This window comes from Kitasatospora sp. NPDC090091 (assembly GCF_044747365.1).
Lineage (GTDB): Bacteria > Actinomycetota > Actinomycetes > Streptomycetales > Streptomycetaceae > Kitasatospora.
In genome coordinates this window covers 559,890-616,473 of the sequence record NZ_JBIVDY010000001.1, presented here as the reverse complement: position 1 = coordinate 616,473, position 56,584 = coordinate 559,890, and the positions used below count along the sequence as shown (strand labels likewise).

54 protein-coding genes (2 of these 54 only partly in view) are annotated in these 56,584 nt (G+C 73.3%); 41 read left to right on the top strand and 13 right to left on the bottom strand.

Translation table 11 applies throughout. The features are described 5' to 3' along the window. The 3 genes from ACIPSC_RS02780 to ACIPSC_RS02770 form a co-directional block, all read left to right on the top strand. On the top strand, positions 1-649 hold the 3' portion of the coding sequence (locus ACIPSC_RS02780) for a site-2 protease family protein (RefSeq protein WP_400822431.1). It extends 572 nt beyond the left edge of the window; the window shows 649 of its 1,221 coding nt (coding positions 573-1,221); the start codon falls outside the window, past its left edge; the stop codon is at positions 647-649. A gap of 45 nt (positions 650-694) precedes the next feature. Further along, entirely contained in the window at positions 695-1,648 is a 954-nt protein-coding gene (locus ACIPSC_RS02775) for a tRNA (adenine-N1)-methyltransferase (protein ID WP_400822430.1), read from the top strand. A 125-nt stretch (positions 1,649-1,773) separates the two neighbouring features. Continuing rightward, the gene (locus tag ACIPSC_RS02770) at positions 1,774-2,412 is read left to right on the top strand and encodes a hypothetical protein (RefSeq protein WP_400822428.1); all 639 of its coding nucleotides are present in this window, start codon (positions 1,774-1,776) and stop codon (positions 2,410-2,412) included. A gap of 82 nt (positions 2,413-2,494) precedes the next feature. On the opposite strand, the gene ACIPSC_RS02765 is transcribed toward ACIPSC_RS02770, so the two are convergent. After that, positions 2,495-2,797 (bottom strand): ferredoxin, encoded by a 303-nt coding sequence (locus tag ACIPSC_RS02765; protein WP_400822426.1) that lies wholly within the window; start codon positions 2,795-2,797, stop codon positions 2,495-2,497. 284 nt (positions 2,798-3,081) lie between these two features. Here ACIPSC_RS02765 and arc point away from each other — a divergent pair, with 284 nt between their 5' ends. The 23 genes from arc to ACIPSC_RS02650 all read left to right on the top strand — a co-directional run bounded on the left by arc (position 3,082) and on the right by ACIPSC_RS02650 (position 26,483). Further along, positions 3,082-4,848 (top strand): proteasome ATPase, encoded by a 1,767-nt coding sequence (gene arc, locus ACIPSC_RS02760; protein WP_400822424.1) that lies wholly within the window; start codon positions 3,082-3,084, stop codon positions 4,846-4,848. 240 nt (positions 4,849-5,088) lie between these two features. Beyond that, positions 5,089-6,600 carry a depupylase/deamidase Dop gene (gene dop / locus ACIPSC_RS02755; protein ID WP_400822422.1) on the top strand — a complete coding sequence of 504 codons (1,512 nt, stop codon included), beginning with the start codon at positions 5,089-5,091 and terminating at the stop codon, positions 6,598-6,600. Positions 6,601-6,773: 173 nt separating this feature from the next. Next, positions 6,774-6,992 (top strand): ubiquitin-like protein Pup, encoded by a 219-nt coding sequence (locus tag ACIPSC_RS02750; RefSeq protein ID WP_238739917.1) that lies wholly within the window; start codon positions 6,774-6,776, stop codon positions 6,990-6,992. Positions 6,993-7,155: 163 nt separating this feature from the next. Then, a complete protein-coding gene (gene prcB, locus ACIPSC_RS02745) occupies positions 7,156-7,998 on the top strand; it encodes a proteasome subunit beta (RefSeq protein ID WP_400822421.1) in 843 nt (280 codons plus the stop codon). A 30-nt stretch (positions 7,999-8,028) separates the two neighbouring features. Further along, a complete protein-coding gene (gene prcA / locus ACIPSC_RS02740) occupies positions 8,029-8,787 on the top strand; it encodes a proteasome subunit alpha (RefSeq protein ID WP_400822420.1) in 759 nt (252 codons plus the stop codon). A 122-nt stretch (positions 8,788-8,909) separates the two neighbouring features. Beyond that, on the top strand, positions 8,910-10,271 hold the full coding sequence (pafA, locus tag ACIPSC_RS02735; RefSeq protein WP_238739914.1) for a Pup--protein ligase: 1,362 nt from the start codon (positions 8,910-8,912) through the stop codon (positions 10,269-10,271). Positions 10,272-10,430: 159 nt separating this feature from the next. Next, positions 10,431-11,417, top strand: a complete 987-nt coding sequence (locus ACIPSC_RS02730) for an FKBP-type peptidyl-prolyl cis-trans isomerase (protein ID WP_400822419.1) — start codon at positions 10,431-10,433, stop codon at positions 11,415-11,417. Between the two features lie 218 nt (positions 11,418-11,635). Further along, a complete protein-coding gene (locus tag ACIPSC_RS02725) occupies positions 11,636-12,952 on the top strand; it encodes an FKBP-type peptidyl-prolyl cis-trans isomerase (protein WP_400822418.1) in 1,317 nt (438 codons plus the stop codon). 161 nt (positions 12,953-13,113) lie between these two features. Further along, a complete protein-coding gene (locus tag ACIPSC_RS02720; RefSeq protein WP_313763036.1) occupies positions 13,114-13,488 on the top strand; it encodes an FKBP-type peptidyl-prolyl cis-trans isomerase in 375 nt (124 codons plus the stop codon). 178 nt (positions 13,489-13,666) lie between these two features. After that, a complete protein-coding gene (locus ACIPSC_RS02715) occupies positions 13,667-14,692 on the top strand; it encodes a helix-turn-helix transcriptional regulator (protein WP_400822415.1) in 1,026 nt (341 codons plus the stop codon). Continuing rightward, positions 14,689-15,663: a helix-turn-helix transcriptional regulator gene (locus ACIPSC_RS02710; protein WP_400822414.1), complete on the top strand. Its 975-nt coding sequence runs from the start codon at positions 14,689-14,691 to the stop codon at positions 15,661-15,663. The genes ACIPSC_RS02715 and ACIPSC_RS02710 overlap by 4 nt, the downstream gene beginning before the upstream one ends. A gap of 5 nt (positions 15,664-15,668) precedes the next feature. After that, a complete protein-coding gene (locus ACIPSC_RS02705) occupies positions 15,669-15,899 on the top strand; it encodes a hypothetical protein (protein WP_400822413.1) in 231 nt (76 codons plus the stop codon). Positions 15,900-15,950: 51 nt separating this feature from the next. Beyond that, positions 15,951-16,127 (top strand): hypothetical protein, encoded by a 177-nt coding sequence (locus ACIPSC_RS02700; RefSeq protein WP_400822412.1) that lies wholly within the window; start codon positions 15,951-15,953, stop codon positions 16,125-16,127. A gap of 240 nt (positions 16,128-16,367) precedes the next feature. Next, a complete protein-coding gene (gene tatA, locus ACIPSC_RS02695; RefSeq protein WP_400822411.1) occupies positions 16,368-16,661 on the top strand; it encodes a Sec-independent protein translocase subunit TatA in 294 nt (97 codons plus the stop codon). Positions 16,662-16,803: 142 nt separating this feature from the next. Next, positions 16,804-17,694, top strand: coding sequence for a twin-arginine translocase subunit TatC (gene tatC / locus ACIPSC_RS02690; RefSeq protein ID WP_400822503.1), 891 nt, complete (start codon positions 16,804-16,806; stop codon positions 17,692-17,694). Positions 17,695-17,827: 133 nt separating this feature from the next. Then, entirely contained in the window at positions 17,828-18,997 is a 1,170-nt protein-coding gene (locus ACIPSC_RS02685; RefSeq protein ID WP_400822410.1) for an NAD(P)/FAD-dependent oxidoreductase, read from the top strand. 159 nt (positions 18,998-19,156) lie between these two features. Continuing rightward, positions 19,157-19,486 (top strand): (2Fe-2S)-binding protein, encoded by a 330-nt coding sequence (locus ACIPSC_RS02680; protein ID WP_238739905.1) that lies wholly within the window; start codon positions 19,157-19,159, stop codon positions 19,484-19,486. Next, a complete protein-coding gene (locus ACIPSC_RS02675; protein WP_400822408.1) occupies positions 19,467-20,909 on the top strand; it encodes an NAD(P)/FAD-dependent oxidoreductase in 1,443 nt (480 codons plus the stop codon). The genes ACIPSC_RS02680 and ACIPSC_RS02675 overlap by 20 nt, the downstream gene beginning before the upstream one ends. 149 nt (positions 20,910-21,058) lie before the next feature. Further along, on the top strand, positions 21,059-21,922 hold the full coding sequence (locus ACIPSC_RS02670) for a dihydrodipicolinate synthase family protein (protein WP_400822502.1): 864 nt from the start codon (positions 21,059-21,061) through the stop codon (positions 21,920-21,922). Positions 21,923-22,010: 88 nt separating this feature from the next. Further along, positions 22,011-23,015: a proline racemase family protein gene (locus ACIPSC_RS02665; RefSeq protein WP_400822406.1), complete on the top strand. Its 1,005-nt coding sequence runs from the start codon at positions 22,011-22,013 to the stop codon at positions 23,013-23,015. Positions 23,016-23,059: 44 nt separating this feature from the next. Further along, entirely contained in the window at positions 23,060-24,424 is a 1,365-nt protein-coding gene (locus ACIPSC_RS02660; protein ID WP_400822405.1) for an aldehyde dehydrogenase family protein, read from the top strand. Next, positions 24,424-25,452, top strand: a complete 1,029-nt coding sequence (locus ACIPSC_RS02655) for a proline racemase family protein (protein WP_400822404.1) — start codon at positions 24,424-24,426, stop codon at positions 25,450-25,452. The genes ACIPSC_RS02660 and ACIPSC_RS02655 overlap by 1 nt, the downstream gene beginning before the upstream one ends. Continuing rightward, the gene (locus ACIPSC_RS02650) at positions 25,449-26,483 is read left to right on the top strand and encodes an ornithine cyclodeaminase family protein (RefSeq protein ID WP_400822402.1); all 1,035 of its coding nucleotides are present in this window, start codon (positions 25,449-25,451) and stop codon (positions 26,481-26,483) included. The genes ACIPSC_RS02655 and ACIPSC_RS02650 overlap by 4 nt, the downstream gene beginning before the upstream one ends. 430 nt (positions 26,484-26,913) lie before the next feature. On the opposite strand, the gene ACIPSC_RS02645 is transcribed toward ACIPSC_RS02650, so the two are convergent. Then, complete coding sequence (locus ACIPSC_RS02645) at positions 26,914-27,492, bottom strand: TetR/AcrR family transcriptional regulator (RefSeq protein ID WP_400822401.1); 579 nt, start codon at positions 27,490-27,492, stop codon at positions 26,914-26,916. Positions 27,493-27,615: 123 nt separating this feature from the next. On the opposite strand from ACIPSC_RS02645, the gene ACIPSC_RS02640 reads away from it, so the two are divergent. The 3 genes from ACIPSC_RS02640 (at position 27,616) to ACIPSC_RS02630 (ending at position 30,098) form a co-directional block, all read left to right on the top strand. Further along, positions 27,616-28,488, top strand: a complete 873-nt coding sequence (locus ACIPSC_RS02640; protein WP_400822500.1) for an NAD(P)-dependent oxidoreductase — start codon at positions 27,616-27,618, stop codon at positions 28,486-28,488. Between the two features lie 185 nt (positions 28,489-28,673). After that, entirely contained in the window at positions 28,674-29,381 is a 708-nt protein-coding gene (locus ACIPSC_RS02635) for a GntR family transcriptional regulator (protein ID WP_400822400.1), read from the top strand. A gap of 120 nt (positions 29,382-29,501) precedes the next feature. Next, the gene (locus tag ACIPSC_RS02630; RefSeq protein ID WP_400822399.1) at positions 29,502-30,098 is read left to right on the top strand and encodes a Uma2 family endonuclease; all 597 of its coding nucleotides are present in this window, start codon (positions 29,502-29,504) and stop codon (positions 30,096-30,098) included. Position 30,099: 1 nt separating this feature from the next. On the opposite strand, the gene ACIPSC_RS02625 is transcribed toward ACIPSC_RS02630, so the two are convergent. Next, positions 30,100-30,780, bottom strand: coding sequence for an ABC transporter ATP-binding protein (locus ACIPSC_RS02625; protein ID WP_400822398.1), 681 nt, complete (start codon positions 30,778-30,780; stop codon positions 30,100-30,102). Next, on the bottom strand, positions 30,777-31,853 hold the full coding sequence (locus ACIPSC_RS02620; RefSeq protein WP_400822397.1) for an ABC transporter permease: 1,077 nt from the start codon (positions 31,851-31,853) through the stop codon (positions 30,777-30,779). Before ACIPSC_RS02620 ends, ACIPSC_RS02625 begins: the two co-directional genes overlap by 4 nt. A 187-nt stretch (positions 31,854-32,040) precedes the next feature. Between ACIPSC_RS02620 and ACIPSC_RS02615 the strand changes: the two genes are divergently transcribed. The 8 genes from ACIPSC_RS02615 (at position 32,041) to ACIPSC_RS02580 (ending at position 40,872) form a co-directional block, all read left to right on the top strand. Continuing rightward, on the top strand, positions 32,041-33,321 hold the full coding sequence (locus ACIPSC_RS02615; protein ID WP_400822396.1) for a sensor histidine kinase: 1,281 nt from the start codon (positions 32,041-32,043) through the stop codon (positions 33,319-33,321). Positions 33,322-33,350: 29 nt separating this feature from the next. Further along, positions 33,351-33,998 carry a response regulator gene (locus tag ACIPSC_RS02610; protein WP_400822395.1) on the top strand — a complete coding sequence of 216 codons (648 nt, stop codon included), beginning with the start codon at positions 33,351-33,353 and terminating at the stop codon, positions 33,996-33,998. 341 nt (positions 33,999-34,339) lie between these two features. Continuing rightward, positions 34,340-36,097: an ABC transporter substrate-binding protein gene (locus ACIPSC_RS02605; RefSeq protein WP_400822393.1), complete on the top strand. Its 1,758-nt coding sequence runs from the start codon at positions 34,340-34,342 to the stop codon at positions 36,095-36,097. 13 nt (positions 36,098-36,110) lie between these two features. Further along, positions 36,111-37,070, top strand: coding sequence for an ABC transporter permease (locus ACIPSC_RS02600; protein ID WP_400822392.1), 960 nt, complete (start codon positions 36,111-36,113; stop codon positions 37,068-37,070). Further along, complete coding sequence (locus ACIPSC_RS02595) at positions 37,067-38,053, top strand: ABC transporter permease (RefSeq protein WP_400822391.1); 987 nt, start codon at positions 37,067-37,069, stop codon at positions 38,051-38,053. The genes ACIPSC_RS02600 and ACIPSC_RS02595 overlap by 4 nt, the downstream gene beginning before the upstream one ends. Continuing rightward, a complete protein-coding gene (locus ACIPSC_RS02590; protein ID WP_400822390.1) occupies positions 38,053-39,051 on the top strand; it encodes an ABC transporter ATP-binding protein in 999 nt (332 codons plus the stop codon). The genes ACIPSC_RS02595 and ACIPSC_RS02590 overlap by 1 nt, the downstream gene beginning before the upstream one ends. Then, positions 39,048-40,076, top strand: coding sequence for an ABC transporter ATP-binding protein (locus tag ACIPSC_RS02585; protein ID WP_400822389.1), 1,029 nt, complete (start codon positions 39,048-39,050; stop codon positions 40,074-40,076). Before ACIPSC_RS02590 ends, ACIPSC_RS02585 begins: the two co-directional genes overlap by 4 nt. A 229-nt stretch (positions 40,077-40,305) precedes the next feature. Further along, positions 40,306-40,872: an MFS transporter gene (locus tag ACIPSC_RS02580; RefSeq protein WP_400822388.1), complete on the top strand. Its 567-nt coding sequence runs from the start codon at positions 40,306-40,308 to the stop codon at positions 40,870-40,872. Positions 40,873-40,992: 120 nt separating this feature from the next. On the opposite strand, the gene ACIPSC_RS02575 is transcribed toward ACIPSC_RS02580, so the two are convergent. The 3 genes from ACIPSC_RS02575 to ACIPSC_RS02565 form a co-directional block, all read right to left on the bottom strand. Continuing rightward, positions 40,993-43,365 carry an immune inhibitor A domain-containing protein gene (locus tag ACIPSC_RS02575; protein WP_400822387.1) on the bottom strand — a complete coding sequence of 791 codons (2,373 nt, stop codon included), beginning with the start codon at positions 43,363-43,365 and terminating at the stop codon, positions 40,993-40,995. Between the two features lie 253 nt (positions 43,366-43,618). Next, positions 43,619-43,996: a YrdB family protein gene (locus ACIPSC_RS02570; protein ID WP_400822386.1), complete on the bottom strand. Its 378-nt coding sequence runs from the start codon at positions 43,994-43,996 to the stop codon at positions 43,619-43,621. An 86-nt stretch (positions 43,997-44,082) separates the two neighbouring features. Then, positions 44,083-46,149 carry a prolyl oligopeptidase family serine peptidase gene (locus ACIPSC_RS02565; protein WP_400822385.1) on the bottom strand — a complete coding sequence of 689 codons (2,067 nt, stop codon included), beginning with the start codon at positions 46,147-46,149 and terminating at the stop codon, positions 44,083-44,085. A gap of 93 nt (positions 46,150-46,242) precedes the next feature. Here ACIPSC_RS02565 and ACIPSC_RS02560 point away from each other — a divergent pair, with 93 nt between their 5' ends. Both ACIPSC_RS02560 and dacB read left to right on the top strand, forming a co-directional pair. Continuing rightward, positions 46,243-47,493 (top strand): aminotransferase class V-fold PLP-dependent enzyme, encoded by a 1,251-nt coding sequence (locus tag ACIPSC_RS02560; RefSeq protein WP_400822384.1) that lies wholly within the window; start codon positions 46,243-46,245, stop codon positions 47,491-47,493. 249 nt (positions 47,494-47,742) lie between these two features. Continuing rightward, on the top strand, positions 47,743-49,317 hold the full coding sequence (gene dacB, locus ACIPSC_RS02555) for a D-alanyl-D-alanine carboxypeptidase/D-alanyl-D-alanine-endopeptidase (protein ID WP_400822381.1): 1,575 nt from the start codon (positions 47,743-47,745) through the stop codon (positions 49,315-49,317). Between the two features lie 147 nt (positions 49,318-49,464). Here the strand turns inward: dacB and ACIPSC_RS02550 are convergent, their stop codons facing one another. Continuing rightward, entirely contained in the window at positions 49,465-49,803 is a 339-nt protein-coding gene (locus tag ACIPSC_RS02550) for a metalloregulator ArsR/SmtB family transcription factor (RefSeq protein ID WP_238739883.1), read from the bottom strand. A 32-nt stretch (positions 49,804-49,835) separates the two neighbouring features. Next, on the bottom strand, positions 49,836-50,210 hold the full coding sequence (locus ACIPSC_RS02545; protein WP_400822380.1) for a hypothetical protein: 375 nt from the start codon (positions 50,208-50,210) through the stop codon (positions 49,836-49,838). A gap of 270 nt (positions 50,211-50,480) precedes the next feature. Between ACIPSC_RS02545 and ACIPSC_RS02540 the strand changes: the two genes are divergently transcribed. Next, positions 50,481-53,336: a DEAD/DEAH box helicase gene (locus ACIPSC_RS02540; protein ID WP_400822499.1), complete on the top strand. Its 2,856-nt coding sequence runs from the start codon at positions 50,481-50,483 to the stop codon at positions 53,334-53,336. A 73-nt stretch (positions 53,337-53,409) separates the two neighbouring features. Here the strand turns inward: ACIPSC_RS02540 and ACIPSC_RS02535 are convergent, their stop codons facing one another. Both ACIPSC_RS02535 and ACIPSC_RS02530 read right to left on the bottom strand, forming a co-directional pair. Beyond that, on the bottom strand, positions 53,410-53,883 hold the full coding sequence (locus ACIPSC_RS02535; protein WP_400822378.1) for an NUDIX domain-containing protein: 474 nt from the start codon (positions 53,881-53,883) through the stop codon (positions 53,410-53,412). Positions 53,884-53,909: 26 nt separating this feature from the next. After that, positions 53,910-54,257: a hypothetical protein gene (locus ACIPSC_RS02530; RefSeq protein WP_400822376.1), complete on the bottom strand. Its 348-nt coding sequence runs from the start codon at positions 54,255-54,257 to the stop codon at positions 53,910-53,912. Positions 54,258-54,592: 335 nt separating this feature from the next. Between ACIPSC_RS02530 and ACIPSC_RS02525 the strand changes: the two genes are divergently transcribed. After that, entirely contained in the window at positions 54,593-55,027 is a 435-nt protein-coding gene (locus ACIPSC_RS02525; RefSeq protein WP_400822375.1) for a hypothetical protein, read from the top strand. Here ACIPSC_RS02525 and ACIPSC_RS02520 read toward each other — a convergent pair. Together ACIPSC_RS02520 and ACIPSC_RS02515 are read right to left on the bottom strand one after the other, a co-directional pair. Beyond that, positions 55,014-55,916: a 5'-3' exonuclease H3TH domain-containing protein gene (locus tag ACIPSC_RS02520; protein ID WP_400822497.1), complete on the bottom strand. Its 903-nt coding sequence runs from the start codon at positions 55,914-55,916 to the stop codon at positions 55,014-55,016. The two genes, ACIPSC_RS02525 and ACIPSC_RS02520, sit on opposite strands and share 14 nt — an antisense overlap. 131 nt (positions 55,917-56,047) lie before the next feature. After that, on the bottom strand, positions 56,048-56,584 hold the 3' portion of the coding sequence (locus tag ACIPSC_RS02515) for a cation diffusion facilitator family transporter (RefSeq protein WP_400822495.1). The gene runs 564 nt beyond the window's last position; 537 of the gene's 1,101 nt are visible here — the last part of the coding sequence; the start codon falls outside the window, past its right edge; its stop codon occupies positions 56,048-56,050.

The following is a 56,584-nucleotide window of genomic DNA, read 5'->3' as shown; positions in this document are numbered from 1 at the left end:
CGGCGGCCGGATGCTGCGGGCCGTCGTCTGGGCCGTCACCGGGCGGCCGATGGCCGGCACGGTGGCCGCCGCCTGGGTGGGCCGGGCCCTGGCCGTCGCCGTCCTGATCGGCCTGCCGCTGGTCAGCGCCGCCCGCGGGACGGAGCGCAGCGACACCGACACCCTGGTGGACGCGGTGCTCGCCGCCGTCCTCGCCGCGATCATCTGGAACGGCGCCGGCGCCAGCCTGCGCAACGCCCGGCTGAAGGAGGTGCTGCCCGGCCTGCGGCTGCGCGAGCTCGCCCGGCGCGCCGTCGAGGTCACCGGCGACACCCCGCTCGGCGAGGCCATGCGCCGCGCCCGCGAGGCCGAGGCCGGCGCCCTGGTCGTGGTCGACGGCCGGGGCGAGGCGATCGGCATCGTCCGCGAGTCCGCCGTCCGCGGCGTCCCCGAGCACCGCCGCCCCTGGATCGCCGTCGGCGCCCTGGCCCGCGACCTCGAACCGGGCCTGCGGCTCTCCGCCGACCTGGCCGGCGAGGACCTGCTGCGTGCCGTCCGGGCCACCCCGGCCGGCGAGTACCTGGTCGTCGAGGACGACGGGCGGGTCTACGGCGTCGCCGCGCTCACCGACATCGAGCAGCGGCTGACCGCCGCCGTGACCGGCCGGTGATCACCGTGGTCGGGCGGAGCGCACGCTTCCCTTAGGATTGTCCGCATGTCCGAACCGACCGGTGCCACCCGCCGACGCGGGCCCTTCCAGGTCGGGGACCAGGTCCAGCTGACCGACCCGAAGGGCCGCCACTACACGTTCACGCTCCAGGCCGGGAACCAGTTCCACACCCACAAGGGTGCGTTCCCGCACGACGAGCTGATCGGCGCCCCGGAGGGCACGGTCGTGCGCACCACGGGGAACGTCCCGTACCTCGCGCTGCGCCCCCTGCTCCCCGACTACGTCCTGTCCATGCCGCGCGGCGCCGCCGTGATCTACCCCAAGGACGCGGGGCAGATCCTGGCGATGGCCGACATCTTCGCGGGTGCCCGCGTCGTCGAGGCCGGCGTCGGCTCTGGCGCGCTCTCCAGCTACCTGCTGCGCGCCGTCGGCGACACCGGCATGCTGGCCTCCTACGAGCGCCGGCAGGACTTCGCCGACATCGCCAAGGGCAACGTCGAGCGCTACTTCGGCGGTCCGCACCCGGCGTGGAAGCTCACCGTCGGCGACCTCCAGGACAACCTGGTGGAGACCGACGTCGACCGCGTCATCCTCGACATGCTCGCCCCGTGGGAGTGCCTGGACGTCGCCTCCAAGGCGCTCGTCCCCGGCGGCCTGATCTGCTGCTACGTGGCCACCACGACGCAGATGTCGAAGACCGTCGAGGCGCTGCGCGAGCACGGCACCTTCACCGAGCCGCAGGCCTGGGAGACCATGGTCCGCACCTGGCACCTGGAGGGCCTGGCCGTCCGCCCGGACCACCGGATGATCGGCCACACCGGCTTCCTGCTCACCGCCCGCCGCCTCGCCGACGGCGTCGAGCCGCCGCTGCGCCGCCGCCGCCCGGCCAAGGGCGCGTACGGCGAGGACTACGACAACGGGGCGCCCGCGCCCTCGCTGCAGGAGCGCGCCGCGGCCCGGGCCGCCGCCCGGGTCTCCGAGGAACCCGACCTCGGCTGACCGCACGCACGGACAGGGGTGGTACCGCGGGCTTCCGGCCCCGGTACCACCCCTTCGCGCTACCCGCGCACCCACGCCACCCCGCGGCCGCCCCCGTGTGGGACGATGCTCGCTCACACCGACCCATGCGCACACCGACCCGCTGGAGGGGACGCCTGGTGGAGACCGCGGTCAAGGCGACGGCCGAGCAGCAGACACCGCAGGGGCGCAGCGGGCCCGGGCACGTCCGCACCGCGCCGTGGCACTGGGTCCTCACGGTCGCCGGCACCGCCGCCGTGGTCGGCACCGCACTCGCGGCCGATCCGGCCACCGGCACCCCGGCGCCCGCCCGGCCCACCGTCAAGGCGCTCCCGGCCGCCGCGGCCCCCGATCCGGCCAAGGCCGAACTCCCGCTGGACTGCGGCCCGTTCCCGGTGAAGATATCCGTCAGCTTCGCCGCCGACCTCGGCGACGGGCGCCCCGGCACCGTCGCCGCCGCGCACTGCGCGGCCGAGAACGGCACCCCGCCGGACGCCGTCTACCTGCTGGGTCCCGGCACCGCCGGGCGGCCCGTGGTGCTGGCCACCCTCGTCTCCGAGCGCGAGAACCTCACCGTCAGCCGGCTCGGCCTGCGCAGTGACGGCGTCATCACCGGCCACGCGCAGGGGTATTCCAGCGACGACGTGCCGCGGTTCAGCCCCGACATCTCACTGGACCTCACCTGGACGCGCAGGGGCGGCGGCTGGGACCGCTCCCAGACCGCCGCCCCGGTGACGCTCACCTGAGCCGCCCGCAACCGGCGCCCGCCCGCCGCCGAGCGCTCCGGCGCGCTCCCCGGCAGGGCGGCGCACGGGCCAGGCCCTGGACCTAGTCGGCGTCGGGCCCGTACACCTCGACCCGGTCGGCGACCCGGCGCACGTGGATGCAGTCGCCGGGGCACTCCTTCGCCGAGTCCACCACGTCCTGAAGCAGCGTCAGCGGCACCGGCGCGGTGTCGCCGGGCTGCTGGCGCAGCTCGTCGTCCGGCCCCTTCACGTAGGCGAGGCCGTCGATGTCGAGCTCGAAGACCTCGGGCGCGTACTGGACGCAGATGCCGTCACCGGTGCACAGATCCTGGTCGATCCACACTTCGAGCGGATCGCCCGCCGCCGCTTCCTCGGTCACCGACATGGTCCCCTGCCGTTTCTGTCCCGGGACGCCCCTTCTTGGGCGCAATCCCGCCATTCGTACAACGATCGGATCCGGCGACCCGGTTCCGATCGGATATCGACTCGCTCGACGATACATCTGGTCCGCATTGGCCGGTGCGCGGTGGGTATCCCCCTAGCAGAGGGGAAGCACGCGAGGGCGAAGATCGGACACGCCCGTTCCATCTTTCTTGATCTAGGGGTTTACGGACCCCTGGTCCCAGGTAGGGTCTGGAAGCGTCCAGCTCCCCGGAGGAGGTGAGGACCGTGGCAGCCCACGATGACGACTACAACCGCAGCACCGGCAGGCCCGCTCGTGGTTCCGACGAGGCCGCTCAGGTCTCGTACCTTGAGCAGGAAATCGCCGTGCTGCGCCGCAAGCTCGCCGACTCGCCGCGCAATTCGAGAATCCTCGAAGAGCGGATCGTCGAGCTCCAGACCAACCTGGCCGGCGTGACCGCCCAGAACGAACGGCTCGCCTCCACCCTGCGCGAGGCCCGCGACCAGATCGTGGCCCTCAAGGAGGAAGTGGACCGGCTGGCACAGCCCCCGGCCGGTTTCGGCACCTTCCTCACCCAGAACGAGGACGGCACCGCCGACATCTTCACCGGGGGGCGCAAGCTCCGCGTGAACGTCAGCCCCAACGTCGACCTCGACGAGCTGCGGCGCGGCCAGGAGGTGATGCTCAACGAGGCCCTCAACATCGTGGACGCGATGGCCTTCGAGCGCATCGGCGACATCGTCACCCTCAAGGAGGTCCTGGAGGACGGCGAGCGCGCCCTGGTCATCGGGCACACCGACGAGGAGCGGGTGGTGCGGCTCGCCGAACCGCTGCGCGAGGCCACGATCCGGGCGGGGGACGCCCTGCTGCTGGAGCCCCGCTCCGGCTACGTGTACGAGGTCGTGCCGAAGGCCGAGGTCGAGGAGCTGGTCCTCGAAGAGGTCCCGGACATCGACTACCGCCAGATCGGCGGCCTGAGCAACCAGATCGAGCAGATCCGCGACGCGGTCGAGCTGCCCTACCTGCACGCCGACCTCTTCAAGGAGTTCGAGCTGCGCCCGCCCAAGGGCGTGCTGCTCTACGGCCCGCCCGGCTGCGGCAAGACGCTGATCGCCAAGGCGGTGGCCAACTCGCTGGCCAAGAAGGTCGCCGAGGTCACCGGCCGCCCCCAGGGCAAGAGCTACTTCCTCAACATCAAGGGCCCCGAGCTGCTCAACAAGTACGTGGGCGAGACCGAGCGGCAGATCCGCCTGGTCTTCCAGCGGGCCCGGGAGAAGGCCGGCGAGGGCACCCCCGTCATCGTCTTCTTCGACGAGATGGAGTCGCTCTTCCGCACCCGCGGCTCCGGTGTCAGCTCGGACGTGGAGAACACCATCGTCCCGCAGCTGCTCGCCGAGATCGACGGCGTGGAGGGCCTGGAGAACGTCATCGTGATCGGCGCCTCCAACCGCGAGGACATGATCGACCCGGCGATCCTGCGGCCCGGCCGCCTGGACGTCAAGATCAAGATCGAGCGCCCGGACGCCGAGGCCGCGAAGGACATCTTCTCCAAGTACCTCAAGGACACGCTGCCGTTCCACCCGGACGACCTCAAGGAGCACGACGGCTCCGTCGAGACCACGGTGGCGGCGATGATCCAGTCGGTCGTGGAGCGGATGTACTCCGAGACCGAGGAGAACCGCTTCCTGGAGGTCACCTACGCCAACGGTGACAAGGAGGTCCTGTACTTCAAGGACTTCAACTCCGGCGCCATGATCCAGAACATCGTCGACCGCGCCAAGAAGATGGCCATCAAGGACTTCCTCGACCACGGCCAGCGCGGTCTGCGCGTCTCCCACCTGCTCGCCGCCTGCGTGGACGAGTTCAAGGAGAACGAGGACCTGCCGAACACCACCAACCCGGACGACTGGGCCCGCATCTCCGGCAAGAAGGGCGAGCGGATCGTCTTCATCCGCACGCTCGTCACCGGGAAGCAGGGCGCCGAGTCCGGCCGCTCCATCGACACTGTCGCCAACACCGGGCAGTACCTGTAACGACGCGCTGCGCACGCCGCAGCGCCCCGGGCCGGCAGCGGTCCCCGGAGCAGCACGCACCCGTCCGGCTGTGGCGCCTCGCGGCCCCGCAGCCGGACGGCGCGTCTCGGGGCCCGCGTGTCGGTGCCGCGTTCTAGGCTCGACCCACCGTTCGCGGGCAGACCGCCGGCGTCGGTGTTGTTCAGCGGTACGTCAGCGTGTTCCGTCCGCGGGGGCGGTGCACCGGGCAAGGAGGGCCGCATGACCGTACGGCGCGTGATGGGCATCGAGACCGAGTACGGGATCTCCGTGCCCGGGCACCCCAACGCCAACGCCATGCTCACCTCGTCCCAGATCGTCAACGCCTACGCGGCGGCGATGCACCGGGCGCGGCGGGCCCGCTGGGACTTCGAGGAGGAGAATCCGCTGCGCGACGCCCGGGGCTTCGACCTCGCGCGCGACGTCGCGGACGCCAGCCAGCTGACCGACGAGGACATCGGCCTCGCCAACGTCATCCTGACCAACGGCGCGCGGTTCTACGTCGACCACGCGCACCCCGAGTACAGCTCGCCCGAGGTGACCAACCCGCGCGACGCCGTGCTCTGGGACAAGGCCGGCGAGCGGATCATGGCGGCCGCCGCCCAGCGCGCCCTGGAACTGCCCAACGGGCAGACCATCCACCTCTACAAGAACAACACCGACAACAAGGGCGCCTCCTACGGCACCCACGAGAACTACCTGATGAAGCGGGCGACGCCGTTCGCCGACATCGTCCGCCACCTCACCCCGTTCTTCGTCTCGCGCCAGGTGGTCACCGGCGCCGGCCGGGTCGGCATCGGCCAGGACGGCTCCGCCAACGGCTTCCAGATCAGCCAGCGGGCCGACTACTTCGAGGTCGAGGTCGGCCTGGAGACCACCCTCAAGCGGCCGATCATCAACACCCGCGACGAGCCGCACGCCGACGCCGAGAAGTACCGCCGGCTGCATGTGATCATCGGGGACGCGAACCTCTCCGAGATCTCCACCTACCTCAAGCTGGGCACCACCTCGCTGGTCCTGGCGATGATCGAGGACGCCTTCATCGCCTCCGACCTCGCCGTCGACCAGCCGGTGCGCACCCTGCACCGGGTCTCCCACGACCCGACGCTGAAGCACCTGATCACGCTGCGCAACGGCCGCAAGCTCACCGCCGTCCAGCTGCAGCTGGAGTACTTCGAGCTGGCCCGCAAGTACGTCGAGGACCGCTTCGGCAACGACGCCGACGAGCAGACCGTCGACGTGCTGGCCCGCTGGGAGGACGTGCTGGGCAAGCTGGAGCGCGACCCGATGTCGCTCTCCAAGCAGCTGGACTGGATCGCCAAGCGGGAGATCCTGGAGGGCTACCGCAGCCGGGACGCCCTGGAGTGGGACAACTCCCGGCTCCACCTGGTCGACCTCCAGTACAGCGACGTGCGGCCCGAGAAGGGCCTCTACAACCGTCTGGTGGCCCGCGGCAGGTTCGAGCGGCTGCTCACCGAGGAAGAGGTCGAGCGGGCCGTCACCAAGCCTCCGGAGGACACCAGGGCCTACTTCCGCGGGCGCTGCCTGGAGCAGTACGCCGAGCACGTGGCCGCGGCCTCCTGGGACTCGGTGATCTTCGACCTGCCGGGCCGGGACTCGCTCCAGCGGGTGCCCACCCTGGAGCCGCTGCGCGGCACCCGCAACCACGTCAAGGAGCTGCTGGACCGCTGCCGCACGGCCGAGGACCTGCTCCGGGTGCTGGCCGGCGGGTAACTTTTCGATCACCATGGGTGAACGTCCGCCGAATGGGAATCATCCGGGGTGGCAGCGGGTGTTGGACAGGAAGCGCCACCGGCAAACCGGAGCGGGTAGTCGCACCTTGTGTATAGGGTCGGTGCAGCAAGCAACGACCAAACCGTGCCAGACGATCGAGCGGGGTGAGGGAAATGGCGAGCAAGGACACCGGCGGCGGCCAGCAGCGGGCGAACCGCTCCTCCGAGGAGGTCGAGGAGCAGGCCGCGGAAGCGCAGAATTCCGACGACCTCAAGGAGCGCCAGGAAAAGCTGAGCGACGACGTCGACGCGGTTCTGGACGAAATCGACGAGGTGCTGGAGTCGAATGCCGAGGATTTCGTGCGGCAGTTTGTCCAGAAGGGCGGCGAGTAGCCCCGTCCCGGGCATTCGGGAATTCGCGGAGGAGACCGCCGGAAGCGGGCGGGCGGCAGGGGCCGTCCGCCCGCCCGGGTCCGGCCGCTACCCGCACGGACGTTGATCGTCGGGCGGGTAGGGTGCGGGCAGAACGCGCTTCAAGCTACCTGGAAGGAATCGTGTGGAAGCCAACACTCGTGGCACCGGGCGTCTACCGGCTGCCTTCCTGACCCCGGGGTCCTCGTCGTTCCTCGACTTCCTGGCCGAGCACCAGCCGGAGCTGATTCCGGGTCGGCGCGGGCTGCCCGAGGGCGTCGTGGTCGAGGCCCCGCACGGGACGACGATCGTCTCCGCGGTGTTCGACGGCGGCGTGGTCCTCGCGGGTGACCGCCGCGCCACCATGGGCAACGTGATCGCCCAGCGCGACATCGAGAAGGTCTTCCCGGCGGACGAGTACAGCGCCGTCGGCATCGCCGGCACCGCCGGCCTCGCGGTCGAGATGGTCCGGCTGTTCCAGCTGGAGCTGGAGCACTACGAGAAGATCGAGGGCACCGTGCTCTCCCTGGAGGGCAAGGCCAACCGCCTCACCACCATGATCCGGGGCAACCTCGGCATGGCGATGCAGGGCCTGGCGGTCGTCCCGCTCTTCGCCGGCTACGACCTGGACCAGGGGCGCGGCCGGATCTTCACCTACGACGTCACGGGCGGCCGCTCCGAGGAGCGCGGGTTCGCCGCCACCGGCTCGGGCTCGGTCTTCGCCCGCGGCTCGATGAAGAAGCTCTACCGCGACGACCTGACGGCCGAGCAGGCCGCCACCCTGGTCGTCCAGGCGCTCTACGACGCGGCCGACGACGACTCCGCCACCGGCGGGCCTGACCTCGCCCGCAAGATCTTCCCGATCGTCTCGCTGATCACCGAGGACGGCTTCCGCCGGCTCACCGAGGCCGAGGTCTCGGAGATCGCGGTCTCCATCACCGACCAGCGCCTCACCCACCCCAACGGCCCGCAGGCCCCGCTGCTCTAGCCACACCTACCAAGGAAGGGACGACCGCCGGTGTCGACACCGTTCTACGTCTCGCCCCAGCAGGCCATGGCGGACCGCGCGGAGTACGCCCGCAAGGGCATCGCGCGCGGTCGCAGCGTGGTCGTGCTCACCTACGCCGACGGCATCGTCTTCGTCGCCGAGAACACCTCCCGGGCGCTCCACAAGGTCTCCGAGATCTACGACAAGATCGCCTTCGCGGCGGTCGGCCGGTACAACGAGTTCGAGAACCTGCGCATCGGCGGCGTCCGCTACGCCGACCTGCGCGGCTACTCCTACGACCGGGCCGACGTCACCGCCCGGGGCCTGGCCAACGTCTACGCCCAGACGCTCGGCACCATCTTCTCCTCGGTCGGCGAGAAGCCGTACGAGGTGGAGCTGATCGTGGCCGAGGTCGGCCGCACCCCCGACGAGGACCAGATCTACCGGCTCACGCCGGACGGCTCGGTCGTCGACGAGAAGAACTACGTGGTGGTGGGCGGCAACGCCGACTCGATCGGCAACTACCTGGGGCAGCGCCACCGCAGCGGGCTCTCGCTCACCGAGGCGGTCAAGGTCGCCGTGGACTCCCTCGCCCGGGACCCGAACGGCGGCACCCCGCGCACCCTCACCCCCGAACAGCTGGAGGTGGCGGTGCTGGACCGCCAGCGCTTCCAGCAGCGCAAGTTCAAGCGGATCCTGGGCGGCCAGCTCGCCCGGCTGCTCGACGGCGACCAGTCCGCCGAGACGGACGACGAGGAGAAGCCGGCGGCCGCAGGGCCGTCGGATTAGCAGTACCCGGCGAGTCCCGTACGGCGGCGGTCCGCCGGCGTACGGGGCTCCGGTGCCCCTGCGGCGGCCGGTACGGCGTCGCGGAGGCGGTTTCGGACAGCTCCCATCTAGGAGGACGCCTCATGGACCGCCGGATCTTCGGGCTGGAGAACGAGTACGGCGTCACCTGCACGTTCCGCGGGCAGCGGCGGCTGTCGCCGGACGAGGTGGCACGGTACCTCTTCCGCCGTGTTGTCTCCTGGGGCCGCAGCAGCAACGTGTTCCTGCGCAACGGTGCCCGGCTCTACCTCGACGTCGGCTCCCACCCCGAGTACGCCACCCCCGAGTGCGACGACGTCGTCGAGCTGGTGACGCACGACAAGGCCGGCGAGCGCATCCTCGAAGGCCTCCTGGTGGACGCCGAGCGGCGGCTGCACGAGGAGGGCATCGCGGGGGACGTCTACCTCTTCAAGAACAACACCGACTCGGCCGGCAACTCCTACGGCTGCCACGAGAACTACCTGGTGGCCCGGCACGGCGAGTTCTCCCGGCTGGCGGACGTCCTGATCCCGTTCCTGGTGACCAGGCAGCTGATCTGCGGCGCCGGCAAGGTGCTGCAGACCCCGCGCGGTGCGGTCTACTGCGTCAGCCAGCGCGCCGAGCACATCTGGGAGGGCGTGAGCTCGGCGACCACCCGCTCCCGCCCGATCATCAACACCCGCGACGAGCCGCACGCCGACGCCGAGCGCTACCGCCGGCTGCACGTCATCGTCGGCGACTCCAACATGTCGGAGACCACCACCCTGCTCAAGGTGGGCGCCACCGACCTGGTGCTGCGGCTGATCGAGGCCGGGGTGGTGATGCGCGACCTCACGCTGGAGAACCCGATCCGGGCGATCCGCGAGGTCAGCCACGACCTCACCGGCACCCACCAGGTCCGGCTCGCCAACGGCCGGGAGGCCAGCGCGCTGGACATCCAGGAGGAGTACTTCACCAAGGCGCTGGAGTTCGCCGACCGCAAGGGCATCAACACCGGGACCATCGCCCGGGTGCTGGACCTCTGGGGCCGCACCCTGGAGGCGGTCCGCACCGAGCGGCTCGACGGCGTGGCCGGCGAGATCGACTGGATCATGAAGTACAAGCTCATCGAGCGCTACCGCGAGAAGCACCAGATGAGCATGTCGAACCCGCGGATCGCCCAGATCGACCTCGCGTACCACGACATCCACCGCCGGCGCGGGCTGTTCTACCTGCTCCAGGGCAAGGGCCAGGCGCAGCGGGTGACCACCGACCTCAAGACCTTCGAGGCCAAGTCGATCCCGCCGCAGACCACCCGGGCCCGGCTGCGCGGGGACTTCATCCGCCGGGCGCAGGAGCAGCGCCGGGACTTCACGGTGGACTGGGTGCACCTGAAGCTGAACGACCAGGCGCAGCGGACGGTGCTCTGCAAGGACCCGTTCCGCTCGGTGGACGAGCGGGTGGAGAAGCTGATCGCCGGGATGTGATCCCGGCGGGGCCGTGATCCCCGCGGGGGTGCGATCCCCGCGGACTGTGATCTTCGTCGGCGCCGGGCCCCGGTGGTGTCTACCGGGGCCCGGCGCCGCCTGGGCATACGCTGTCGGTCGAGTCCGGAGAGCCGACTTCGACCGACAGTTAGGAACGCCGTGCGCCGCACCGCCGGTTTGCTTCTCACCCTGCCCCTGCTCCTGGCGGTCGCCTGCAGCAGCTCCACCAAGGCGACCAGCCCGGCGACGCCCACCTCGCCCACCGCGGCCCCCACCGTGCCCTCGCCGGTGTCCGAGGCCTCGCCGATGCCGACCGTGTCGGGCGGCGGTTTCGGGAGCAAGGCCACGATCACCATCCCCGACGGACCGCCGAGCGGCCAGTTCGTCGTCAACACCGTGAGCGAGGGTGACCGCTCCACGGTGAACAAGGGCGACTGGGTGACGGTGAACTACACCGCCAAGGACTGGACGACCGGCAAGGATCTGCCGAGCTCGTACGACGCCGGCGGCAAGCCGCAGCTGTACCAGGCGGGCAGCGGCCAGCTGGTGCCGGCGTTCGACCAGAGCGTGATCGGCAAGAAGGTCGGCAGCCGGCTGCTGGTGGTGGCCCCGCCGGCCGCGGCCTTCGGCGAACAGGGGAACACCCAGCTCGGCGTCGGCCCGGGGGACACCGTGGTGTTCGTGCTGGACATCATGGAGAGCCTGCCGCCGGACTCCACCCTCTCCGGGACGATGACGCAGCCGCCGCCGACCATGCCGCAGGTGAAGGACAACGGCAAGGCCCCCGTGACCATCACCGTCCCGCCCGGCCAGCCCGCGCCGACCGAGCTCCAGCAGGCCGTGCTGATCAAGGGCGAGGGCAAGCAGGTGAAGGCCGGGCAGACCCTGGTCGTGCAGTACACCGGGGTGCTCTGGAGCAACGGCCAGCAGTTCGACTCGTCCTGGAGCCACGGCGGTGCCCAGGCACTGCAGATCGGCACCGGCAGTGTGATCGAGGGCTGGGACAAGGGCCTGGTGGGCCAGACCGTCGGCAGCCGGGTGGAGCTGGTGGTGCCGCCGGCCCTCGGCTACAAGGACCAGGCGCAGGGCGCGGTGCCGGCGAACTCGACGCTGGTGTTCGTGATCGACATCCTTGAGGCGGTCTGAGGACCTGCGAGGTCTAGGAGCGACGGGTGGGATTCCGTACGCTTGGGCGGGCGCTCGCACATGGAAGCGTCCGCCCTCATCCTGACCTGTCATACTGCCCTCGCACTGTGGTAGGCGCCGCCGGCGTCCGGGTCCCGGGCGGCAGTGCGACAGCACCCCGGCGCTCACCACGCCGGCCGTAGACCTCGAAGACCTCGTGGCGAGATGGATGGGGAGTCATGTCTGAGAATGCGTCGAGCCCGGGCGGGGCCGGCACCGCGAACGGGAACTCCTCCGGGGACCCGGCCGACTCGCGTCCCGGCGGCCCGCTGCCCGGCGACGGCGAGTCGATCGTCGTACCGCCGTCGATCTTGAAGCAGCAGGCCGGCTGGGCTCAGCCCGGCGGGAGCAAGCCGTCGGCGGGCGCGACGAAGACCGAGGACACCCCGCAGATCTTCGCGTCCAACGTGCGCCGCCAGGACTCCTCGGAGGCTGGGTACGACGAGAACCCGCCCGGCGTCGGCAAGCTGGGTGTGATCCTCGGCACCGTGCTCACCCTGCTGCTGGTCGGCAGCGGCGTCACGCTGTACCTGGTGAACAAGGACGGCGGCGACTCGAAGTCCGACACCGCGGCCAAGCCCGACGCGGTGAAGACCGCTCCGGCCACGCCGACCGCCGACCCCGTCCCGCCGATCAAGGACAGCGCCAAGGTGCTGCCGACCATCACCGGCGAGTTCGGCAAGAAGGCCGGCATCGTGGTGCCCGGCGAGCAGGCCGACGGCAGCTTCGTGGTGAAGGTCCTCTCCGAGGGCACCGGCCCCAAGGTCGAGAAGAACTCCTGGGCCTCGGTCGACTACACCGCCAAGGACTGGACCACCGGCAAGGACATCCCCAGCTCGTACGACGAGAAGGGCAAGCCGCAGATCTTCCAGGCCGGCACCGACGCGCTGATCCCGGCGCTCGACCAGGCCGTGCTCGGCAAGAAGGCCGGCAGCCGGCTGCTGGTGGTGGCCCCGCCGGCCGCCGCGTTCGGCGCCCAGGGCAACCCGAGCATGTCGATCGGGGCCAAGGACAACCTGGTCTTCGTCATCGACGTCCGCAACGCCAACGCGCCCGACGCCGTGGTCGGCGGCACCGTCACCCCGCCGCCCGCGGACTTCCCGCAGGTGAAGGACAACGGCAAGAAGCCGGCCGAGATCACCCCGGTGAAGGGCGCCGCCGAGCCGACCGAGCTCAAGAGCCACGTCCTGATCAAGGGCACCGGCCCCAAGGTCGAGAAGGGCGAGAAGGTCGTCGTCCAGTACACCGGCGCGCTCTTCAAGGACGGCAAGGTCTTCGACTCCTCGCTGAGCAAGGGCCAGGCGTTCTCCTTCCCGGTGGGCGGCGGCCAGGTCATCGCCGGCTGGGACCAGGGCCTGGAGGGCCAGACCGTCGGCAGCCGCGTCGAGCTGGTCATCCCTGCCGCGCTGGCGTACGGCGACAAGGGCCAGGGCGACATCCCGGCCAACTCCACCCTGGTGTTCGTGGTCGACATCCTGGATGCGGGTCAGGGCTGATCCACTTTCGAGGGACAATGGTGCGCGTGTGACCTTCGGGCTCGGCCGCGTGGCCTGAGTCCGGACGGGCGGCGGGCGCCCGTACCGTGGTCCGGGAACGGACCGGGTGCGGGCGCCCGCCGCTTGGTCATGGATGGAACCGAAACCGAGAAGAGGCAGTTGTGAGCAACAAGACGAAGCCGGAGATCGACTTCCCGGGCGGCGACGCCCCGACCGAGCTCCAGATCCGCGACATCGAGGTCGGCACCGGCGAGGAGGCCAAGCCGGGCCAGGTCGTCGAGGTGCACTACGTCGGTGTCACCTTCGAGACCGGCGAGGAGTTCGACGCCAGCTGGAACCGCAACAGCACCTTCAAGTTCCCGCTCGGCGCCGGCCGCGTCATCAAGGGCTGGGACCAGGGCGTCGTCGGCATGAAGGTCGGCGGCCGCCGCGAGCTGGTCATCCCCGCGAAGCTGGGCTACGGCGCGCAGTCGCCGACCCCGGCCATCCCGGCGAACTCGACTCTGATCTTCGTCGTCGACCTGATCGCCGTCTGACCCGGTCCCGACCGGTCGCGAGCGAGGGCCGCACCCCCCTGCCGGGGGTGCGGCCCCACGCGTTTGCGGACTCGGCTTTTGCAGTGCGTACCGCTACCGGTACGGTCGGTCCCGCCGGGTCGAGGACCACCCGGCGGGCGCACCCCGCGCGCGGCGCGGCACACCGGAAGGGTCAGCGATGGCGATCGCCAAGGCAGAGCGGCTGATGAATCTCGCCCTGTGCCTGATGAACACCAGACGACCGCTCTCCAAGAAGGAGCTGCGGGAGTCCATCGAGGCCTACCGCGAAGCCTGGCAGAGCAGCAGCGAGGACGCCTTCAACCGGATGTTCGAGCGGGACAAGGACGACCTGCGCGAGCTCGGCCTGGTCATCGACGTTGACGAGAACGCCCTGGACGGCGAGCTCGGCTACCTCGCCCGCGCGGACCGCAACCGCCTGCCCGAGATCGCGCTGGACGCCGAGGAGGCCGCCGCGCTCACCCTGGCTGCCCGGGTCTGGCAGCAGGCCAAGATGTCCGGCGCGGCCAGCGGCGCCCTGCAGAAGCTGCGCGCCGCCGGCGTGCCCTTCACCGAGACCGAGGGCCGCACCGCCCTGGAGCCGCGCATCCCCGCCCGCGAGGCCGCCTTCGAGCCGCTGCTCACCGCCGCCCGCGACCGCCGCCCGGTCACCTTCGAGTACCGCAAGGCCGGGGCCGCCGCCGTCGAGCAGCGCGCCGTCGAGCCCTGGGCGCTGGAGTGCTGGCGCGGCCACTGGTACCTGGCCGGCTGGGACCGCGACCGCGGCGACGCCCGCGTCTTCCGGCTCAGCCGGATCACCGGGAAGGTCCGCGCCCGCTCCGGCGCCTTCCTCGGCACCGTCCCCGAGCACGTCGACGTCCGTGCCACCGTGGCCAAGTTCGCCGGCGAGGGCGCCACCGCCACCGCCGCGGTACGGGTCCGCCGGGACGCCGGATTCCCGCTGCGCACCAAGGCGCTGAGCTCCCGGCGGGTCGACGAGACCTGGGACGAGCTGGAGATCCCCTACGGCAACGGGCTCGGCGCCGACCTCGCCGAGTTCGGCCCGGACGTGCTGGTGCTCGGCCCGGAGGAGCTGCGCGCCGACGTGATCGAGCGGCTGCGCGCGGTCGCCGGCGTGGCGGCGGACGGAGCCGCTGCGGCCGACGGGGTTGCTGCGGTTGACGGTGTCGAAGGAGTACGGGCATGAGCAACGCGATCGACCAGACCCGGCGGATGCTGTCGCTGGTCACCTACCTGCGCGAGCGCCCCGGCGCCGAGGTGGCCGAGGTGGCCCGTGCCTTCGGCATCACCGAGCGCGAGCTGATCGGCGACCTCAACGTGCTGCCGATGTGCGGCACCAGCTTCCGCGGCGGCGACCTGCTCGACATCGACACCGACGGCGAGCGGATCTGGTGGCACAACGTCGACGACGTCGCCCAGCCGCTGCGGCTGGCCGCCGACGAGGCGACCGCGCTGCTGGTGGCCGCCCGTGCGGTGGCCGGCCTGCCCGGCCTGCGCGCCGGCGACCGGGAGGCGCTCACCCGCGCCGTCGCCAAGATCGAGAACGCGGCCGGGGACAGCGCCGAGGGCAGCGCCCGGGTCGGTGTCACCTTCGAGGCCGAGAGCCACGTCTTCGCCGACATCGACCGAGCGCTCAGCGAGGGCCGCCGGCTCTGGCTGCGCTACTACTCGCACGGCCGCGGCGGCATGACCGAGCGCGAGGTGGACCCGATCCGGCTGCTCACCGAGGGTCACACCTACCTGGAGGCCTGGTGCCGGACCTCCGAGGACCACCGGATGTTCCGGCTCGACCGGGTTGCCGAGATCAAGGTCCTGGACGTCCCCTCCGACCCGCCGAAGCGCGAGCCGCGCGACCTCTCCGGCGGGCTGGTCAACCCGTCCGCCGACGACCCCGAGGTGGTCGTCGAGGTCACCTCTGGTGGGCGCTGGGTCGCCGAGTACTACACCCACGACCGCGCCGAGGAACTGCCCGACGGCGGCCTGCGGATCACCCTGCGCAGCGCCGACCCCTCCCAGCTGCGCCCGCTGGCGCTGCGGCTGGGCCGGGACGGGCGGATCGTCTCGCCGCCGGAGCTCGCGGAGCAGGCACGCGCGGCGGCGCAGGAGGCGCTGGCGGCGTACGGCGAGCCGCCGGCCGCCGTGGCCGGGCTGGTCTGAGCCCCGTGGAGCCGGGGACCAGATTCAAGGTGTACTGCTCCGAGTGCCGGGAGAAGGTCGAACTGCCGGCGGAGGAGTTCCGCCTGACGTTCGGCAGCGCCCCGGAGCAGGCGCACTACAGCTTCGGCTGCCCGCTCTGCGGGGCTTCGGTGCGCAAGCCTGCGGGGGAGAAGATCGTCAAGGCGCTGACCGGGGCCGGGGTGCGGACGATGCGGCTGGTGCCGGCCGAGGGCTGACGCCCGCCGCGGGGGAGTGGCGGCGGGGCCCGGGTCGATAGGGTGGTGGGCATGTCCTGGATGCTCGTCGCCGCCGTCCTGCTCGTCACCGCCGGCCTGATGGTCCTCGGCGTCCTCGCGATCCGGCTCTGGCTGGACGTGCGGGCGCTGGCGAAGGGGGTGGACGCCGCCTCGCGCGCGCTGGCCGAGGCGGCCGGCGACCTCGCCGCGGCGGTGCCGCAGCGCTGACCGGAGCGCCCGCCCCGGCCGCGGATCCGCCCGACGTGGCGCCCGGCACATCGGGACGTCGGGGCTGCCGGGGGCTGCTGCCGGCGGCGTCGGGCGCGTTACGCTCTCAGTTGGCTCCTGCGCCGTGCGACCGGGGCCGCTGTCCTGTTCGGGCGGCCGTCGTCAGGGCGTTACCCGCCGCGGTTACCATCCCCGCAGCGGGCGGCCCACCGGTGCCGCCGTGACTGAAGGTGGTCGAGTATGCGGGTCTCGGGGACCGCGATCCTGGTGATCGTGGTTTTTGCCATTGTGCTCTTCGGCGCGAAGCGACTGCCCGAGCTGGCACGCTCGCTCGGCCAGTCGATGCGGATCCTCAAGAGCGAGGCCAAGGCGATGAAGTCCGACGGCGCCGACGAACCGGCCGCGCCGGCCCAGGGCGCGCCCGCGGTCACCGAGGCTGCACCGGCGAAGACCATCCAGGCCGCGCCGGGGGCGTCCGCGACCGCCCGGCCGGTGAACGAGCAGGCCGCCGGGGACGCCGGCCGACCGCAGTGAGCGGTGCCCGCCGTACCCGGGAACGGGTGCCGCACGCGACCATGGAGGCCCGTCGACCGGCGGGCCTCGACGCACGAGTTGAGGACCGGGGTTGAGCAAGCTCTCCAAGGCGCCGAAGGCGCCCAAGGATCCTGAGGGGCGGATGGCCCTCGCCGACCACCTGCGGGAACTGCGGAACCGCGTGGTCAAGTCGGTCCTGGTGATCGTCGTGTTCACGATCGTCGCGCTGATCTTCCACAAGCAGATCGAGTCGCTCCTGCTGAAGCCGATCCCGCGGTGCGACCCGAGCAATGCCGCGCAGTACGAAGGCCGCTGCGCACAGGTCTCCATCGTCGGCCTCACCGCCGGTTTCAACTGGATGCTCAAGGTCGCGCTGACGGCCGCCGTGGTCGCCGCCGTGCCGGTCTGGCTCTACCAGCTCTGGGCCTTCGTGGCGCCCGGCCTGCACAAGCACGAGCGCAAGTACACGGTGATCTTCATGGCCTGCGGTGCGCCGCTGTTCCTGGCGGGCGTGGGCTGCGCGTTCCTGGTGATGCCGACCACGGTCGAGGTGCTGATCTCGTTCAGCCCGACCGACACGACCCCGATCCTGCCGCCGGACGACTACTTCGACATCGCCACCCGGATGGTGCTGGTCTTCGGCCTCGCCTTCGAGTTCCCATTGCTGCTGGTGATGCTGAACATGGTCGGCATCGTCACCGGCAAGCGGCTGCTCGGCTGGTGGCGCGGCATGGTGATGGCCATCACCGTGTTCGCGGCCTTCGCCACGCCGAGCGCCGACCCGGTCAGCATGCTGGTGCTGGCGGCGCCGATCTGGGCGCTGTACTTCATCGCCGTCGGCATCGCGCTGCTCAACGACAAGCGCCGGGCCCGCCGCAACCCCGACCTCGCGCTGGACGACGAGGAGGCCTCGCACCTGGACCTCTCGGTGCAGCCGGTGAGCGGGCCGGAGGCCGTGGAGGCGTCGGCGGCCCCGGCGGGGAGCGCCCCCGTCCCGGCCGCGCGGCACGAGCAGATGGACGACATCACCTGAGCCGCCGTCCGAGACGCTGAACCGTCCTGAGGCCCCGGCCTGCCGCACCCCGGCGGGCCGGGGCTTCTGCATGGGCGCGCCGGTCCGGCGGGGCGGTCTTGGCAGGCGGGATGGCATGTGACATATTACTGTCGTGTCCAAGCCTCAGAGACCTTCCCCGGATCTCGTCGTGGTCGGCGCCGGCGTGGTCGGCGCCGCCTGCGCCTACTACGCCGCCCGCGCCGGGCTCGCCGTCGTCGTGGTCGACCGCGGTCCGGTGGCCGGCGGCACCACCGGCGCCGGCGAGGGCAACCTGCTGGTCTCCGACAAGGAGCCCGGGCCCGAGCTCGACCTCGCGCTGCTCTCCACCCGGCTCTGGCAGGACCTCGCCGAGGAGCTCGGCGAGGCGATGGAGTACGAGCCCAAGGGCGGCCTCGTCGTGGCCGCCACGCCCGCCCGGCAGGACGCCCTGCGCGCCTTCGCCGCCGAGCAGACCGAGGTCGGGGTCGTCGCCGAGGAGATCCCCGGCGAGCGGCTGCACGAGCTGGAGCCGCACCTCGCCCCCGGGCTGGCCGGCGGCTTCCACTACCCGCAGGACGCCCAGGTCCAGCCCGCGCTGGCCGCCGCCCACCTGCTCCGGGCCGCCCGCCGGGCCGGCGCCGTGCTGCACACCGGCGAGACCGTCCGCGAGCTGGTGACCGGCCCGGACGGCGCCGTGCGGGGCGTGGTGACCGACCGGCTGCGGCTGGCCGCGCCGGCCGTGGTCAACGCGGCCGGCACCTGGGGCGGCGAGCTGGCCGCGCTGGCCGGGGTGCACCTGCCGGTGCTGCCACGGCGCGGGTTCGTCCTGGTCACCGAGCCGCTGCCGCGGATCGTCCGGCGCAAGGTCTACGCCGCCGACTACGTAGCGGACGTGGCCAGCGGTTCGGCCGCGCTGCAGACCTCGGCGGTGGTGGAGGGGACGCCCGGTGGGCCGGTGCTGATCGGCGCCAGCCGGGAGCGGGTCGGGTTCGACCGGACGATGTCGGTGGAGGTGCTGCACCGGCTGGCCGCCCAGGCGGCGGCACTGTTCCCGGTGCTCGCCGAAGTCTCCGTGCTGCGCGCCTACCGGGGATTCCGGCCCTACCTGCCGGACCACCTGCCCGCGATCGGTGCGGACCCCCGGGTGCCCGGGCTGTACCACGCCTGCGGCCACGAGGGTGCGGGCATCGGGCTCGCCCCGGCGACCGGGCTGCTGATCGCCGAGCAGCTCACCGGCAAGCAGCCGGAGCTGGACCTCGCCCCCTTCCGGGCCGACCGCTTCCCGGCGGCGGCCCCGGCCTGAGCGCCGCAGAGTGCGGAGAGCGGGCCGCGGCGGCCGGTGCGGCCCGGGCGGCCCGGCGGGCAGAGCCCGGCCGACGGGGACCCGCCTCGGGCGGGGGCTGGCGCGGCGGGGGCGGCCGGAACGATCGAACAGTGGACCTTCGGAATGGAGAACGCGCGGATGAACCCGCCCAATCGGCGCCGGACCCCGGCCGCCCTGGTCGGGGCGGAGCCCGGCCCCGCCCACACGATCGAGTTCGACGGCCGGCCCGTCCCCGCGCTGCCCGGGCAGACGATCGCCGCCGCGCTCTGGGCCGACGGCGTACTGGCCTGGCGGACCACCCGGGTCGGCGGCAAGCCGCGCGGCGCGTTCTGCGGGATCGGCGTCTGCTTCGACTGCCTGGCCACCGTCGACGGGCGCCCCAACCAGCGCACCTGCCTGCTGCCGGCCGAGCCCGGCACCACCGTCACCACCCAGGAGGGCAACGGCCGTGCCGACCTCGCCGTCTGACGCCCCCCGCCCCGGCGGCGGCCCGGTGTACGACCTCGCCGTGATCGGCGCCGGCCCGGCCGGTCTCGCCGCGGCCGTGACCGCCGCCGACCTCGGCCTGCGCTGCGCCCTGCTCGACGCGGGCGCGCGCACCGGCGGCCAGTTCTACCGCCACCCCGCGCCCGGCCTCGGCGCCGCCCGCCCGGAGCGGCTGCACCACGGGTGGTCCGTCTACACCGGCCTCGCCGACCGGCTCACCGCGCACCGCGAGGCCGGCCGGGTCGACCTGCTCGGCAACCACCAGGTCTGGGCGCTGGAGCGCGCGGGCGACACGGCGTGGGCCGTGCACGCCACCCTCGGCCCCGGTGCCGACGACCGGGCGACCGTCCGGGCCGGCGCCGTGCTGCTCGCCACCGGTGCGTACGAGCGGCAGCTCCCGTTCCCCGGCTGGACGCTGCCCGGGGTGGTCACCGCCGGCGGCGCCCAGGCCATGCTCAAGTCCGGGCTGGTCCTGCCCGGCCGCCGGGTCGTGGTCGCCGGCAGCGGTCCGCTGCTGCTCGCGGCGGCCTCCTCGCTGGTCACCGCCGGGGCCGAGGTGCCCGCCGTGGTCGAGGCCACCGACTACTTCGGCTACGCCCGCCGTCCGCACGTGCTGGCCGCCGTCCCGGCCAAGCTCGCCGAGGGCGCCGTGCACGGCACCGCGTTCCTGCGTCACCGCGTCCGGCTGCGCCGCCGCGCCGCGGTCGTCGAGGCCCACGGGACCGACCGGGTCACCGCGGTCACGATCGCCAAGCTGGACGCCCGGTGGCGGCCGGTGCCCGGCACCGAGAAGCGGATCGAGTGCGACGCGCTCGCCGTCGGCCACGGCCTGCTGCCGCAGATCGAGCTCGCCACCGAGGCCGGCGCCGAGACGGTGGCGGGCCCCGACGGCGCGGTCGCGCTGAAGGTGGACGCCGGGCTGCGCACCACCGTCCCCGGGCTCTGGGCGGCCGGCGAGACCTGCGGCGTCGGCGGCGCCGACCTGGCGATCGCCGAGGGCGAGCTGGCCGCGCACGCGGTGGCCGGGGCCGCTCCGCGCGGCTCGGTGCGGCGGCGCCGCGCCCGGCTGCGGGCCTTCGCCGACCTGATGGCGGCGGCCCACCGGCCCGGCCCCGGCTGGACCGGCTGGCTGCGGCCGGACACCGACGTCTGCCGCTGCGAGGAGGTCCCCGCCGCCGCGATCACCGAGGCGGTCGAGGAGCTCGGCGCGGGCGACGCGCGGACCGTCAAGCTGCTCACCCGCGCCGGGATGGGCTGGTGCCAGGGCCGGATGTGCGGTCCGGCGGTGGCCTGCCTCTCCGGCGCGACGGGGGAGCCCCGGGCGGACAGCCGTCCCCTGTCCTGCCCGGTGCCGCTGGCGCAGCTGGCGGCGGGGGCCGCCGGGCCGGCCGGCGACGGCGCGTGAGCCCGGACCGGCCGTGAAACCGCGGTTCCGAAGCCGCGCGGCGGGGACTCTTGTCTCCGCTCGCGCGGTCCAATAAAATGTCACACCTCACCAAGGAGTCACCTGTGTCCCACACCCCGCACGACACCACCCGGCCCTGGCGCGGCATCATGGTCGCCACCACGATCCCGCTGCGCGACGACCTCTCCGTCGACTACGACGCCTACGCCGAGCACGTCCGCTGGCTGATCGACTCGGGCTGCGACGGCGTCGTCCCCAACGGCTCGCTGGGCGAGTACCAGACCCTCACCGCCGAGGAGCGCGCCCGGGTCGTCGAGGTCGCGGTCGAGGCCGCGGGCGACGGCTCGCGCGTCATGCCCGGCGTCGCCGCCTACGGCAGCGCCGAGTCCCGCCGCTGGGCCGAGCAGGCCGCCGAGGCCGGCGCCGGCTCCGTCCTGCTGCTGCCGCCGAACGCCTACCGCGCCGACCACGACGCCGTCCGCGCCCACTACGCCGAGGTGGCCAAGGCCGGCGTGCCGATCGTCGCCTACAACAACCCGATCGACACCAAGGTCGACCTCGTCCCCGCGCTGCTCGCCCAGCTGCACGGCGAGGGCTCGATCGTCGCGGTCAAGGAGTTCAGCGGCGACGTCCGCCGGGCCTACGAGATCGCCGAGCTGGCCCCCGGCCTCGACCTGCTGATCGGCGCCGACGACGTGCTGCTGGAGCTGGCGCTGGCCGGCGCGGTCGGCTGGATCGCCGGCTACCCGAACGCGCTGCCCGAGGCGAGCGTCGCCCTCTACCGCGCCGCCGTCGCGCACGAGCTGGAGACGGCGCTGCCGCTCTACAAGGCACTGCACTCGCTGCTGCGCTGGGACTCCAAGACCGAGTTCGTCCAGGCGATCAAGCTCTCCATGGACATCGCCGGCCGCCGCGGCGGTCCGACCCGGGCGCCGCGCCTGCCGCTCACCCCGGAGATCGAGGCGGCCGTCCGCGCCGCCACCGAGAAGGCGCTCGCCGAGGGTCTCGCGTAGTCCCGCCCGACGCCACCGAGGTAAGGCCGGCTGCGGGGGCAGCCGGCCCGGCCCACCACCCACCCACCCCGATGGGAGCAGTAGCCGCATGCGCAGCCGCCATGTGTTCCATGCCGTCGACTCGCACACCGAGGGCATGCCGACCCGGGTCGTGACCGGCGGGTTCGGAGTCATCCCGGGCGCCACCATGGCCGAGCGCCGGGTGCACTTCCAGCAGCACCTGGACCACTTCCGCACCCTGCTGATGTACGAGCCGCGCGGCCACGCGGCGATGAGCGGCGCGATCCTGCAGCCGCCGACCCGCCCGGACGCCGACTTCGGCGTGCTCTACATCGAGGTGTCCGGCCTGCTGCCGATGTGCGGCCACGGCACGATCGGCGTCGCCACCGTGCTGGTCGAGACCGGCATGGTGCCGGTGGTCGAGCCGGTCACCACCGTCCGGCTGGACACGCCCGCCGGCCTGGTGATCGCCGACGTCCGGGTCGAGGACGGCGCCGCCACCGCGGTGACCATCCGCAACGTGCCCTCCTACTCGGTCTCGCTGGAGAACAAGATCGAGGTGCCCGGCTACGGCACGGTCGGCTACGACCTCGCCTACGGCGGCAACTTCTACGCCATCCTGCCGCTCGCCGAGTTCGGGCTGCCCTTCGAGCGCGAGCGCAAGCAGGAGATCCTCGACGCCGGCCTGGCCCTGATGGACGCGATCAACGCCGGCCCGGACCGGCCGGTGCACCCCGAGAACCCCTCCATCCACAGCTGCCACCACGTCCAGCTGCTCGCCCCCGGCTCGACCGCCGAGCACTCCCGGCACGCGATGGCCATCCACCCCGGCTGGTTCGACCGCTCGCCCTGCGGCACCGGCACCTCGGCCCGGATGGCCCAGCTGCACGCGCGCGGCGAGCTCCCGATCGGGCGGGACTTCCGCAACGACTCCTTCATCGGGACCACCTTCATCGGCCGCCTGGTCGAGGAGACCGAGGTCGCCGGCCGGCCGGCCGTCGTCCCGACCGTCACCGGACGGGCGTGGATCACCGGCACCGCCCAGTACTTCCTCGACCCGACCGACCCGTTCCCGGCCGGCTTCCTGCTCTGACACCCACCACCCCCGTTCCAAACCCACCGAAGGGCAGCCCTGCTGTGACGATCCGTTCGTACAACCCCGCCGACCCCACGGACCTCGTCGCCGAGGCGCCCGCCCCCGGCGCCGACGCCGTCCGCGCCTCGGTGGGCCGCGCCCGGGCCGCGCAGCCCGGGTGGCTCGCCTCCGGGGCCGGCGCCCGCTCGGCCGCGCTCACCCGGATCGCCGACGCCGTCGAGGCGCACGCGGACGAGCTGGCCGCCCTGGTCGTCCGCGAGGTCGGCAAGCCGCTCGCCGAGGCGCGCGGCGAGGTGGCCCGGACGGCCGCGATCTGGCGCTACTACGCGCAGGCCCCGTTCGCGGCGTCCGGCGCCGTGCACGAGACCGCGGGCGGGCCCGGGCTGCTGCTCACCCGCCGCCGCCCGTACGGGGTGGCCGGGCTGATCACGCCGTGGAACTTCCCGCTGGCGATCCCGACCTGGAAGGCCGCCCCGGCGCTGGCCGTCGGCAACGCCGTGGTGCTCAAGCCGTCCTCGGAGGCGATCGGCTGCGCGCTGCGGCTGGCCGAGCTGGTGGCCGCGGCCGGGTTGCCGGAGGACGTGTTCACCGTGCTGCCGGGCGGCGGCGCGGAGGGCGGGGAGCTGGTCTCCAGCGTGGACGTGGTCTCCTTCACCGGCTCCACCGGGGTCGGCCGGCAGGTCGTGCGCACGGCCACCGAGCGCGGCATCCCGGTCCAGGCCGAGCTGGGCGGCCTCAACGCCGCGATCGTCCTGCCGGACGCCGACATCGACCAGGCCGCCGCCCACCTGGCCGCCGCGATCGCCGGCTACGCCGGACAGAAGTGCACCGCCACCAGCCGGGTGGTCGCCGTCGGCGCGGCCTACGAGCCGCTGCGTGCCGCGCTGGTCAAGGCCCTCGGGCAGGTCGACGACACGGCCTGCGGGCCGGTCATCAGCGCCGCCACCCGGGACGAGATCACCGCGGCGGTCGCCTCGGCCCAGGAGGCCGGCGCGGAGGTGCTGACCGGCGGCGGCACGCCGGACCGGGCCGGCTGGTACCTCGACCCGACCCTGGTCGCCGGCGTCCCGGACGACCACCCGCTGCGGCGCGAGGAGTTCTTCGGCCCGGTCGCCGTGCTGCACGCCGCCGCCGACCTGGACGAGGCCGTCGCGCTCGCCAACGACACCCCGTACACCCTCTCCGCCTCGATCCACACCCGGGACCTCGACGCGGCGCTCGTCGCCGCCGACCGGCTGGACGCGGGCATGATCCGGGTCAACGCGCCCTCCAGCGGCGTCGACTTCCACCTGCCCTTCGGCGGCGCCAAGGGCGCCAGCCACGGCGAGCGCGAGCAGGGCCCGGCCGCCCTGGACTTCTACACCCAGAGCCGTACCGTCACCCTGCTCCCGGCCGGAGGTGCCTGATGCAGGTCCGGACCGTGGACTACCACACCGCGGGGGAGCCGTTCCGGATCGTCCTCGACGGCACGCCGGCGATCCCCGGCGACACCGTCGCCGAGCGCCGGGCGATCGCGATCGGCGCCGGCGGCAGCGCGACCGCGCCCCGGCCGAGCGCGCTGGACCGGGTGCGGCAGCTGCTCACCCGCGAGCCGCGCGGGCACGCCGGGATGTACGGCGGGTTCCTGGTGCCCCCGGACGACGACGAGGCGCACCTCGGCGTGCTGTTCTGGCACAAGGACGGCTACTCGACCGCCTGCGGCCACGGCACCATCGCACTCGGCGCGTGGGCGGTGGACTCGGGTGTCGTCGCGGCCCCGGACGACGGCGTCGCCGGCGTGCGGATCGACGTCCCCTCCGGGCGGGTGACCGCGCTGGTGCACCGGGCCGCCGGCCGCACCACCGGGGTGACCTTCCGCAACGTGCCGACCGTCGTCAGCGCGCTCAAGCTGCCGGTGGAGACCTCGCGCGGCACCGTCGAGGTCGCCGTCGCGCACGCCGGCGCCTGCTACGCCTCGGTGCCCGCGGCGGCGCTCGGTCTGTCCGTCGAGCCCGGCCGGCTGGCCGAGCTCACCGCCGCCGGCCGGGAGATCCGCGCCGCGCTGGAGGACTCGCCGGCCGTCCGGCACCCGCAGGACCCGCTGCTCTCCGGCGTCTACGGCGTCATCCTGTACGACGAGCTGCCCTCCGCCGACGGCGCGCCGAACCAGCGCAACGTCACCGTCTTCGCGGACGGCCAGATCGACCGCTCGCCCTGCGGTTCGGGTACTTCGGCCCGGCTCGCCGTGCTCGCCGCCGAGGGGCGGATCGCGCCGGGCGAGGAGCTGCGGCACGAGTCGGTGGTCGGCACGGTCTTCACCGGCCGGGTGCTGCCCGGGGGCGACCCGCTCGCCGGCGGGGTGGTCACCGAGGTGACCGGCACCGCCCACCGCACCGGCGAGCACGGCTTCGTGCTGGACCCGGACGACACGCTGGGAACGGGGTTCCTGCTGTGACCGCGGCGGATGTGGCGACGGCGGAGGCGGCCGCCGCGGACACCGTGGCGGTGGGCGCCGTGACCTCGGACGCCGTGGCCGGCCCGGCCGCCGGAGCCCCCACACTGCCCGGCGCGGCCGCTGAGCCGCTCCAGCACGCCGCGCCGGGCGCCGCCGGACTGACCCCGGAGGAGGCCGCGGACGCGATCGAGCGGGTGCTGCTGGACGGGCTGGACCCGGAGGCCGGACCGGCCCGCTCGGCGATGCCGGTACCGGCCGGGGAACTGCTGCTGATGCCGGCCGCCTCGGCCGACCACGTCGGTGTGAAGATCGCCGGCGTGGCCCCGGCGAACCCCGCCGCCGGCCTGCCCCGGATCACCGGCAGCTACCTGCTGCTGGACGGGCCGACCCTGCAGCCGCTCACGCTGCTCGACGGCGCCGCGCTCACCGCGCTGCGCACGCCCGCCGTGACCGCCGTCGCCATGCGCCGGCTGGCCGCGCCGGACGCCGCGCACCTGGTGCTGTTCGGGGCCGGCCCGCAGGCGTACGGGCACCTGGACGCGCTGCTGGCCGTCCGGCCGCTGACCCGGGTCACCGTGGTGGCCCGGAGCGCGGTGCCCGCCGCGGCGCTGGCCGAGTACGCCCGGGCCTGCGGGCTGGAGGCCGTGGTGGGCGGGCCGGCCGCGGTGGCCGAGGCCGACCTCGTGGTCTGCTGCACCACCGCCCGCACCCCGCTGTTCGACGGCGCGCTGGTGCCCGACCGCGCCGCCGTGGCGGCGGTCGGCTCGCACGAGCCGGACGCGCGGGAGGTGGACGCGGCGCTGGTCGGCCGCGCCGCGCTGTACGTCGAGGCGCGGGAGCCGGCGCTGCGGGAGGCGGGTGACCTGCTGATGGCCGGCGTGGGGGAGGGCCACGAGCTCTGGAACCTGGCCGAGCTGGTGCGCGGCGAGGCGCCGGTGCCGACCGACCGGCCGCGCTTCTTCAAGAGCGTCGGCATGGCCTGGGAGGACCTCGCGGTGGCGGCCGAGACGCACCGCCGCGGTCTTGCCTGAGCCCGGCTCCGGGCTGGACCTCCGGCGTCGGGTGGCTCCCGGCGCCGGGCGGATCGCGGCGCGGGGCGCTTCGGTACCGGACGGATCCGGTGCCGTGGGCCCCGGGCGCCGGAATGCTCCCGGCCGCGGGTAGGTGGGCCGCGGCGGGGCGGTCGCGGCAGGTGGGCCGCGACGGGCCGGGTCCGGTGGCGGTGGGTACGCCACCGGACCCGGCTGTTGGAAAGGCGGCGGGGCGGCCGCGGCCCTGGTGTGGGCCTGGCCGCGGTCGCCCGGCCGTCGAGGCACGGGCCCCGGGGCGCCGACGTGCGTGCGGGGCCGTAGCTGCGGCCGGCGTGGTGGGAAGGGATCCCCTGCCACGCCGGCCGCTTCGGCGTTTCCGGGCCGAGGGGCCACCTCATGGGGGCGTGGGCCCTTCAGCGGTAGCCGGACCTCAGCGGTAGCCGGCGATCAGGCGGGCCAGGTGCTTGCCGGCGAGGTGGAGTGGTTCCTCGCTGCGGGTGATCTGCGCGGTGAGTTCCGCGCCCTCCAGGGTGTTGACCACGGTGACGGCCAGCTCGCGGGAGTCCTTCGCGCTCAGCCCGGAGGTCCGCAGCCGGTCCTCGACGATGGCGCGCCAGTGCGTGAAGGCCTCGCCGACGGCCTGCTCGATGACGGGCGCGCGGCCCACCGTCTCCAGGGCGGTGCTGGTGATCGGGCAGCCGTCCTGCCAGTCGGAGGCGCGCAGCGCCTCGGCGAGGAGCCGGGTGCAGGCGGTGATCGCCTCGGCCGGGTCGTCCGCCGCGCCCAGCCCCGCGCGGAGCAGCTCGGCGAACTCCTGGTCGCCGTGGCGGATCGCCTCGGCGGCCAACTCCTGCTTGCCGCCCGGGAAGAAGTGGTAGACGGAGCCGAGCGTGGCTTCCGCCTCGCGCGAGATCTGCTTGATCCCGGTGCCCTCGTACCCCTGGCGCTGCAGCAGCCGGGAGGTGGCCCGGACGATCCGCTCACGGGTGCCGGTGGTCGTCGTCTTCACCCGGTGAGTCTAGGGCTTCCTGCCCGCACATTGAATAGAGCGTTCGTTCCAGAACTCGTGCTAGCGTGCTTCTGGATAGAGCGTTCGTTCTAGCGGAGGGGGATCCCCGTGTCTTCTGTCGTCATGCCCGCCAAGCAGCCCGTCACCGTGATCGGACTCGGCCCGATGGGCCGGGCGATGGCCGGCGCCTATCTGGACGCCGGCCACGCCGTCACGGTCTGGAACCGCACCGCAGCCCGCGCCGACGACCTGGTCGCCCGCGGCGCGGTGCTCGCGCCCAGTGCCGCGGCCGCCGTCGCCGCCAACGAGCTGGTCGTGCTCAGCCTCACCGACTACGACGCGGTGTTCGCCGTCCTCGACGCCGCCGGGGCCGCGCTCGCGGGGAGGGTCGTCGTCAACCTGAGCTCGGACACCCCGGAGCGGGCCCGGGAGGCCGCCCGCCGGCTGGCCGGGCTGGGTGCCGTTCACCTCACGGGCGGGGTGCAGGTGCCGCCCTCGGGCATCGGCAAGCCGGAGTCGTCCACCTTCTACAGCGGTCCGGTCGAGACGTTCCGGCGCCACCGCGAGACGCTGGAGGTGCTGACCGGTGCCGACTACCGCGGCGACGACCCGGGGCTGGCCCAGCTGTACTACCAGATCCAGATGGACCTCTTCTGGACCTCGCTGGTCGGCTACCTGCACGCCACCGCGGTGGCCGAGGCCAACGGCATCTCGGCGGAGGAGTTCCTGCCGTACGCAAGCTCCACGGCCGCCTCGATGCCCGGCTTCCTGGCGTTCTACGCGCCGCGGATCGCGGCCGGCTTCCACGAGGGCGACGTCGACCGGGTCGCCATGGGGCTGGCCAGTGTCGAGCACGTCCGGCACACGGTGGAGGCCTCCGGGGTGGACGCCTCGCTGCCGGCGCTGCTGGCCGACGCGTTCGGCCGCGCCGTGGTCGCCGGGCACGGCGACTCCAGTGCGACGAGCCTGGTGGGGCTGTTCCGGAAGACCCGCTAGGGGGATCGGCGGGATCTCGGGAACGCGGGCGCCGCCGGCCGTTGCCACCGCCGGCGGCCCCTGCGAGCATGGGCTCCGACGGGGCCCCTGTGACGGTTGACGGATCGTCCGGATCACGGAATGTTGCACACTCAACGTAACGTGACATTGTACGCTGGTGTCCTGCAAACCTCCGGAGGAACACCATGGCCGACCTGAAACCCCGCACCCTGATCTCCGTCCAGGAGCGGCTGCGCGACCAGGTCGCCCACGCGCTCCGCGCGGCCCTGATCTCCGGTGAGCTGCGGCCCGGTGTGGTCTACTCCGCCCCCGCTCTCGCGGCCGACTTCGGCGTCTCCGCCACCCCCGTCCGGGAGGCCATGCTCGACCTCGCCCGCGAGGGCCTGGTCGAGGCCGTCCGCAACAAGGGCTTCCGGGTCACCGAGCTGACCGAGCGCGACCTCGACGACTTCACCGAGATCCGCGCGCTGATCGAGGTCCCCACCGTCGGCCAGGTTGCCCGCACCGCCACGGCCGAGCAGCTGGAGGCGCTGCGCCCGCAGGCCGAGGCGATCGTCGCGGCCGCCCGCAAGCACGACCTGATCGGTTACCTGGAGGCCGACCGCCAGTTCCACCTCGACCTGCTCGGCCTGGCCGGCAACGCCCGCCTGGTCGAGGTGGTCGGTGACCTGCGCAAGCGCTCCCGCCTGTACGGCCTGAACCGCCTGGACCAGCGCGGCGAGCTGGTCTCCTCCGCCGAGGAGCACCTGGAGCTGCTGGACCTGATGGTCCGCGGCGACGCGGAGGCCGCCGAGGCCTGCATGTCCCGCCACCTCGGCCACGTCCGCTCCCTCTGGGCCGCCGACCAGGAGGCCGAGGAGGAGCGCCCGTCGCTCCGCCTCCGCTCCCGGTAGGGGGCTGATCCGCAAGGGCGGCCCTAAACCACTCGTTCAGGTGAAGGCTCAGGATCACGCGTCGGGCGGCGCCTGCGTCCTACGATGATGCTCTCGACATCGGCAGCAAGGAGGAATTCCGTGTCCGCCGCAGCAGTGGAAGAGCCCATGGAGCAGCTGACGCTGCCCGAAGCCGCTGAGCTGATCTCCAACCAGCTACCGGGCTACCGGGTCGAGATCATCGGGGGCCAGATCACCGTGACGCCCACCCCGAACATGTCCCACGCCCGATCGGTGAAGAGGTTCGACCGCCTGTTCATCGAGGCTGGGCTCGACGACGGCGAGACCGAGGTGTGGCAGAACATCAGCATCCGTCTGCCTGAAGGTCCGTTCGACTATGCGGTGCCCGATCTGGCGGTCACCGATGCGGACAGCGACGACAGGGTGATGGAGCACGGCGCCTACGACCCTGCGATCTTCCGCCTCGTCCTTGAGGTGACGTCCTCCAACCTCAGCGACGATCTGAAGAAGAAGCCGTTCGCCTACGCGTCCGCCGGCGTTCCGATCTACGTGATCGTGGACCGGACGAATCGACGTGTCATGGTGCTGACCGACCCCAAGGACGGTGAGTACCGCTTGCACGCCGTCCACCATCCGGGGCAGTCCTTCGCCCTGCCCGAGTCGATCGGGGCGGCGGTGACGCTCTCGGTGGACGACGTGCTCGCGGTGAAGAAGTAGCTCAGGCCGGCGTCGGGACCGTCAGTCTTCCGTCGTGGACCTCGGCCACCTGGTCGACCGCGGTCAGGTGGGTGCGGTCGTGGGTGACCAGGACGGTCGCGGTGGCACGCCGGTGGGTGAGCTCGGTGATGAGCTCCAGGACGGCGGCGCCGCGTTCGTGGTCCAGGGCGCTGGTGGGTTCGTCGACCAGGAGCACGGTGGGGTCGTTCATCAGCGCCCGGGCGATGTTGACGCGCTGGCGCTGACCGCCGGAGAGCTGGTGCGGCCGGCGGCCGGCCCGGTCGCGCAGGCCGACGGCGTCCAGCAGCTCCAGGGCCCGGGGGAGGGCGGTCCGCGGGGAGCGGCCGTCCAGGTGGGCCATCACCTGGAGCTGCTCGGCGGCGGTCAGCGAGGGCAGCAGGTTGGCCTGCTGGAACACGATGCCGATCCGGTGCCGCCGCAGGGCGGTCAGTTCGGCACGGCCGAGGCCGGCGGTGTCGACGCCGTCCACCACGACCCGGCCGGAGTCCGGGGCGATCAGGGTCGCGGCGACCGCCAGCAGGCTGGACTTGCCGGAGCCGGACGGGCCGACCACCGCGGTGATCGAGCCCTTCGGGACGTTCAGCGAGACCTCGTCCAGGGCGGTCAGCCGGCCGTCGCCGTCCGGGTAGGTGAGGGTGATGCGGTCGAGTTCCAGCGTCATCGGGCGCTCCCCAGGGCGGTCAGCGGGTCGACGGCGGTGATCCGCCGGATGGACAGGGCGGCGCCGACCGCGCCGAGCGCGATCATCACGGCGGCCGGGAGGAGGACGGTCGGGGCGTCGAGGACGAACGGCACCGCGGAGCCGATCACGGCGCCGGCGCCGACGGCGATCGCGGTGCCGAGGGCGGTGCCCAGCACCAGCAGCAGCACGGCCTGGCCGAGGGCGTCCCGCAGCAGGTAGCGGGTGGAGGCGCCGAGCGCCTTCAGGACGGCGATGTCGCCGCTGCGCTGGATCGTCCAGACGGTGAAGAAGGCGCCGATGACGAGCGCCGAGATGGCGAAGAGGAAGCCGCGCATCAGCTGCAGCGAGCCGTTCTCCGAGGTGTAGGAGCCGATCGCGGCGAGCGCGTCCTTGCTCGTCCGGGTCTCGGTGCCCAGCCGGGCGTCGGCGGCGCCGAGGTCCGCGCCGGAGGCGCCGGTCAGCGCGATCACGGTCGCGTGGCCGGTGCCGCCCGGGGCGAACCGCTGCCAGTCGGCGAGGCTGGTCCAGACGACCGGGGTGTGGCTGTACCAGGCGTCGTCCGCCACGGCCGCGACCTGGAGCGGGTGCCCGCCGACGGTGAACGACGCGCCGGGCTGCAGGCCGCCCAGGTGCTCGGCGGCGGTCGCCGAGAGCACCGCCCGGCCGGGGGCGACGGGTGCGCCCTTCGGGGCGAGCCCGGAGCCGTCCGGCACTCCGAAGGCGGAGAGCGCCGCGGTGCGCTGCCCGGCGGCCGCCTTGGTGGTGGTGATCCCGAGCGGCTGCGCGGCCGACACCCCCGGGACCTGCGCCCAGGCCTGCCACTGCTCGGGCGTGACCTGCGAGTCGGTGAACGAGAGCTGCTGGCCGTCGGCGGGCTTCGAGAAGACCAGGTGGTCGGCGGGCAGCCCGGTGATCGCCGAGATGTTCTGCCGGCCCAGCCCGGCCGTCAGGCCGGACAGCAGGCCGACCAGCACGGTGATCAGCACGATGACGGTCCCCATCAGGGCGAACCGCCCCTTGGCGAACCCCAGGTCCCTCCAGGCGACGAACACGGTGAGCCCTCTCCCTTTCCGTTCCCGCTCCGAGCGTCGGGCCTTCGCCCCGACGCTCACCACGGTCGCCGAACGGGGGCCGGCCGGGCATCGCCCGGGGGATTGGATCCCGGGCATCGAAGGGGAGAAGCGGAGTTCAACCTTTTGATTGATGCCCGGGGCGCGGCCCGGACCCTAGGCTGGAGGGATGGCGACCGAACGATCCCGTACCACTGCCGTCGCCCGCGTGCTCCAGGTCTGCCTGCACCTGCTGGTGGCGGGCCTGCTCGCGCTCGCCGTCGCCCGGGCCGCCGTCGGCCGGGGCGGCGACCTCGCCGCCGTGACCGCCGCCGCCACCGCGATGGCCGCCGTCTACGCCGCGGGCCCGCTGGTCGGCGCCGTGCGGCGGTCGCCCCGGGCGGCCGCGCTCTGGCTGGCGCTGCTCGGCGCCACCTGGGTGGGCGTGCTGATCGCCACCCCGGACGGCGTCTGGCTGGCCTTCCCGCTGTACTTCCTGGAGCTGCACCTGCTCGGGCGCCGGGCCGGATTGGCCGCCGTCGCCCTGACCGCCGTCGCGGCGATCGTCGCGTACTCCTGGCACCAGCACACCGTCAGCGTCGCCGCGGCCATCGGGCCCGCGCTCGGCGCGGCCGTCGCCACCGCCACCGTGCTCGGCTACCAGGCGCTCTACCGGGAGAGCGAGGAGCGGCGCCGGCTCATCGACGAGCTGACGGCCGCCCGCGCCGACCTCGCCGCCGCGCACCACACCGCCGGCGTCCTCGCCGAGCGCGAGCGCCTGGCCCGGGAGATCCACGACACCCTCGCGCAGAGCCTCTCCAGCATCCAACTGCTGCTGCGGGCCGCCCAGCGCGCCCTGCCGGAGCGGACCGAGGCCGCCGCGGACTACGTCGAGCAGGCCCGGCAGGCCGCCCAGGACAACCTCGCCGAGGCCCGGCGGTTCGTCCGCGCGCTCACGCCGCCCGACCTGGAGAGCGACTCGCTGCCGGTGGCGCTGCAGCGGCTGTGCGCCACCACCACGGCGCACAGCGGCCTGCCGGTGCGGCTGCACGTCTCCGGCGACCCGGTCGGGCTGCCGGTGCCGCAGGAGGTGGCACTGCTGCGGATCGCGCAGTCGGCGCTCGGCAACGCCGTCCGGCACGCCGAGGCCTCGCATGCCGAGGTCACGCTCAGCTACATGGAGGGCGAGGTGGCGCTGGACGTGTTCGACGACGGGGCGGGGTTCGACCCGGCGGCGGTGGCCGCGGCCGCCGGGACGGCGGGCGGCGACGGCGGCTTCGGGCTGCCGTCGATGCGGGCCAGGGCCCGGGCGCTGGGCGGTACCTTCACCGTGGAGTCCGCGCCCGGCGAGGGGACGGCGCTCGCCGTCCTGCTGCCGGTCGCCCCGGCGGACGAGCAGCGGTCGGGCGAGGAGCAACGGGCGGGCGGCGTCCGGGACCGGGCGGTGTCCGGGGCCGAGGAACGTCCGTGAGCAAGGAGCGCCCGTGAACGGGGATGCACGTGAGTGAGCGAGTGATCCGCCTGCTGCTGGCCGACGACCACCCGGTGGTCCGGGCCGGGCTGCGCGCCGTCCTGGAGAGCGAGCGGGACTTCGCGATCGTTGCCGAGGCCGCGACCGCCGAGAGGGCGGTGGAGCTGGTGGCGGAGGCCGAGGTCGACGTGGTGCTGATGGACCTGCAGTTCGGGCCGGGATCGGCGATGAACGGCGCACAGGCCACCGCGGCCATCACCGCCCGGCCGGGCGCACCGCGGGTGCTGATCGTCACCACCTACGACACCGACGCGGACACCCTGCCCGCGCTGGAGGCCGGCGCCACCGGGTACCTGCTGAAGGACGCGCCGCCCGAGGAGCTGGCCCGGGCCGTCCGCTCGGCGGCGGCGGGCCGCACGGCCCTCGCAGCCACCGTGGCGGACCGGCTGCTGGAGCGGATGCGCACGCCGGCGGCGGCGCTGAGCGCGCGCGAGACCGAGGTGCTGGGGCTGGTCGCGGACGGGCTCACCAACCAGCAGATCAGCCAGCGGCTGCACCTCAGCCAGGCCACCGTGAAGTCCCATCTGGTGCACATCTACGCCAAGTTGGGGGTGGACTCGCGTACGGCGGCGGTGCGGGAGGCCCGCGGCCGGGGGCTGATCCGCCGCGGTGGCTGACGGCGGGGGCTGAGGGCCTTCCCGTCCGGCCCCGCGCGGCCCCTCCGCGGCCCCGTCCGGCCCCGCGTTGTGTGGTTCTTCGCCGTCGCGTGCGGGGCGGCCCGGTGGGGCCGACGGGGGGTCACGTCGGCGGAGGAATCCGGCGGTTCGGGCGGGGTTCGCACGGACACAGCTCGGTAACGGGTCGCGTCACCTCTTGTGCAGTGCAATTTCACATTACTATGTTACGGGTCACACCGCGGAGCGCCAGACCCCCTGAGGTCGCCTCCCGGCCGGGCCCCGGACCAGCCCCGGGGCGGGACCTCGGCCCTCACTTCGGGCCCCCCACTGCGGAGTTGCACATGACCAGGCGCACCCAGGCCGCCCTCGCGGCGGCCATCGCAGCGACACTCACCCTCGGCCTCGGGGCCTGCGCGAAGGACAAGGACAAGGACGACAGCGCCGACAGCAGCGTGGCGACCTCCACCAAGGGTCCGGGCGCCGACAGCGGCACGATCATCGGCGGCACGCCGGTCAAGGGCGGCACCCTGACCGTCCTGACCAACCAGGACTTCGCCCACCTCGACCCGGCCCGCAACTGGGTGGTGCCGCACATGGACTTCGGCACCCGGCTGCTCTACCGCACCCTGACCACCTTCAAGGCCGAGCCGGGCCCGGCGGGCAGCGAGATCGTCCCGGACCTCGCGACCGACCTCGGCAAGTCCTCCGATGGCGGCAAGGTCTGGACCTTCACGCTCAAGGACGGGCTGAAGTACGAGGACGGCACGCCGATCAAGGCCGCCGACGTCAAGTACAACGTCGAGCGCTCCTTCTCGCCGGACCTCACCGGCGGCCCCGACTACGCGATCCAGTACCTGGCCGGCGGCGAGAACTACAAGGGCCCGCTCAACGGCGAGCACCTGGCCTCCATCGAGACCCCGGACGACAAGACCATCGTCTTCCACCTGAAGCGCCCGGTCGCCGAGTTCTCCTACACCGTCACGCTGCCGACCTTCTCGCCGGTGCCGCAGTCCCGCGAGAAGGGCACCCAGTACGACTCCCAGGTCTTCTCCTCGGGCCCGTACAAGATCGAGACCTACGACCGCGGCAAGCAGCTGGTGCTGGTCCGGAACACCAACTGGGACGCCGCGACCGACCCGGTCCGCAAGGCCTACCCGGACAAGATCGTGGTGACCCAGGGCCTCAAGGGCGGCCAGGCCGACGACCGGATCATCGCCAGCAGCGGTGTCGACGCCTCGGCCATCGAGATGCCCTGGATGCAGCACGAGTCCGTCTCCAAGGTGCTGCCCAAGCCGGACGTCAAGGCCCGCATGGCGGCCGAGCGCACCGGCTGCACCGACATGCTGTACCTGAACACCGCCAAGGCCCCCTTCGACGACCCGAAGGTGCGCGAGGCGATGATGTGGGCCGTCGACCGCGAGGCCCAGGTCACCGCCTTCGGCGGGCCGGCGATGGCCGACGTCGCCACCTCCTACCTGCCGCCGTCGCTGACCGGCGGCGCCAAGGCCGACCCGCTGAAGATCCCGGCCACCGGTGACCCGGCGAAGGCCAAGGACCTGCTCAAGGCGGCCGGGAAGTCCGACCTCAAGGTCTCGCTCACCGTCTCGCTCGGCGACAAGACCCGCGCCGAGGCGATCCAGCAGTCGCTGGCCAAGTCCGGCGTCCAGGTCACGGTCAACACCGTCGACGCCTCCGCCTTCGCCGACACCGTCGGCGACACCAAGAACGCCCCCGACCTGGTCATCAACGGCTGGTGCCCGGACTACCCGTCCGGTGCCACCTTCCTCCCGTTCCTCTTCGACGGACGGACCATCAAGGAGAAGGGGAACCAGGGCAACTACAGCCAGTTCCGCGACCAGGCGACGATGGACCGGATGGACCAGATCGCCGCGATGACGGACATCAACGAGGCGAACAAGGCCTGGCAGCAGCTGGACGAGGACCTGCTGAAGAAGGCCCCGGCCATCCCGCTGATGTGGCAGCGCCGCCCGCTGCTGACCGGCACCAACGTGGCCGGCGCGTTCGGCAACTCCGGCTACGCCGGCATGATCGACATGGCCGTGGTCGGCCTCAAGGACCCCGCGAAGAGCCAGGGCTGAGGAACCGTCCGTCATGAGTACAACGACTGAGCCCGTCGCCGTGGACACCACGGCGGCGGGCCCCGCGAAGGCCGCCGGACGCGGGCCCTGGCGGCTGGTCTGGGACCAGCTGTGGGCCAGGGGCTCCGCCCGGTTCGGCCTGATCACCGTGGCCGTGCTGATCCTCGCGGCCGCCCTGGCCGGCCCGCTGAGCGCACTCGGCGGCTGGTCCCCCGAGGAGTTCGACAAGCGGGCCATCGACCCGTACCTGGGCGGCCTGCCCCGGGGCGACTTCGGCGGCATCGGGGCCCGGCACTGGCTGGGCGTCGAACCCATCACCGGACGCGACCTGTTCGCCCGGGTGCTGCACGGCGGCCAGGTGTCGCTGCTGATCGCCTTCGCCGCCACCGCGATGGTCGTCGTCGTCGGCACCCTGGCCGGCATCGCGGCCGGCTACTTCGGCGGCCGCGTCGACAGCGTGCTGTCCCGGCTGATGGACCTCACGATGTCCTTCCCCTCGCTGATCTTCATGATCGCGATGATGTCGGTGGCCAAGGACGTCAACCGGATCCTGCTGATGACCTCGGTGATCGGCCTGTTCGGCTGGCCCGGCATCGCCCGGGTGGTCCGCGGCCAGGCGCTCTCGCTCAAGCACCGCGAGTACGTCGAGGCCGCCAAGGTGGGAGGTGCCCGGTCCTGGCGGATCCTCACCCGGGAGATCCTGCCGAACGTCTCCGGCCCGATCATCGCCTACACCACGCTGCTCATCCCCGGCATGATCGCGACCGAGGCGGCGCTCTCCTACCTCGGCGTCGGCGTCCGCCCGCCCACGGCCTCGTGGGGGCAGATGATCGCCGAGAGCATCGTCCACTACGAGGTCGACCCGACGTACTTCCTCATCCCGACGGTCTTCCTGTTCATCGCCGTGCTCGCCTTCACCCTGCTCGGCGACGCGCTGCGCGACATCCTCGACCCGCGGGGAGGCCGGTCGTGATCCTCTACCTCGGCCGCCGGCTGCTCGGGGTGCTGGGCATCCTGCTGGCCATCTGCGCCATCACCTTCACCATCTTCTACCTGCTGCCGAACGACCCGGCCGGGGCGGCCTGCGGCAAGACCTGCAGCCCCGAACGGCTCGCCGACGTCAAGGCGGCGATGGGCCTGGACAAGCCGGTCTGGGAACAGTTCGGCGCCTACCTGGCCGGCATCGTCGCCGGCCGCGACTACGGCTCCGGGCCCAGCGCCACCCACTGCGGCTTCCCCTGCCTCGGCTTCTCCTACGAGTACTCGATGCCGGTCTGGGACCTGCTCGTGGACCGCCTGCCGGTCTCCGTCTCGCTCGCCCTCGGCGCGGCCGTGCTCTGGCTGGTCCTCGGCATCGGCGCCGGCGTCGCCTCGGCGCTGCGCAAGGGCAGCCTGACCGACAAGGCGCTGATGGTGCTCTCGGTCGGCACCGCCTCGCTGCCGGTCTACTTCACCTCGATCATGCTGATCTGGGGCGTGGTGCGGACGCTGGGCTGGCTGCCCTACCCGGCGTACCACAAGTTCACCGACGACCCGTTCGGCTGGGCGTCCAACCTGTTGCTGCCCTGGATCGCGCTGGCCCTGCTGTACGCGGCCCAGTACGCCCGGCAGAGCCGCAACTCGATGATCGAGACGATGGCCGAGCCGTACGTCCGCACCGCGCGCGCCAAGGGCCTGCCCGGCCGCACCGTCACGGTCAAGCACGGGCTGCGCTCCGGTATGACGCCCATCCTCACCATCTTCGGCATCGACCTCGGCGGCCTGCTGGCGGGCGCGGTCATCACCGAGTCCATCTTCGGCCTGCCCGGCGTCGGCCGGCTCTTCTACGACGGGCTGCTCCGCTCCGACCAGCCCGTCATCCTCGGCGTCACCCTGCTCGCGGCCTTCTTCATCGTCGTGGCGAACCTGCTGGTCGACCTGCTCTACGCGGTGGTCGACCCGAGAGTGAGGTACTGATGGCACTGCTGGAGGTCGACGACCTCAGGGTCGCGTTCGACACCCCGCGCGGTACCGTCCGGGCCGTCGACGGCATCTCCTTCGCCGTCGAGGCCGGGCAGACCCTCGGCCTGGTCGGCGAGTCCGGCAGCGGGAAGTCCGTCACGTCGCTGGCCGTCATGGGCCTGCACCGCGGCGCCGCCGTCACCGGCTCGATCCGGCTGGCCGGGCAGGAGCTCGTCGGGCTCGGCGAGCGCGAGCTCGGCACCGTCCGCGGCCGGCGGATCGCCATGATCTTCCAGGACCCGCTCTCCAGCCTGCACCCCTTCTACACCGTCGGGGAGCAGATCGCCGAGCACTACCGGGTGCACTTCAAGGCCTCCCGCAAGGCCGGGCGCGAGCGCGCGATCCAGATGCTCGGCGAGGTCGGCATCCCCGAACCCGCCCGCCGCGTCGACGAGTACCCGCACCAGTTCTCCGGCGGCATGCGGCAGCGCGTCATGATCGCCATGGCGCTCGCCTGCGAGCCCGACCTGCTGATCGCCGACGAGCCCACCACCGCCCTCGACGTCACCGTCCAGGCCCAGATCCTGGACCTGATCGCCCGCATCCAGCAGGAGCGCGGCCTCGGCGTCGTCATGATCACCCACGACCTCGGCGTGGTCGCCCGGGTCGCCCACGAGGTGCTGGTGATGTACGGCGGCCGGGCGGCCGAGCAGGCCCCCGTCGACCGGCTGTTCGGCGCCCCCGCGCACCCGTACACCCGCGGGCTGCTGGACTCGCTGCCCCGCCTCGACGACACCGACGACGCCCCGCTGCGCGCCATTCCGGGCAGCCCGCCGTCGCTGATCGCCCCCGCCCCCGGCTGCTCCTTCGCCCCGCGCTGCGCCCGCACCACCGCCGCCAGTGCCGAGGACCACGCCCGCTGCCTGTCCGAGCGCCCGGTGCTCGGCCCGCTCGCCCCCGGCCACCAGGCCGCCTGCCACCTGCCGCTGGTGCCGCAAGGAGCCCGTTCATGACCGCCCCCACGCCTCCGGCCGCCCGTCCGGCCCGGGCCGAACCGCTGCTCTCCGTCCGGGACCTGGTCAAGACCTTCCCCGGCAAGCGCGGCCGCGCCGGCCGGGCCGGTGCGCCGATCCGCGCGGTGGACGGCGTGAGCTTCGACGTCGGCAAGGGCGAGACGCTCGGCCTGGTCGGCGAGTCCGGCTGCGGCAAGTCCACCACCGGGCGGATGATCGTCCGGCTGCTCGACCCGACCTCGGGCACCGTCACCTTCGACGGCACGGAGATCGGCGGCCTCTCGCAGGCCGAGCTGCGGCCGCACCGCCGGCACCTGCAGATGGTCTTCCAGGACCCGTACTCCTCGCTGAACCCCCGCCAGACGGTGGCCCGGATCATCTCCGAGCCGCTGCTGATCCAGGGGGCGGGCGCGGCCGACGCGCGCAAGCGGGCCGCCGAGCTGATGGAGCTCGTCGGGCTGATCCCCGAGCACATCGACCGCTACCCGCACGAGTTCTCCGGCGGCCAGGCGCAGCGCATCGGCATCGCCCGCTCGCTGGCCACCTCGCCCCGGCTGGTGATCGCCGACGAGCCGGTCTCCGCGCTGGACGTCTCCATCCAGGCCCAGGTGGTCAACCTGATGGAGCGGCTGCAGCAGGAGCTGGGCCTGGCGTACGTGTTCATCGCGCACGACCTCTCGGTGGTCAAGCGGGTCTGCGACCGGGTCGCGGTGATGTACCTCGGCCGGATCGTCGAGATCGGCGCCAAGGAGGAGGTGTACGGCAACCCGGCCCACCCGTACACCCGGGCGCTGCTCTCCGCCGTGCCGCTGCCGGACCCGGCGGCCGAGCGGGCCCGCGAGCGGATCGTGCTGCTCGGCGACCCGCCGAGCCCGGCCAACCCGCCGTCCGGCTGCACCTTCCACCCGCGCTGCCCGAAGGCGCAGGAGCTCTGCCGGACGGAGCGGCCGCTGCTGCGGATCACCGGGCCCGGGGCCCGGGAGGCGGCCTGCCACTTCCCCGAGGCCGCCCAGGACGCGACCTGACCCCGGACCACCGACCGCCGTACCGCTCGCATCCCCCACGTCGGGCGGTACGGCTCCACACCGGGGGCCGCCCCTGCGGCGGCTCCCGCTCCGACCCCCGGTCGGGCGCGGCGGGGAGCCTCTTGAGGGCCGCGCCCGACCGGGTTCCACGTGTTCCGCCCGGGGGCCCCGGACGTCGGTCCGCAGCCGCTTGACGTCAAGTTCGCTGTAAGTTTCAGCGTGTCGGGGTGTGACCGAGACTTCACCCGCAGCAGCCCCGTCCACCCGTACGAAGCCCGGCGTCCGCCGTTCCGGGGCGCGCCCGCCGGAGCCCGCCGGCGGCCGGCGCGAACCGTTCTCGCGCCGGTACGCCGCCGCGGTGTCGATTCTCGCCGGCGGCGTCGCGCTGTACGCGATGAACCTCTACTTCACGGCGGCCCTGCTGCCCTCGATCGTGGCCGACATCGGCGGCGCCCCGTACTACGCCTGGGTCGCCACCGGGTTCCTGATGGCCGCGGTGATCGCCTCGATGCCGGTCAGCCGGCTGCTCGCCCGGCTGGGTGCCTCGCGGGCCTACCTGGCCGGGTTCACGGTGTTCGCCCTCGGCGCCGCCTGCACCGCGGCCGCCACCTCGATGGCGGCGCTGCCGGTCGTGCGGGTCGTCCATGGCCTCGGCGCCGGCCTGGTCGCCGGGCTCGGCTACGCCGTGATCCGCGGCGCGCTGCCGGAGCGGCTCTGGACCCGGGCGGCCGGCCTGGTCTCCGCGATGTGGGGCGTCGGCACCCTGGTCGGACCGGCGCGGCCTTCCCGCACCTGAGCGTGGCCGCGATGCGCAGCGGCCGGGACGAGGCGGAGGGCGGCACCACTTCGGAGAGCACGACGGCCGTCCCGGCCCGCGTTGCGGCGGGGGCCGGGACGGCCAGTTCGGGGGGCGGCCTCAGGAGGCCGGGCCGACGCGGACGGTGGTGATCCGTCCGCCCTGGGTCTCGCGGACCACCTCGATCTTCGTGTTGGTGTCCGGCACCTTCACGCCGAGCTGCGGGGTGGCCGGGTCGCTGTAGACGCCGGTGCGGTCGTTGAAGGCCGGGACGGCCGGCTCGCTGCCGATCCGGACCGGGACACCGCCCTTGTGCAGGGTGAAGGCCGTGGTGGGCTTCAGCGAGAAGACCGCGTCGAAGGTCTGCGCGCGGCCGTTGACCAGCGAGCCGTCGGCGAACCGGATCGGCGCCGGGTGCGCGTCGATCGGCAGGATCAGGCCGCCGCCCGGGTGGTCCTTGGTGTTGTTGTCGCCGTAGCCGGTGTCCCAGAGCCAGACCAGCACGCCCTCCTGGTACGGGTAGTTGTCGACGATGTCCTTCTTGCCGTCGACGCCGGTGTAGCCGAAGTTGTACGGGCCGGTCTTCAGGAAGGCGCCGTAGCCGGCGTACCGGCGGTTCTCCACCAGGTAGGCGCGCGGATGCTGCTTGACCGCGTTGCGGCCGGTGACGACCGTGAAGCCGGTCGCGGTCCAGCCGTTGGCGCCGTCCTCGGCGCCGTCGGTGAACAGCTCGGTGCCGCCGGCGGCGATCCGGACGGCGTCGACCAGGACGCCCCGGCCGTGGGTGTTGCCGTCCGAGGTGACGTGGAAGCGCACCCGGACCTGCTGCCCGGCGTAGCCGTCCAGCGGGATCGACAGCTGCCGGTAGGCGCCCGAAGTGCCGCTCAGGCCGGGCACGTTGGCGGTGGTGTTGCCGATCGGCGCGCCGTCGACGGTGCCGGGGAGCGCCTTCCAGGTCCTGCCCTCGTCGGTGGAGGCCTCGACGGTCAGGAAGTCGTAGTCCTGCTCGATGTCGTACCAGGCGGCGGCGGTCAGCGTGACCGGGCCGGTGACCGTGCGCAGGTCGACCGTGCGGGCCAGGGAGTTGTCCAGGTTGTCGCCGGTGTCGCTCCACCAGTGCCGGCCGCCCTGGTAGGGGTCGGCGAGCTCGGTGGTGGTGGTGCCGTCGGGCAGGTGCACCAGCACGGCCTGGGCCTGGTCGGTGTTGTAGCCGCTGACGCCGAGGGCGTGGCTGGAGCGGGTGGCGGCCTGCGCCTCGTCGTAGTTGAGCCAGCCGAACTGCAGCTTGCTCCAGGCGTCGAGGTCGCCGGGGTAGCCGCCGGTGGTGTTCTTGCCCTTGCCCAGGTACGAACCGGAGGACATCAGCGACCAGAAGTTGACGCTGTTGTCGCCGCCGGTGGTGCTGTAGAGGTCGGGCAGGCCGAGGTTGTGGCCGAACTCGTGGGCGAACAGGCCGACTCCGCTGTTCTCGCCGGCCTGCACGTAGTCGTAGACGTACAGGCCGGTGTCGCCGACCGGTGCGCCGCCGATCCGGTTGCCCTCCGGGCCGGTCGCGCCGGTCGGGTCCGGGAAGGTCCAACTGCGGTGCGCCCACAGCGCGTCGGCGCCCTGGGCGCCGCCGCCCCAGGTCTCGTCGACGCCGGCGTGCACCACGACCACGTTGTCGAGGTAGCCGTCGGGCCGGTCGAACTCGCCGTCCTTGTCGTGGTCGTAGCGGTCGTAGACGTCGTACTGGGCCAGCTCGGCCTTGACGTCGGCGGCCGTGCGGCCCTTGGCGATCTCGCCGTCGTACCAGGCCTTGACGGCGTCCCGGACGAACTCCTGGGCCTGCGTCCAGGCGCCGGAGCCCTGCGGGCCCTTGTTGCTGCCGTACCGCGCCTCGTTGTACGGCACGGTGACCCAGTCGCTGACGGTGCCGTCGAGGTCGTACCGCCCGGAGGACTGGGTGCGGTAGTAGTTGCGCAGCGAGATCGTGCCGGGGGTGTCGTCGAAGAACATCTGCTGGTAGTAGCCGCGGTCGAAGTCGGCGCTCCACAGCGTGTGGTTGTCGCTCTTGCCGGGCTTGGGGATGGTGTCGTGCCGCGGGCCGGGCGTACCGCCGTAGCGGGGCTGGCCGTTGTACAGCGTGGTGTTGTCCACCTCGTCGCCGAACTGGGCGAGGATGACGAAGACCTTGTCCTTGCGCTGCTGCGCGAGCTGGACGTAGTCGTTGCCGATCTTCACCTTGCCGGGCGCCCGCTTGTCGGCGGTCTTGGCCACGGCGCCCTTGTTGAGCTGTTCGAGGGCCTTGGTGCGGAGCGACTGGCGCTCGCGCTCCTGGGGGGCGAGCGGGCCGGGCGGGGCTTCGGCGCCGCCCTCCTCGGCCGCCTGGGCGGCGATGCTCGACACGGTGACGGGGGAGGGGGGAGCGGCCTGGGCGGGGGTGCCGAGGAGGGTGGCCGCTATCGCGCTCGTGGTGAGCGCGGCCGCGAGTGCCGCGGACAGTCTGCGCAACTGACCGGTCCTTTCCGGACGGTGGGTGATGGTGCGGAGGGACGACCGACGGGTCGGGGGGAGCGCAGGTAATATTTCACATGTCATGGTTCACGCGGAAGGGTCGTGCAGCGGGGGCTGTGGCAGGCCGTCACGGGCCCGGCCGGAAGCCGTCCGGCAGGCCTTCCTGCGCCTTCCCGGCCGGCCTTCCGGTCTCCCGGGCAGCCGAAAGGGCGCCGCACGGTCCGTGCGGCGCCCTCGGGTTGGCGGTCGGTCAGCCCGCGGTGTACTCGACCGCGACGCTGACCAGGGCCACGGCGCCGAACACCAGCGCCAGGGTGGAGCGGCCCGCGGCGTTCAGGGCCAGTGCGCCGACCGCGAAGACCGCCAGCTTGAGCGCGATCTCCGCGGCCAGCGGCAGCCGGACGGTCGGCCCGCCCGCGGCCAGGAACAGCCCCCAGGTGGTGGCCGCCGCGGCCGGCGCGCCGATGCCGAGCAGCACCCGGGTGAGCGGCCCGGAACCGGCCTTGAAGCCCCAGTAGCAGAGCGCGGCCAGCAACCCCAGCTCCAGGGCGAAGGCGACCCCGCCGTTCACGGCGGTCAGCGGTGTCCAGTGGCGCCGGGCGACCGGTCCCGGTCTGGCGATCTTCATCCTCGCGTCCTCCCCGTCGGGTCGCCGCCCGGGCGGGCGGCGATCACGGCGGGAGTGTCGCAGCAGGCGGCCGCGAACTCAACGGTTCAGCCCAGGGCGCCCCGGAGGAAGGCGAGTTCGGCCGTGGCGACCTGCTCCTGGACGCCCCCCGGCGTCATGTGGGTGACGCCGGGCAGTGGCAGGACGCTGTGCGGCCGGCCGGCCCGGGTGAGCGCCTGGGAGAGCAGCAGGGTGTGCGAGGGGTGCACGTTGTCGTCGGCCAGGCCGTGGACCAGCAGCAGCGGGCGGGTCAGTCCGGGCGCGTCGTCCACCAGGCAGTCCGCCGCGTAGCCCTCCGGGTTCTCCTGGGGCAGGCCGAGGTAGCGCTCGGTGTACGCGGTGTCGTAGTGGCGGAAGTCGGTGGGCGGCGCGCCGGCGCAGGCGGCGTGGAAGACGTCCGGGCGGCGCAGCACGGCCAGGGCGGCGAAGTAGCCGCCGTACGACCAGCCGCGGACGCCGACCCGGCCGAGGTCGAGGTCGGGGTGGGCCGCGGCGAGCGCGTGCAGCGCGGCCACCTGGTCGTCCAGCGCGACCTGGGAGAACCGCCGGAAGATCGCCCGGGTGAACTCGGGGGAGACGAACGGGGTGCCCCGGTTGTCGGTGGTGACCACGGCGAAGCCCTGGTCGGCCCACCACTGGCGGAGCTGCCAGCGGCGCGGCTCGGCGGCGACCGCCTGGTAGCCGGGCCCGCCGTAGACGTCCAGCAGCACCGGCAGGCGCCGGCCGGCCACGTGGTCGCGCGGGTACACCACGGCGGTGGGCAGGGCGAGTTCGGTGACCCGGGCGAACTGCGGCCGGACCGTGAACGGCAGTTGGGCCGCGAGGTCGGTCAACTCGGCCTCGCCGTGCGGGCCGGTGATCCGGCGGCGGACGCCGTCGGGGCCGGCGGAGGTGAGCAGCAGCGTCCCGCCGGCGGCGAGCGCGCTGTGGAAGCCGGGCCCGGGGCTCAGCCGCTCGGGCGGGCCGCCGTCCGGGTCGACCAGGTGGACGTGCTGGTCGACCGGGTCGCCCTCGCCGGTCTCGCAGAGCAGCCGGCCGTCCAGCCGCCCCACGACCCGGCGGATCTGCAGGCCGGCGGTGTCCAGCGGCTTCCCGTCGAGGGCCAGGCCGCGCGCGTCCGGGGTGTCGTGGACGGTGAGCAGCCGGCCGTCCGCCAGCCGGGCGGGCGTGCCGGGCAGGTCGTCCACCCAGAAGTCGTCGGTGGTGCGGGAGAGTTCGGCGGTCGCGCCGGTGGCCGGGTCGGCCGAGAGCAGCAGGATGCGCTGCTGCAGCCGGTCGGCGACGGTGAGCAGCAGCTCGTCCGGGCCGGACCACTCGGCGGCGCAGACGTAGGGGAACTCGGCTTCGTCCCAGCGCAGTCGGACCTTGCCGCCGTCCAGGCCGAGCACCCAGAGCTGGACGTCGGCGTTGGGCCCGCCGGCCAGCGGGTAGGCGAAGGACTCGGGCTCCTCGCCGGGGCGGGCGGGGTCGGCGAAGTGCCGCAGGGGCAGTGCGGATTCGTCCACCCGGGCGGCCAGCAGTGCGCCGCCGTCCGGCCGCCACCAGTGCCCGCGGGAGCGGCCCAGCTCCTCGGCGGCGGCGAACTCGGCCACGCCCCAGCGGGCGCCGTCGGCGGGGCTGAGCGGCGTCCGGTCGGGAGTGACGTACAGGGCGTCGTCGGCGACGTAGGCGACCCGGTCGCCGGCCGGGGCCGGGCGGGGGTCGAAGGCGGGCCCGGCGACGGGGAGTTCGGTGCAGCTGCCGGTGGCGGTGTCGGCGCGGAAGAGCCGGCCGTCGAGGGCGAACACGGCGACCGCGAGGTCGCCGGTGGCCGCGAAGGAGCCGATGCCGGCGGCGGTGAGCCGGATCCGCTCGCGCAGCCGGCGCTCGACGGCGGGCAGCGCCGCCGGGTCGCCGGTGCGGCCGGGGGCGAGCGCCGCCGGGTCGGCGACCAGACGCTCCTCGCCGGTGGCCGTGTCGACCAGGAGGAGGCGGTCGACCGGGTCCTCCGCGCCGGTGGAGCGGAGCAGCAGCAGCCGGGTACCGTCCTCGCCGAGGGTGATCGCGCGCGGGGCTCCGAAGCCGAAGCGGCCCGTACGGGCGCTGAGGGACAGGAAGGGGTCGGTGATGGTCACGGCCCGATGTTCCCGGTGAGACCATGACCGGACCAGTAGTGGGACATGTGAAATGTCACACATCACCTTGAGGATTGACCCCCGGAGGCAGCAGTGACCGAAGCCGCGTACCCCGCCGTCGAACCGGCGGTGAGCACCACCGTCGAACTGCCCGCGCGCCCCGCCGTCGAATCGTCGGCGGACATCACCGTCGAACCGCCGGCGCCGCTGCCCGGGACGGAGGAACTGTTCACGCTGGACCGGGAGTCGGTCCACCTCAACCACGGCTCCTACGGCGCAGTGCCGCTGCCCGTCCAGCGGGTCCAGGAGCGGCTCCGGGCCGAGCAGGAGCGCGACCCGGACGGCTTCTTCGCCGACCTGCCGGCCCGGGTCGGCGCCGCCCGGACGGCGCTCGCGGCCGAGCTGGGCACCGACCCGGCCCTGCTCGCCCTGGTCGCCAACGTCACCGAGGCGGTCGCGGTCGCCCTGGACAGCGTCCCGCTCGCCCCCGGTGACCGGATCCTGGTGACCGACCACGGCTACGGCGCAGTCACCGAGGCCGTGCGCCGCCGCGCCGCGGAGGCCGGCGCCGAGGTGGACACCGTCCGCCTGCCGCTCGACCTGCCGGACGAGGACGCCGTCGCCGCGGCCGTCCTGGCCGCGGTCGGCGGCCGCACGGTGCTCGCCGTGCTCGACCAGATCACCTCGCCCACCGCCCGCCGGATCGCCGGCCCGGCCTTGCTCGCGGCGTTGCGCGAGCGGGGCGTGACCACCGTGGTGGACGGAGCCCATGCCCCGGGCATGCTGGCCGGTCCGGTCGAGCCGGCCGCCGACTTCTGGTTCGGCAATCTGCACAAGTGGGCCTTCGCCCCGCGCGCCACCGGTGTGCTCGCCGTCCGCCCGGAGTGGGCCGCGCGGGTCCGCCCGCTGGCGCTCTCCTGGGAGCACCACCGCGGCTACCCGGCCTGCGTCGAGTGGCGCGGCACCTGCGACTACACGCCGTGGCTGGCGGCCCCGGCGGGCTTCGAGGTGCTGCGGTCGTTCGGCGCCGACCGGGTGCGGCAGCACAACGAGCGGCTCGCCGGCCACGGGCAGGCGCTGCTCGCCGAGCGGCTCGGCCTGGAGCCGCTGCCGGCGACGCCGGGCGTCTCGATGCGCGCCCTGCGGCTGCCCCGGGGGTGGGGCGAGGAGGAGGCGGCGGCCCCGGCCCTGATGGCGGAGCTGTGGCGCCGGCACGCCGTCCGGACGGTGGTGCGGCCCTGGCCCGGGGGTGGGGTGCTGCGGGTCAGCGCGCAGCTCTACAACCGGCCGCGGGACTACGAGCGGCTTGCGGCGGGGCTCGCGGAGCTGCTCAAGGAGCGCTGACGGCGCGCCGCACGCTCCGCCGACCGGGCGGGCCGGGTGCGTGTCGCCGCGGTGGTGGCGGGCCGGGTGCCCCAGAGTGGTCCCGCCGCCGCCGCGGCGTCCGTCGGCGCGAGGCGGTCCGTCGTGGCGCCGCACGTCCCTCGTGGCGGGCACGTCCACAGCCGTACCTCGCTCGTCGCGCACCTCGTTCCGTTGCAGCACCCTGTCCGTCGCAGCGCCCTGTCCGCCGCAGCACCCCACGGAGGCCCCGTGCGTTCCCTTCCCGCCCGGCGGTGGTGCGTGCCGCTGGCCGCGCTCCTCACCGTGCTGTTCGTCGCCGGCCCCGTGTCGGGCCGCCCGAACGCCGGGGCGCGGGCCGGCACGGAGCTCGCCGCCGACCTGGACCGGCTGCTCACCGACCGGCGGTTGGCCGGCGCCCAGGTGTCGGTGGAGGTCACCGACGCCGCCACCGGCGAGGTGGTCTACCAGCACGCGAGCGATGCGCTGCTGCTGCCGGCTTCCACCCTCAAGACCGTGACGGCCGCCGCCGCCCTCGAACTGCTCGGCCCGGACCACCGCTTCGCCACCGAGGTGCTGGCCGACGGCCGCCGCCGCGGCGGCGTCCTGGACGGCGACCTGGTGCTGCGCGGCGGCGGGGACCCGAGCCTGCTGCCGGCCGACCTCGACGAGCTGGCCGGCCAGGTCGCCGCGGCCGGCGTCACCGAGGTCAACGGTGCCGTCCGGGCCGACGCCAGCCGCTGGGACGACGTCCGGCTCGGCCCGAACTGGGCCTGGGACGACCAGCCGTACTACTACAGCCCGCAGATCTCGGCGCTGACCCTCACCACCGACACCGACTACGACCCCGGCACCGTCCGGCTGACCGTCACACCGGCCGCCGAGCCGGGCCGCCCGGCGGCCGTCCGGCTCACGCCCGCCGACGCCCCGGTCCGGCTGACCGGCCGGATCGACACCGGGCCGGGCGGCGGTGCACCGGCCCTGGACGTCACCCGCCGGCTCGGCGGCAACGAGATCGTGCTGGCCGGCAGTCTCCCGGCGGGCGCCGCTGCCACCGACGAGTGGGTCACCGTCGACGACCCGGCCGCGGTGGCCGCCGCGGTGTTCGCGGCAGCCCTGCAGCGGCACGGTGTGACGGTGGCCCGGGGCGTGGCGGCCGGCCCGGCCGCGGCGGGCGCCGCCACCCTGGCCCGGCACGAGTCGGCGCCGGTCGGCGAGCTGCTGGTGCCCTTCCTCAAACTGAGCAACAACGGCATCGCCGAGCACCTGGTGAAGGAGATCGGCCTCGTCCGGGTCGGCTCCGGCAGCTGGTCCGCCGGTCTCGCCGAGGTCGTCGCGTTCCTCTCGCGGAGCGGCCTGGACGTGACCGCCGCCCGGCAGAGCGACGGCTCGGGGCTGTCCCGGCACAACCTGATGACCGCCCGGCGGTACGCGGCCCTGCTGGGATTCGCCCGCGGCCGCCCGTGGTTCCGGACCTGGTACGACGCCCTGCCGGTGGCGGGCGACCCGCGCCGGATGGTGGGCGGGACGCTCACCCGTCGCATGGTCGGCACCGCCGCCGAGGGCCGGGTGCACGCGAAGACCGGCTCGATGACCGGGGTCGACGCCCTGACCGGGTACGTCGAGGGCGACGGGCGGACCCTCGCCTTCACCGTGCTGTTCAACAACTTCGCCGGTGACAGCCCGCGCCCGGTGATCGACGCGCTCGTCGTCCGGCTGGCCGGCGGCCCCGCGGCGGCTCCGCCGCCCCCGCCGCCCTCGTCGCCCCTGCCGCCCTCCCGCCCGGCCGTCCGGACGGCCGGGAAGGCGGCCCTGGACTGGACCTGATCGGCGACCGACCCGATCGGCGACCGGCCGGGTCGGAGACCGACCGGATCGGAGACCGGGCCCGATCGGCCCGCCCGCCGGTACCCGGCGAGTACCGGGGCCACCGCCGGGGTCGGCGGCGTGACGGCTGCTGTGTGACGGCGGCCGTCACGGCTGGTCGGCGCCGGCGCGCAGCTCGGCGAGCAGGGTGTTCCGGTCGTCGATCAGCTCGGTGAGGATCCGCCGGGCGGCCCGGAGCAGGTCGGCGACCTCGCCGCCGGCGAGTGCGTACACCACCGTGCTGCCCTCCCGGGTGGCGGTGACGATGCCGGACCGGCGCAGGACGGCGAGCTGCTGGGAGAGACTGGACGGCTCGATCTCCAGCTCGGCCAGCAGCTCGCGGACCGGCGTCGGTCCGGCCTGTAACAGCTCCAGCACGCGGATTCGGATCGGGTGGCCGAGCATCCGGAAGAACTCGGCCTTGGCCTGGTACAGCGCGACCCCCACGGCGCCGCTCCCTTCCCTGGTGCCCGGTCCGTTCAGATCTCCAGCGAGACCTCGATCCGCTTCAGCTGGTGCCGGGCCATCGCCAGGTTGGAGCGGGTGCGGTTGAGCGCGAGGAAGAGGAAGAGCCCGCGGCCGTTCGGCATGGTGAGCGGCCGGAGCAGGTGGTACTGGCTGGTCAGGCTGACCAGGATGTCCTCGATGTCGTTGTCGTGGAGGTTGAGCAGCTCCATCGCCCGCATCTTGGCCCGGACCACGTCCGTGTTGCCGGCCGCGGCGACGTTGAGGTCCAGCTCCCCGCCGTCGCCGAGCGAGCCGAGCGCCATGCCGCTGCCGTAGTCGACCAGCGCGACGCCGATCGCGCCGTCGATCGCCATGGCCTCCTTGAGCGCGGTCTCCAGGTTCGCCATCGTCTTCTCCTCCTGTCGTGGCTGCCGCAGGCACGCGGGCTGCCGTGAGTGGTGGCTTCGACACCGAATGTAGGGAGGAGGTACGGCGATCCACCAAGCTTGACCGGAGTTGATCAAATCTGGCCGTTTCGCGACTGGTTGAAGATATTTGCAACTATGGATATGAGAGAGAACCGATCCGTTGGCGCGGAAAACGGTGCTATCGATGTCGGTCCTCCCGGGTAACCTCTCGCTGAGATGCGAGATCACACCAACCACACCCGGACGGCGATGAACACCCCTCTGCCCGAGCACCCCGAGGAGCGGGAGCTCAACCCCGCCGAGGCGTACGCGGCTTTCCGCCGCCGGGCCAAGGAGCAGGCCACCGCCCTCTACGGCTTCCAGCAGCTCTACGACTTCCCGCTGGACGAGTTCCAGATCGAGGCCTGCCAGGCGCTGGAGGCGGGCGAGGGCGTGCTGGTCGCCGCCCCGACCGGCTCCGGCAAGACGATCGTCGGCGAGTTCGCCGTCCACCTGGCCCTCCAGTCCGGGCGGAAGTGCTTCTACACCACGCCGATCAAGGCGCTCTCCAACCAGAAGTACGGCGACCTGGTCAAGCGCTACGGCGCCGCCAAGGTCGGCCTGCTGACCGGCGACAACACGGTCAACGGCGACGCGCCCGTGGTGGTGATGACCACCGAGGTGCTGCGCAACATGCTCTACGCGGGCTCCAGCACCCTGAACGGCCTCGGCTACGTGGTCATGGACGAGGTGCACTACCTCGCCGACCGCTTCCGCGGCGCCGTCTGGGAGGAGGTCATCATCCACCTCCCCGAGTCCGTCACCCTGGTGTCGCTCTCCGCCACCGTCTCCAACGCCGAGGAGTTCGGCGACTGGCTGGACACCGTGCGCGGCGGCACCAAGGTGATCGTCTCCGAGCACCGGCCGGTGCCGCTCTGGCAGCACGTGATGGCCGGCAACCGGATGTACGACCTGTTCGCCAACCCCGACCGCGACGGCCGCCCCAAGGACGCCCCGCGCAACCCGGCCAAGCTGGTCAACCCCGAGCTGGTCCGGCTGGCCCGCTCCGAGCTGGACCGCAACCCGCGCGACAGGTTCGGCCGCGGCCGCGGCCGCTCCATGCCCAACGGCCGCCCCGGCCGGGTCTGGACGCCGGGCCGGGTCGACGTCATCGACCGCCTGGACGCCGAGGGCCTGCTGCCCGCGATCACCTTCATCTTCAGCCGGGCCGGCTGCGAGGCCGCCGTCCAGCAGTGCCTCTCCTCCGGCCTGCGGCTCAACAAGGAGGAGGACCGCGCCAAGGTCCGCGCGATCGTCGAGGAGCGCTGCGCCGACATCCCCGACGAGGACCTGCACGTCCTCGGCTACTTCGAGTGGCTGGACGGGCTGGAGCGCGGCATCGCCGCGCACCACGCCGGCATGCTGCCGCGGTTCAAGGAGGTCGTCGAGGAGCTCTTCGTGAAGGGGCTGGTCAAGGCCGTCTTCGCGACCGAGACCCTCGCCCTCGGCATCAACATGCCCGCCCGCTCGGTGGTCATGGAGAAGCTGGTCAAGTGGAACGGCGAGACCCACGCCGACATCACCCCCGGCGAGTACACCCAGCTCACCGGCCGGGCCGGGCGGCGCGGCATCGACGTCGAGGGCCACGCCGTGGTGCTCTGGCAGCGCGGCCTCGACCCGGAGGCGCTGGCCGGCCTGGCCGGCACCCGCACCTACCCGCTGCGGTCCTCGTTCCGGCCCTCGTACAACATGGCCGTCAACCTGGTCTCGCAGTTCGGCCGGCACCGCTCCCGCGAGCTGCTGGAGACGTCCTTCGCGCAGTTCCAGGCCGACCGCTCGGTGGTCGGCATCTCCCGCCAGGTCCAGCGCAATGAGGAGGGGCTGGAGGGCTACCGCGCGTCGATGACCTGCCACCTTGGCGACTTCGACGAGTACATGGAGCTGCGGCGCCGGCTCAAGGACCGCGAGAACGAGCTCGCCCGCGAGGGCAGCAGCCAGCGCCGGGCCGCCGCCGTCGAGTCCATCGAGCAGCTCAAGCCGGGCGACGTCATCCACGTCCCCACCGGCAAGTTCGCCGGCCTCGCCCTCGTCCTCGACCCGGGCCTGCCGCCGGTCAGCCGCAACGGCCGGGCCGGCACCCGCCACCCGGACTACCAGGACGGGCCGCGTCCGGTGGTGCTCACCGCCGAGCGGCAGGTCAAGCGGCTCGCCATGATCGACTTCCCGCACCCGGTCGCCGCCATCGAGCGGGTGCGCATCCCGAAGTCCTTCAACCCGCGCAGCCCGCAGTCCCGGCGCGACCTCGCCTCGGCCCTGCGCACCAAGGCCGGACACCTGGAGCCCGAGCGGTTCCGGCGCGGCCGCGCGGCCGCCGCCGACGACCCGGAGATCACCCGGCTCCGCGCCGAGCTGCGCCAGCACCCGTGCCACGGCTGCGACGAGCGCGAGGACCACGCCCGCTGGGCCGAGCGCTACCACCGGCTGCACCGCGACACCGAGCTGCTGGAACGCCGGATGCGCTCCCGCACCCACACCATCGCCCGCACCTTCGACCGCGTCTGCGCCCTGCTCACCGACCTCGGCTACCTGCGCGGTGACACTGTCACCGACGACGGCAAGCGCCTCGGCCGCCTCTACGGTGAGCTCGACCTGCTCGCCTCGGAGTGCATCCGCGAGGGCGTCTGGAACGGCCTGGCCGCGGCCGAACTGGCCGCCTGCGCCTCGGCGCTGGTCTACGAGGCCCGGCAGTCCGACGACGCGGCCGCCCCCCGGGTGCCCGAGGGCAAGGCCAAGGAGGCGCTCGGCCAGATGGTCCGGATCTGGGGCCACCTCGACGCCCTGGAGGAGCAGCACCGGATCAACACCGCCGAGGGCGTCGGCCAGCGCGAGCCCGACCTCGGCTTCGCCTGGGTCGCCTACCGCTGGGCCCTCGGCCACAGCCTGGACCAGGTGCTGCGCGACGCCGACATGCCGGCCGGCGACTTCGTCCGCTGGACCAAGCAGCTGATCGACGTCCTCGGCCAGATCCAGGACGCGGCCGGCGAGGACGCCGAACTGCGCAAGACCGCCCGCAAGGCGATCGACGGCATGCGCCGCGGCATCATCGCCTACTCCTCCGTGGGCTGATCCCGCCAACGCCGAAGGGCCCGTCCTCCGCGAGGACGGGCCCTTCGGCGTTGGCGGGATCAGTCCCGTGGGGCTACGCGAGGGGAATGCCGTGTTCGAGGTAGGCGGTCTCGGTACGGGCCCGAGCGGCACAAGCAGCGTGGACTCGGCGGGCGAGGCGTGGGACGAGCAGCGCGTCGAGCCGGTCGCGGGGGTGGAAGGCGTGCTCGCTGATCTCGATCTGGTCGGCAGCGATCCGGTCGAGTTGGGCAGACCCGAGGAGTCCTCCGTCGAAGACGAAGAGGACTTTGTCCCCCTCGGTGGGGTGGGGTGCCCAGTCGGCCACCAGCAGGCGGCCGATCGGCGGCGTGATGCCGAGTTCTTCCTCCACCTCCCGGGCTGCTCCCTCGCTCGGGGTCTCGCCCGCATGCAGGTATCCGCCCGGAATCTCCCAGCCGGGCTTGTAGGTCGGCTTCACGAGGAGCACCCGGTCGTCCTCGTCGAAGAACAGCACACCGGCGGCGCTCCGCGGCCGAGCCACGACCTCGTCGAACTGGGAGTCGTTCATGCGACGACTGTAGTCGCCCGTCGCCGTCACCCAACGATCGCGAGTCGGCGCGCGACCCCCGCAAGGAGGTGGCCCGGCCGGCCGCGTTGTTGGCGGACCCAGCCGGTCACCAATTGCCTGGGGATGAAGTGGGAGCGGACCTGCTCCGGGGCCAGCTCCTCAGCATCCAGCACGAGCGCAAGCGCCTCATCCATGCGGTTCTGCGCGTTGTGAGCTCGGGCCAGATCGAGCGAGTGCCGAACGCGGCGCTCGAGCGGCAAAGCCGAGGCGTCCACTCGCGGGCCGTGGTCGGACGCGAGCTGGATATCGCCCAGCTCGATGGCGGCTGAGATTCGGTGGATGGCCACATTGGTGGGGCCGAAGGCCGTCCACATGTGGTTGGCGTCTTGGCCCAAGCGCTGCGCGACCCGGTCCGCTCGGGCAAGGAACTCGCGCGCTGTGCTCCGATCCTCCGCCCTCGCTGCGGCCGTCGAGCCGACGAGGAACAGGGTGCCGTAGACCGACAGATGGGCAGGGTCACCGCCAGCAGCCCAAGCACCTCCAGCACACCGCCGCCAACGTCGCCCAGCGCCTGATCCTCTCCCGAACCCGCGACCACGGCATCGACCTGTCGCCCCTCGGCCTCGATGGCCTCGTTCTCGACCCGCGTGCCGGTCTCCACGCCACCGTCCTTGCCGCAGCCCGAAGGCACCAGGCAGAGGTAGCCGTCATGACCATCACCCAGAACGCCGCCAGCCACATCGCCGCCCACGGCCAGCATTTCCGCGAACACGGCGGCACGCGGCTTCAGTACGCCCTGCACGGCCACCTCCCGTACGACCACACGGCAAGCCTGCAACCGCTTCACGAGGCGTACCGAGCCACCCAGGCGACCGTGGACGGATTCGAGCAGTGGTTCCTCCCACTGCTCGCCCTCAAGACCAAGACTGCGACTCGGCCGGACCAGCTCCCGGCGCTTCTCAAGCACTACATGCGGGCACACCTGACCAGGCCCGGTGCGGCCGACGAAGCCGTCCTCGAAGCCGTACGGCACTCGGTCTCCGTTGGTGACCCGGAATGGGTCACCAACAAGCAGGCGCTGGCCAATGTGATCGCCGCCCGAGTCCGGAGCGCGGTGACCCCGCCTGGGCTCAGGTGGTGGTGAGGGTGTGGAGGAGGCGGTCGAGGGAGGTGCCGAGGCCCCAGCGGGTGGAGAGGTCTTCCAGGAGCATCGGGTCGGCGGGCTCGTCGGGGAGGGTGGGGTCGAAGGCCGGCAGGGGCACGTCGTCGGCGACCCGGACGACCTTCGGGGCCACGTCCAGGTAGGCGGCGCCCTCGACGATGTTGCGGCGGCGGGCCGGGGTGAGCCTCGAACCGATGTCGAGCGCGGCGGCGCGGATGCCGGGCAGGTCGCCGTACTCGTTGATCAGCTGGGCGGCCGTCTTCTCGCCGATGCCCTTCACGCCCGGGAGGCCGTCGCTCGGGTCACCTCGCAGGGCGGCCATGTCGGCGTACTGGGAGCCGCGCACGCCGTACTTCTCCAGCAGCAGTGCGTCGTCGGTGACCTGCAGGTTGCCCATGCCCTTGACCGGGTAGAGCACGGTGACCGCCCGGGCGTCGTCCACCAGCTGGAAGAGGTCGCGGTCCCCGGTGACGATCTGCACCGGGCCGGTCGCCCGGGCGGTGAGGGTGCCGATGACGTCGTCGGCCTCGTAGCCGGGGGAGCCGATCCGGGCGATGCCGAGCGCGTCGAGCACCTGCTCGATCACCGGCACCTGCGGGGCCAGCGTGTCCGGCACCTCCTCCTCGCCGTCGACGGCCGCCTCGGCGACCCGGTGCGTCTTGTAGGTGGGGATGAGGTCGACCCGCCACTGCGGGCGCCAGTCGGCGTCCATGCAGGCGACCAGCTGGTCGGGCCGGTGGTCGTGGACCAGCCGGGCGATGAAGTCGAGCAGGCCCCGGACGGCGTTGACCGGCTCACCCTGCGGGGAGCGCAGGGTGTCCGGCACGCCGAAGTAGGCCCGGAAGTAGAGGCTGGCGGAGTCGAGCAGCATCAGTCGCGGTGCGGTCACCCTCCGATCATGCCGTACCGGACGGACACCTCGCCGGTTGCTCGTGCGGGTCGGTGCTCGTGGAGGTCGGTGCTCGTCCGGTCCGCCGGGTCCGTGCGGTCGGTGTCGGGCGGTCAGTGCTCGTGCGGGCCGGCGCGGTGGACGGGGCCGTGGGAGTCGGCGCAGTGGTCGGGGCCCTTGCCGGCCGGGGCGGCGAACTCCGGGGCGGTGATCTGCAGCAGGGTGCCCGCCGCGTCCTCGCCGACGTGGTCGACCTGCAGGGTGCTGTGGGTGATCCCGTACTGGCCGGCCAGCTTGCGCTGCAGCTCGCGGCGGACGGCGTGGCAGTCGCCGCCCGGGGTCACCAGGATGTGCGCGGAGAGCGCGGGCTGGTTCGAGGTGATCTCCCAGATGTGCAGGTCGTGGATCTCCTCCACCAGCGGCTGGGCGACCAGTCGGTCCGCCACCTCGTCCGGGTCGATGCCGGCCGGCGCCGCCTCCAGGAAGATCCGCCCCGAGTCGCGGACCAGGCCGATGCCGGCCCGCAGCATCAGCACCACCACGATCAGCGAGGCGATCGCATCGGCCTGGGCGAAGCCGGTGAGCAGGATGATCAGGCCGGCCACGGCGGTGGCGATGAACGCGTAGAGGTCGGTCACGACGTGCTGGAA

Coding starts and splice junctions, on each gene's coding strand:
- ACIPSC_RS02590 (WP_400822390.1), top strand. CDS start 38,053: ATGGCACTGCTGGAGGTCGACGACCTCAGGGTCGCGTTCGACACCCCG.
- ACIPSC_RS02640 (WP_400822500.1), top strand. CDS start 27,616: ATGCCCGCCAAGCAGCCCGTCACCGTGATCGGACTCGGCCCGATGGGC.
- ACIPSC_RS02750 (WP_238739917.1), top strand. CDS start 6,774: ATGGCGAGCAAGGACACCGGCGGCGGCCAGCAGCGGGCGAACCGCTCC.
- ACIPSC_RS02570 (WP_400822386.1), bottom strand. CDS start 43,996: ATGAAGATCGCCAGACCGGGACCGGTCGCCCGGCGCCACTGGACACCG.
- ACIPSC_RS02710 (WP_400822414.1), top strand. CDS start 14,689: ATGAGCAACGCGATCGACCAGACCCGGCGGATGCTGTCGCTGGTCACC.
- ACIPSC_RS02545 (WP_400822380.1), bottom strand. CDS start 50,210: ATGGCGAACCTGGAGACCGCGCTCAAGGAGGCCATGGCGATCGACGGC.
- ACIPSC_RS02605 (WP_400822393.1), top strand. CDS start 34,340: ATGACCAGGCGCACCCAGGCCGCCCTCGCGGCGGCCATCGCAGCGACA.
- ACIPSC_RS02715 (WP_400822415.1), top strand. CDS start 13,667: ATGGCGATCGCCAAGGCAGAGCGGCTGATGAATCTCGCCCTGTGCCTG.
- ACIPSC_RS02615 (WP_400822396.1), top strand. CDS start 32,041: ATGGCGACCGAACGATCCCGTACCACTGCCGTCGCCCGCGTGCTCCAG.
- ACIPSC_RS02765 (WP_400822426.1), bottom strand. CDS start 2,797: ATGTCGGTGACCGAGGAAGCGGCGGCGGGCGATCCGCTCGAAGTGTGG.
- pafA (WP_238739914.1), top strand. CDS start 8,910: ATGGACCGCCGGATCTTCGGGCTGGAGAACGAGTACGGCGTCACCTGC.
- tatA (WP_400822411.1), top strand. CDS start 16,368: ATGCGGGTCTCGGGGACCGCGATCCTGGTGATCGTGGTTTTTGCCATT.
- ACIPSC_RS02655 (WP_400822404.1), top strand. CDS start 24,424: ATGCAGGTCCGGACCGTGGACTACCACACCGCGGGGGAGCCGTTCCGG.
- ACIPSC_RS02670 (WP_400822502.1), top strand. CDS start 21,059: ATGGTCGCCACCACGATCCCGCTGCGCGACGACCTCTCCGTCGACTAC.
- ACIPSC_RS02680 (WP_238739905.1), top strand. CDS start 19,157: ATGAACCCGCCCAATCGGCGCCGGACCCCGGCCGCCCTGGTCGGGGCG.
- tatC (WP_400822503.1), top strand. CDS start 16,804: ATGGCCCTCGCCGACCACCTGCGGGAACTGCGGAACCGCGTGGTCAAG.
- ACIPSC_RS02540 (WP_400822499.1), top strand. CDS start 50,481: ATGAACACCCCTCTGCCCGAGCACCCCGAGGAGCGGGAGCTCAACCCC.
- ACIPSC_RS02635 (WP_400822400.1), top strand. CDS start 28,674: ATGGCCGACCTGAAACCCCGCACCCTGATCTCCGTCCAGGAGCGGCTG.
- ACIPSC_RS02530 (WP_400822376.1), bottom strand. CDS start 54,257: ATGTGGACGGCCTTCGGCCCCACCAATGTGGCCATCCACCGAATCTCA.
- ACIPSC_RS02665 (WP_400822406.1), top strand. CDS start 22,011: ATGCGCAGCCGCCATGTGTTCCATGCCGTCGACTCGCACACCGAGGGC.
- ACIPSC_RS02700 (WP_400822412.1), top strand. CDS start 15,951: ATGTCCTGGATGCTCGTCGCCGCCGTCCTGCTCGTCACCGCCGGCCTG.
- ACIPSC_RS02725 (WP_400822418.1), top strand. CDS start 11,636: ATGTCTGAGAATGCGTCGAGCCCGGGCGGGGCCGGCACCGCGAACGGG.
- ACIPSC_RS02770 (WP_400822428.1), top strand. CDS start 1,774: ATGCGCACACCGACCCGCTGGAGGGGACGCCTGGTGGAGACCGCGGTC.
- ACIPSC_RS02525 (WP_400822375.1), top strand. CDS start 54,593: ATGACCATCACCCAGAACGCCGCCAGCCACATCGCCGCCCACGGCCAG.
- ACIPSC_RS02520 (WP_400822497.1), bottom strand. CDS start 55,916: ATGCTGCTCGACTCCGCCAGCCTCTACTTCCGGGCCTACTTCGGCGTG.
- ACIPSC_RS02775 (WP_400822430.1), top strand. CDS start 695: ATGTCCGAACCGACCGGTGCCACCCGCCGACGCGGGCCCTTCCAGGTC.
- dop (WP_400822422.1), top strand. CDS start 5,089: ATGACCGTACGGCGCGTGATGGGCATCGAGACCGAGTACGGGATCTCC.
- ACIPSC_RS02535 (WP_400822378.1), bottom strand. CDS start 53,883: ATGAACGACTCCCAGTTCGACGAGGTCGTGGCTCGGCCGCGGAGCGCC.
- ACIPSC_RS02600 (WP_400822392.1), top strand. CDS start 36,111: ATGAGTACAACGACTGAGCCCGTCGCCGTGGACACCACGGCGGCGGGC.
- ACIPSC_RS02585 (WP_400822389.1), top strand. CDS start 39,048: ATGACCGCCCCCACGCCTCCGGCCGCCCGTCCGGCCCGGGCCGAACCG.
- ACIPSC_RS02625 (WP_400822398.1), bottom strand. CDS start 30,780: ATGACGCTGGAACTCGACCGCATCACCCTCACCTACCCGGACGGCGAC.